The organism is Candidatus Blochmanniella camponoti, from assembly GCF_023585825.1.
Lineage (GTDB): Bacteria > Pseudomonadota > Gammaproteobacteria > Enterobacterales > Enterobacteriaceae > Blochmanniella > Blochmanniella camponoti.
Map to the genome: position 1 here is coordinate 230,686 of NZ_CP097751.1, position 57,671 is coordinate 288,356.

Annotated in this window: 44 protein-coding genes, 1 tRNA gene, 2 rRNA genes and 1 other RNA gene (2 of these 48 only partly in view); 13 read left to right on the forward strand and 35 right to left on the reverse strand. The window is 31.7% G+C overall.

The features are described 5' to 3' along the window. Nucleotides 1-210, reverse strand: partial view of a 4-hydroxy-tetrahydrodipicolinate synthase gene (dapA, locus tag M9394_RS00960; RefSeq protein ID WP_250250143.1) — the 5' end (the start) only. The gene continues 690 nt to the left of window position 1, outside the view; the window shows 210 of its 900 coding nt (coding positions 1-210); the start codon lies at nucleotides 208-210; its stop codon lies beyond the left edge, outside the window. 469 nt (nucleotides 211-679) lie between these two features. Here dapA and bcp point away from each other — a divergent pair, with 469 nt between their 5' ends. Continuing rightward, nucleotides 680-1,153 carry a thioredoxin-dependent thiol peroxidase gene (gene bcp, locus M9394_RS00965; protein ID WP_250247273.1) on the forward strand — a complete coding sequence of 158 codons (474 nt, stop codon included), beginning with the start codon at nucleotides 680-682 and terminating at the stop codon, nucleotides 1,151-1,153. Between the two features lie 141 nt (nucleotides 1,154-1,294). Here the strand turns inward: bcp and upp are convergent, their stop codons facing one another. Further along, nucleotides 1,295-1,921 (reverse strand): uracil phosphoribosyltransferase, encoded by a 627-nt coding sequence (gene upp / locus M9394_RS00970; RefSeq protein WP_250250145.1) that lies wholly within the window; start codon nucleotides 1,919-1,921, stop codon nucleotides 1,295-1,297. 708 nt (nucleotides 1,922-2,629) lie between these two features. On the opposite strand from upp, the gene M9394_RS00975 reads away from it, so the two are divergent. Further along, nucleotides 2,630-2,872 carry a DUF2633 family protein gene (locus tag M9394_RS00975; protein ID WP_250250147.1) on the forward strand — a complete coding sequence of 81 codons (243 nt, stop codon included), beginning with the start codon at nucleotides 2,630-2,632 and terminating at the stop codon, nucleotides 2,870-2,872. Nucleotides 2,873-3,137: 265 nt separating this feature from the next. Here M9394_RS00975 and ureG read toward each other — a convergent pair whose 3' ends face one another. The 8 genes from ureG to guaB form a co-directional block, all read right to left on the reverse strand. After that, the gene (ureG, locus tag M9394_RS00980; RefSeq protein ID WP_250247270.1) at nucleotides 3,138-3,761 is read right to left on the reverse strand and encodes an urease accessory protein UreG; all 624 of its coding nucleotides are present in this window, start codon (nucleotides 3,759-3,761) and stop codon (nucleotides 3,138-3,140) included. Between the two features lie 77 nt (nucleotides 3,762-3,838). After that, a complete protein-coding gene (locus M9394_RS00985; RefSeq protein ID WP_250250149.1) occupies nucleotides 3,839-4,525 on the reverse strand; it encodes an urease accessory protein UreF in 687 nt (228 codons plus the stop codon). A gap of 462 nt (nucleotides 4,526-4,987) precedes the next feature. Continuing rightward, nucleotides 4,988-6,691 carry an urease subunit alpha gene (gene ureC, locus M9394_RS00990; RefSeq protein WP_250250151.1) on the reverse strand — a complete coding sequence of 568 codons (1,704 nt, stop codon included), beginning with the start codon at nucleotides 6,689-6,691 and terminating at the stop codon, nucleotides 4,988-4,990. A gap of 1 nt (nucleotide 6,692) precedes the next feature. Then, complete coding sequence (locus M9394_RS00995) at nucleotides 6,693-7,001, reverse strand: urease subunit beta (protein WP_250247264.1); 309 nt, start codon at nucleotides 6,999-7,001, stop codon at nucleotides 6,693-6,695. 27 nt (nucleotides 7,002-7,028) lie between these two features. After that, nucleotides 7,029-7,331, reverse strand: a complete 303-nt coding sequence (locus M9394_RS01000; RefSeq protein ID WP_250247262.1) for an urease subunit gamma — start codon at nucleotides 7,329-7,331, stop codon at nucleotides 7,029-7,031. A gap of 13 nt (nucleotides 7,332-7,344) precedes the next feature. Next, nucleotides 7,345-8,181, reverse strand: coding sequence for an urease accessory protein UreD (locus M9394_RS01005; RefSeq protein ID WP_250248047.1), 837 nt, complete (start codon nucleotides 8,179-8,181; stop codon nucleotides 7,345-7,347). Nucleotides 8,182-8,571: 390 nt separating this feature from the next. Then, nucleotides 8,572-10,149, reverse strand: a complete 1,578-nt coding sequence (gene guaA / locus M9394_RS01010) for a glutamine-hydrolyzing GMP synthase (RefSeq protein ID WP_250250152.1) — start codon at nucleotides 10,147-10,149, stop codon at nucleotides 8,572-8,574. 143 nt (nucleotides 10,150-10,292) lie between these two features. Then, on the reverse strand, nucleotides 10,293-11,762 hold the full coding sequence (guaB, locus tag M9394_RS01015) for an IMP dehydrogenase (RefSeq protein WP_250247258.1): 1,470 nt from the start codon (nucleotides 11,760-11,762) through the stop codon (nucleotides 10,293-10,295). 31 nt (nucleotides 11,763-11,793) lie between these two features. Between guaB and M9394_RS01020 the strand changes: the two genes are divergently transcribed. Both M9394_RS01020 and mqo read left to right on the forward strand, forming a co-directional pair. Continuing rightward, a complete protein-coding gene (locus M9394_RS01020) occupies nucleotides 11,794-12,030 on the forward strand; it encodes a hypothetical protein (protein WP_250247257.1) in 237 nt (78 codons plus the stop codon). A 340-nt stretch (nucleotides 12,031-12,370) separates the two neighbouring features. Next, complete coding sequence (gene mqo, locus M9394_RS01025) at nucleotides 12,371-13,918, forward strand: malate dehydrogenase (quinone) (RefSeq protein ID WP_250250154.1); 1,548 nt, start codon at nucleotides 12,371-12,373, stop codon at nucleotides 13,916-13,918. Nucleotides 13,919-14,007: 89 nt separating this feature from the next. Here mqo and der read toward each other — a convergent pair whose 3' ends face one another. From der to M9394_RS01055, 6 genes are all read right to left on the reverse strand, one after another. Next, nucleotides 14,008-15,423: a ribosome biogenesis GTPase Der gene (gene der / locus M9394_RS01030; RefSeq protein WP_250250156.1), complete on the reverse strand. Its 1,416-nt coding sequence runs from the start codon at nucleotides 15,421-15,423 to the stop codon at nucleotides 14,008-14,010. Between the two features lie 324 nt (nucleotides 15,424-15,747). Further along, a complete protein-coding gene (gene hisS, locus M9394_RS01035; protein ID WP_250250158.1) occupies nucleotides 15,748-17,064 on the reverse strand; it encodes a histidine--tRNA ligase in 1,317 nt (438 codons plus the stop codon). Nucleotides 17,065-17,116: 52 nt separating this feature from the next. Beyond that, nucleotides 17,117-18,208, reverse strand: coding sequence for a flavodoxin-dependent (E)-4-hydroxy-3-methylbut-2-enyl-diphosphate synthase (ispG, locus tag M9394_RS01040; protein ID WP_250250160.1), 1,092 nt, complete (start codon nucleotides 18,206-18,208; stop codon nucleotides 17,117-17,119). 222 nt (nucleotides 18,209-18,430) lie between these two features. Further along, nucleotides 18,431-19,549, reverse strand: coding sequence for a dual-specificity RNA methyltransferase RlmN (rlmN, locus tag M9394_RS01045; RefSeq protein WP_250247516.1), 1,119 nt, complete (start codon nucleotides 19,547-19,549; stop codon nucleotides 18,431-18,433). A gap of 203 nt (nucleotides 19,550-19,752) precedes the next feature. Next, nucleotides 19,753-20,163, reverse strand: a complete 411-nt coding sequence (gene ndk, locus M9394_RS01050; protein ID WP_250247249.1) for a nucleoside-diphosphate kinase — start codon at nucleotides 20,161-20,163, stop codon at nucleotides 19,753-19,755. 540 nt (nucleotides 20,164-20,703) lie between these two features. Beyond that, nucleotides 20,704-21,873, reverse strand: coding sequence for an IscS subfamily cysteine desulfurase (locus M9394_RS01055; RefSeq protein WP_250250162.1), 1,170 nt, complete (start codon nucleotides 21,871-21,873; stop codon nucleotides 20,704-20,706). 843 nt (nucleotides 21,874-22,716) lie between these two features. Here M9394_RS01055 and M9394_RS01060 point away from each other — a divergent pair. Continuing rightward, the gene (locus M9394_RS01060; RefSeq protein ID WP_250247245.1) at nucleotides 22,717-23,511 is read left to right on the forward strand and encodes an inositol monophosphatase family protein; all 795 of its coding nucleotides are present in this window, start codon (nucleotides 22,717-22,719) and stop codon (nucleotides 23,509-23,511) included. A 95-nt stretch (nucleotides 23,512-23,606) separates the two neighbouring features. Here M9394_RS01060 and glyA read toward each other — a convergent pair whose 3' ends face one another. The 7 genes from glyA to lepA all read right to left on the reverse strand — a co-directional run bounded on the left by glyA (nucleotide 23,607) and on the right by lepA (nucleotide 31,200). After that, nucleotides 23,607-24,857 (reverse strand): serine hydroxymethyltransferase, encoded by a 1,251-nt coding sequence (gene glyA / locus M9394_RS01065; RefSeq protein ID WP_250247243.1) that lies wholly within the window; start codon nucleotides 24,855-24,857, stop codon nucleotides 23,607-23,609. A 302-nt stretch (nucleotides 24,858-25,159) separates the two neighbouring features. Then, nucleotides 25,160-25,627 (reverse strand): tRNA adenosine(34) deaminase TadA, encoded by a 468-nt coding sequence (tadA, locus tag M9394_RS01070; protein WP_250247241.1) that lies wholly within the window; start codon nucleotides 25,625-25,627, stop codon nucleotides 25,160-25,162. A 140-nt stretch (nucleotides 25,628-25,767) separates the two neighbouring features. Beyond that, on the reverse strand, nucleotides 25,768-26,148 hold the full coding sequence (gene acpS / locus M9394_RS01075) for a holo-ACP synthase (RefSeq protein WP_250247514.1): 381 nt from the start codon (nucleotides 26,146-26,148) through the stop codon (nucleotides 25,768-25,770). Beyond that, a complete protein-coding gene (gene pdxJ, locus M9394_RS01080) occupies nucleotides 26,148-26,882 on the reverse strand; it encodes a pyridoxine 5'-phosphate synthase (RefSeq protein ID WP_250250164.1) in 735 nt (244 codons plus the stop codon). Before pdxJ ends, acpS begins: the two co-directional genes overlap by 1 nt. Nucleotides 26,883-27,571: 689 nt before the next feature. Then, nucleotides 27,572-28,267: a ribonuclease III gene (gene rnc, locus M9394_RS01085; protein WP_250247512.1), complete on the reverse strand. Its 696-nt coding sequence runs from the start codon at nucleotides 28,265-28,267 to the stop codon at nucleotides 27,572-27,574. Between the two features lie 117 nt (nucleotides 28,268-28,384). Then, nucleotides 28,385-29,380 (reverse strand): signal peptidase I, encoded by a 996-nt coding sequence (gene lepB / locus M9394_RS01090; RefSeq protein WP_250250166.1) that lies wholly within the window; start codon nucleotides 29,378-29,380, stop codon nucleotides 28,385-28,387. Between the two features lie 14 nt (nucleotides 29,381-29,394). Continuing rightward, the gene (gene lepA / locus M9394_RS01095) at nucleotides 29,395-31,200 is read right to left on the reverse strand and encodes a translation elongation factor 4 (protein WP_250247238.1); all 1,806 of its coding nucleotides are present in this window, start codon (nucleotides 31,198-31,200) and stop codon (nucleotides 29,395-29,397) included. 389 nt (nucleotides 31,201-31,589) lie between these two features. On the opposite strand from lepA, the gene ung reads away from it, so the two are divergent. Next, nucleotides 31,590-32,285, forward strand: coding sequence for a uracil-DNA glycosylase (ung, locus tag M9394_RS01100; RefSeq protein ID WP_250248055.1), 696 nt, complete (start codon nucleotides 31,590-31,592; stop codon nucleotides 32,283-32,285). A 355-nt stretch (nucleotides 32,286-32,640) separates the two neighbouring features. Here ung and grpE read toward each other — a convergent pair whose 3' ends face one another. Then, a complete protein-coding gene (gene grpE / locus M9394_RS01105) occupies nucleotides 32,641-33,228 on the reverse strand; it encodes a nucleotide exchange factor GrpE (protein ID WP_250247236.1) in 588 nt (195 codons plus the stop codon). Nucleotides 33,229-33,358: 130 nt separating this feature from the next. Between grpE and nadK the strand changes: the two genes are divergently transcribed. Next, nucleotides 33,359-34,252, forward strand: a complete 894-nt coding sequence (gene nadK, locus M9394_RS01110) for an NAD(+) kinase (RefSeq protein WP_250250168.1) — start codon at nucleotides 33,359-33,361, stop codon at nucleotides 34,250-34,252. Nucleotides 34,253-34,424: 172 nt separating this feature from the next. Next, nucleotides 34,425-34,697 carry an outer membrane protein assembly factor BamE gene (locus tag M9394_RS01115; RefSeq protein WP_250250170.1) on the forward strand — a complete coding sequence of 91 codons (273 nt, stop codon included), beginning with the start codon at nucleotides 34,425-34,427 and terminating at the stop codon, nucleotides 34,695-34,697. 23 nt (nucleotides 34,698-34,720) lie between these two features. Here the strand turns inward: M9394_RS01115 and M9394_RS01120 are convergent, their stop codons facing one another. Then, the gene (locus M9394_RS01120; RefSeq protein WP_250247233.1) at nucleotides 34,721-35,167 is read right to left on the reverse strand and encodes a type II toxin-antitoxin system RatA family toxin; all 447 of its coding nucleotides are present in this window, start codon (nucleotides 35,165-35,167) and stop codon (nucleotides 34,721-34,723) included. A gap of 92 nt (nucleotides 35,168-35,259) precedes the next feature. Here M9394_RS01120 and smpB point away from each other — a divergent pair, with 92 nt between their 5' ends. The 4 genes from smpB to pssA all read left to right on the forward strand — a co-directional run bounded on the left by smpB (nucleotide 35,260) and on the right by pssA (nucleotide 38,651). After that, on the forward strand, nucleotides 35,260-35,760 hold the full coding sequence (gene smpB / locus M9394_RS01125) for an SsrA-binding protein SmpB (protein WP_250247232.1): 501 nt from the start codon (nucleotides 35,260-35,262) through the stop codon (nucleotides 35,758-35,760). Nucleotides 35,761-35,779: 19 nt separating this feature from the next. After that, nucleotides 35,780-36,168: a transfer-messenger RNA gene (gene ssrA / locus M9394_RS01130) on the forward strand. A gap of 295 nt (nucleotides 36,169-36,463) precedes the next feature. Beyond that, a complete protein-coding gene (locus tag M9394_RS01135) occupies nucleotides 36,464-36,793 on the forward strand; it encodes a DMT family transporter (protein WP_250247231.1) in 330 nt (109 codons plus the stop codon). Nucleotides 36,794-37,274: 481 nt separating this feature from the next. Beyond that, entirely contained in the window at nucleotides 37,275-38,651 is a 1,377-nt protein-coding gene (gene pssA / locus M9394_RS01140; RefSeq protein ID WP_250247230.1) for a CDP-diacylglycerol--serine O-phosphatidyltransferase, read from the forward strand. A 78-nt stretch (nucleotides 38,652-38,729) separates the two neighbouring features. Here the strand turns inward: pssA and M9394_RS01145 are convergent. The 3 genes from M9394_RS01145 to M9394_RS01155 all read right to left on the reverse strand — a co-directional run bounded on the left by M9394_RS01145 (nucleotide 38,730) and on the right by M9394_RS01155 (nucleotide 43,780). Beyond that, a 23S ribosomal RNA gene (locus M9394_RS01145) occupies nucleotides 38,730-41,708 on the reverse strand. 322 nt (nucleotides 41,709-42,030) lie between these two features. Then, nucleotides 42,031-42,103: transfer RNA gene (locus M9394_RS01150), tRNA-Glu, on the reverse strand. Between the two features lie 113 nt (nucleotides 42,104-42,216). Further along, nucleotides 42,217-43,780, reverse strand: a 16S ribosomal RNA gene (locus M9394_RS01155). The 16S and 23S rRNA genes sit together here with 1 tRNA gene alongside, the layout of an rRNA operon. A gap of 433 nt (nucleotides 43,781-44,213) precedes the next feature. Here M9394_RS01155 and purH point away from each other — a divergent pair. Further along, a complete protein-coding gene (gene purH, locus M9394_RS01160) occupies nucleotides 44,214-45,839 on the forward strand; it encodes a bifunctional phosphoribosylaminoimidazolecarboxamide formyltransferase/IMP cyclohydrolase (protein WP_420022158.1) in 1,626 nt (541 codons plus the stop codon). Nucleotides 45,840-46,378: 539 nt separating this feature from the next. On the opposite strand, the gene rpoC is transcribed toward purH, so the two are convergent. The 7 genes from rpoC to nusG all read right to left on the reverse strand — a co-directional run. Next, entirely contained in the window at nucleotides 46,379-50,626 is a 4,248-nt protein-coding gene (rpoC, locus tag M9394_RS01165; RefSeq protein ID WP_250247228.1) for a DNA-directed RNA polymerase subunit beta', read from the reverse strand. A 91-nt stretch (nucleotides 50,627-50,717) separates the two neighbouring features. After that, on the reverse strand, nucleotides 50,718-54,743 hold the full coding sequence (gene rpoB, locus M9394_RS01170) for a DNA-directed RNA polymerase subunit beta (protein ID WP_250247227.1): 4,026 nt from the start codon (nucleotides 54,741-54,743) through the stop codon (nucleotides 50,718-50,720). A 256-nt stretch (nucleotides 54,744-54,999) separates the two neighbouring features. Then, entirely contained in the window at nucleotides 55,000-55,368 is a 369-nt protein-coding gene (rplL, locus tag M9394_RS01175) for a 50S ribosomal protein L7/L12 (protein ID WP_250247226.1), read from the reverse strand. A gap of 85 nt (nucleotides 55,369-55,453) precedes the next feature. Continuing rightward, complete coding sequence (rplJ, locus tag M9394_RS01180) at nucleotides 55,454-55,951, reverse strand: 50S ribosomal protein L10 (RefSeq protein ID WP_250247224.1); 498 nt, start codon at nucleotides 55,949-55,951, stop codon at nucleotides 55,454-55,456. Nucleotides 55,952-56,301: 350 nt separating this feature from the next. Then, nucleotides 56,302-57,009 carry a 50S ribosomal protein L1 gene (gene rplA / locus M9394_RS01185; protein ID WP_250248058.1) on the reverse strand — a complete coding sequence of 236 codons (708 nt, stop codon included), beginning with the start codon at nucleotides 57,007-57,009 and terminating at the stop codon, nucleotides 56,302-56,304. A gap of 5 nt (nucleotides 57,010-57,014) precedes the next feature. Beyond that, nucleotides 57,015-57,446: a 50S ribosomal protein L11 gene (gene rplK / locus M9394_RS01190; protein ID WP_250248217.1), complete on the reverse strand. Its 432-nt coding sequence runs from the start codon at nucleotides 57,444-57,446 to the stop codon at nucleotides 57,015-57,017. A gap of 127 nt (nucleotides 57,447-57,573) precedes the next feature. After that, nucleotides 57,574-57,671: the 3' portion of a transcription termination/antitermination protein NusG gene (nusG, locus tag M9394_RS01195; protein WP_250247220.1), read on the reverse strand. The gene runs 448 nt beyond the window's last position; the window shows 98 of its 546 coding nt (coding positions 449-546); its start codon lies off the right edge, out of view; it ends in the stop codon at nucleotides 57,574-57,576.

Below are 57,671 nucleotides of genomic sequence, written 5' to 3' on the forward strand. Positions count from 1 at the left end.
TCTACCATCACTAAACTCTAAGGTTCGCATAACCACATCAACATGCTCTTCATGTGTAAGTCCAGACATCTCTCCAGTTGTGCCAACGGAAACAATAGCTGACGTACCACTAACTACATGATGATCAACAAGTTTTTTTAAACTTATTTGATCTACAGCACCCTTGAGATCCATTGGGGTAATTAAAGCTACTATACTTCCCGTAAACATGAACTATTGTCTCCAATAAACAGAATCGTGAAAATATTGTTATTCAATAAAAACATCCAAATAAAATGGCAAAAAAATATCAAATAAAAATATTAACCGTTCTTCATATATAACAAACAATACCGTTATTTTTAATAATATTAAAATATATATTTATTAATAAACATGCTTATCTTTTACTACCGTTTAATATTTTAAATTAATTAAAAATTATTTTCATTATATTTTTAATTATTAAGTAAATTATTCTTCGTTAACAATATGTTGAAATATTATGATTTAAAATTTTTTAAAAATAATTTGAATCGCTTTCTTATATTAAAGCCTAATTTTTTCATGACCATACATAAACATAAAATTTTTTATTCAATAACTTATGTATATTCTATACAGAGACTAAAAATAATATTAAAATTAATCGTGAGTTATTTGATATGTATATAACTATTAATTATTGGTGGAACATACAATGGCATTATTACAGCCTGGGGACACAGCGCCTCAATTTAATTTACCTGATCAAAATGGTGTTTTAATTAGCATTGATTCTTATATAGGAAGAAAAAAAATTCTTATTTATTTCTATCCTAAAGCCATGACACCAGGATGCACCATACAGGCATGTAAATTAAGAGACAATATGGATACATTCAGAAAATTAGGTATAGAGGTAATTGGAATTAGTAACGACAAATCAGAAAAACTTTTAAAATTCTCTGAAAAAGAAATGCTAAACTTTACTTTACTTTACGATGAAAACTGCCAAATTTCCAAAAAATTTGGAGTATGGGGAGAAAAAAAGTTTATGGGAAAAACATATAACGGCATACATCGTGTTAGTTTCATCATCGACCAAACTGGTACTATCGAACAAGTATTTAAATATTTTAAACCTATTGATCATGATCAAATCGTATTACGTTATCTAAATGATGAACGTTAATCACATAAATAACAGCTGTACATGTGCATGCATTTTTATATTATTATCATTATTAATTATTAATGAAAAATCCATAATATAAGATCGTATAACGAATACATTTAAAACAATTAAAAATTCTTAATTATAAGAGATCGTATATTATTTAGTTCCAAATGTTTTATCGCCAGCATCCCCAAATCCTGGTATAATGTAACCGTTTTTATTAATTTTTTGATCTATAGAAGCTAAGTATAATTCAATATCTGGATGTTTTTCTTCCAAGGCTTCAATTCCTTCTGGGGCTGCTACTATTGATAAAACCTTTATATTATTACATCCAAATTTCTTTAATAAATCAATAGTAGCAATTATTGATCCGCCAGTAGCTAACATAGGATCTAACACCATAGCCATACGTTCATTAATGTTGGAAACTAATTTATGAAAATATGGAATCGGCTCAAAAGTAATTTTATTACGATAAATCCCTATTATACTAATACGTGCACTTGGAAGATGCTCTAATACACCGTTCATCATGCCTAATCCAGCGCGTAAGATTGGTACCACTGTTATTTTTTTTCCCTTAATACGCGCAATTTTCACCAATCCACACCACCCTTTAATAGTTACTATTTCCATTTCTAAGTCATCGGTAGCTACATAAGTTAATAAACTGCCTAATTCTGAAGACAATTCTCTAAAACGTTTAGTGCTGATATCACAAATACGCATTAATCCTAATTTATGACGTACTAATGGATGTTTAATCTCAATTATTTTCATATCAATTTTGTTCTCCATGAAAGCAAATACTCAAACCTGAGCAATTATACTTTCAAATATCAATTTAAATAATATCCCATATTTAGATAATAAATATGTGATATTATTTAAATTGATATTTGAAGAATTTTATTGATAAAATAAAAACTCACTTGTAATATATTAAATCATTTACTCTCCCATATACAATGCAAACCAAATGTAAATAATGGAATTATATAACAGAATCTATCTATATTATGACTTTAATTTAATAGATATCATCTTAAGTTACAAACTATTACAAATAGTATCATTATATTGTGTTTAAAAATAAAATAAACATTCAAATACAGTATGTAATGATGGCGATGTACTTATCTTCAAACAAACTAATATAAAAACATCTACATCAAAAATTAGAAGTATTTTTATTAATATTTCATGTTATAATTAACAATAATTAAAACTTCTATATATTCACCTAAACATCGTTCACGTCAAAATAAATACGATAAACAACCAAACAAATTATTTAATAATTAATTTTTTTTAAATTCATAAAAAATTAATCCCCTCAAAAATAAAAATAAATAACTTTTATTAATTTTAATCTAATATTTTAAACAAAAAAACACATTTTACAATGAAATACATTTCATAACGATGCATACTTTAATAAATAATAATTTTAGGATTAAATAAAAACATATATTTCATAGAATATTTGTGATTTCTAGCAAGAAATGTTACAATAAAGATTGTTTTAATAATTTTCTCATTGTTTTTATGAAAAGAAAAAAGAAAAAAATACGAATTGCCAAATGGATATTATTAATCAGTTTTACAATATTATTTGCTAGATTAATCTACGCTTCTGTAAACGCCTGGAATTACCACAAAAACCGTAATAACAATGCTGTTATTCCTACTACTATATATTTAAATAATAATCGTATTGTACTACGCTAGACATAGTTTTTCAATCATTTTATATACATACAGAAATGCACGTGTCCATAAGTTAATATTTAATTAAATAATTTTTATTTTATATTTCCCGTTCTGATATCAAGCGACAGTTAAAATGAAAAAACACAAATATAAGTAGATGTGAAATATTTACATCAAATACATAATTAACATATATATCTATATATGTTTTTAAGAATTCATATGTTTATCTTTCATAAAAAAATCGTTATTACGAAAAAAATTTCAAATGAACTATATTATTCTACTGAAAAGATAACCGTTGTGTCAAGATAAAATCAACAACGGATTGTACACCATGACCTGTTTTTAAATTAGTAAAAGACCATGGTAAACCTTTACGCATAAGATCTGTATCACGATCCATTATTTCCAACGATGCTCCCACATATTTAGCTAAATCAATTTTGTTAATTATTAAAAAATCAGAACGTGTAATACCTGGTCCACCTTTTCGAGGTATTTTATCACCTGCAGCTACATCAATAACATATAAATTTAAATCTGACAATTCTGGACTAAAAGTAGCACTCAAATTATCTCCACCACTTTCAATAAAAATAATATCCAAATTATTAAATTTTGATATTAATTCTTCTACAGCTAATAAATTCATAGAAGCATCTTCACGAATAGCAGTATGTGGACATCCTCCAGTTTCTACTCCAACAATACGGTCAGCCGACAAAGCATTTGCATCTATCAAAATACGTTGATCTTCTTTGGTATAAATATCATTAGTCACCACCGCTAATTGATAGCTATCCTTCATTCTTTTACATAACACTTCAAGTAATGCGGTTTTACCTGATCCTACAGGACCGCCTACACCTATACGAAATGGTTGTTTATATTGATTTAATAACAAAATATATTTCCCCTCAATTAAAAATTGACTATCCACATATATACGATTGTATATTTTATTAAAAAATAAAATACTTTTTAGGAACGAAATAATCGTGAATATTGTGTCTCATGACAGGAAGATGCTATAGATTGCAATGGAAAGCCATTGCCCAATTCATGATCTGTTATCATATCAGATTTCTTCCAATCATTTGGAAGGCGCTCCATCAAAGATCTTAATAATCTCTGAGCAGTTCTTTGTCCAAAAGGCACCAATTTCAGTCCCGCCATTGTAGCAGATTCCAACATATTATAGGCATACCCTAACGCTAAATTTTCTAAAGAAATACTCCACGTATACCCCAACCATGCTATAGATGCTAAGCCACTATGTTTTAAAGCCGATAACCAAGTCTCACCATCCGTAAATGGATACCATTGCAATATTATTCTTGACAACGCTTTTCCGCGTTGTTGTTCTTCTAATCTAAGCTCATGAGTATCACGATAGGACAATATCTTTAATGCACATTGAAAAAAACTCATTTCATCTCCAATTTGAGTATAATAGTAGCAACGCTTAAGCATCGGCCATTCTAAATAAATTAATGGCCCATCAATCCATTGTTGTTGCCAAGAATAAAAAGTTTCTACAGAATTAACCCAATTACATTCTACCGCCCACTCTAAACCTCGTGAATAAGCAAAGCCTCCCACAGGAAAGCTAGAACTAACCAATTGCATCAAAGACAAGACTGAATTAATACCGTGATCAGAACGCATAATGACAATAATATAAATAATATTTATAAATTACCAATATAAATATCATTGTAGTCTCGAATTATTACAGAAACAACAATTACAATAAACTCTGTTTCTTCATTCAAAATAGTATTTATTTTATTAAATCAGCAATTTCGTTAAAATATACCTAATAAATACCATGACATATTATATTGTGAATCTTATTAATAAAAATATGCAAGTATAAATATAACATCAAACGTCTACCTATATCATAAACATCCATCCTTGTATATATTTAGATTTCCAGTTACCGCCACACAATATCATTACAGATCACTAAACATTATAAATCACATATACAATTTTCATTGCCACCCAATATTATAACACTAATAATTTCTGTTATTATCCCAATACCAAAAAACAATTATTCGAAGCATTTAATAAAAAACAATATCCATATCATATATATATCATATGTGAATATATTGCATATTAAAACAGAAAATAACGTTGTGACATTGGTAATACAGATGCAGGCTCACAAGTTAATAATTCTCCATTAGCACGTACCTGGTAAGTCTGAGAGTCTACTTCAATAATTGGTTGCCAAGAATTATGAATCATATGCTTCTTTTGAATATCTCTGCAATGACGAACTTCGCCAATCAAACTAATCAACTTTAAATAATCTATTAACTCTGAATTATAAGCAACTTGAGATACAAAAGTCATACGTGTAGCATGTTTTGCTTTACCAAGTGCTCCAAACATTAATCGATAATGTACTGGTTGAGGAGTAGGTATAGAAGCATTAGGATCTCCCATAGCAGAAGAGATAATCATACCGCCTTTAATTATTAATTCTGGTTTAACTCCAAAAAAAACAGGAGACCATAATACTAAATCTGCCAATTTTCCTATTTCAACAGAACCAACTTCATGAGAAATTCCATGAGTTATCGCCGGGTTAATTGTATATTTAGCAATATACCGTTTTATGCGAACATTATCATCATATCTAGTAGCATCACCTAATAATGAACCTCTCTGTAGTTTCATCTTATGCGCTGTCTGCCAAGTACGTAAAATCACCTCCCCAACTCGTCCCATAGCTTGAGAATCAGAAGAAATCATAGATAAAGCTCCAAGATCATGTAGCACATCCTCAGCTGCAATTGTCTCCCTCCGAATTCTAGACTCTGAAAATGCCATATCTTCAGGAAGATTAGGATTAAGATTATGACAAACCATCATCATATCTAAATGCTCATCTATTGTATTAACAGTATAAGGCATAGTAGGATTGGTAGATGATGGTAACACATTAGCAAATCCACACATGCGTATAATATCTGGAGAATGTCCTCCACCTGCGCCCTCAGTATGATAAGCATGCACCGTTCTACCTTTAATAGCAGATAAGGTATCTTCAACAAATCCTGATTCATTTAAAGTATCAGTATGAATAGAAACCTGAATATCAAAACGATCAGCCACATTTAAACAACAATCGATAGCAGCAGGAGTTGCGCCCCAGTCTTCATGCACTTTTAAACCAATCGCCCCTGCGATTATTTGTTCTTCTAAAGCATCAGGGAAAGAAGCACTACCTTTACCGGTAACTCCAATATTAATAGGCAAGGTATCTGCTACTTGTAGCATACGAGATATAAACCAAGGACCTGGAGTACAGGTAGTTGCATTACTGCCTGTTGCCGGACCAGTACCACCTCCAATAAATGTAGTAATTCCAGAACACAGTGCTTCTTCTACTTGCTGAGGACAAATAAAATGAACATGAGCGTCAATTCCGCCAGCTGTAACAATTTTACCTTCCGCTGATATTATCTCTGTTCCAGGACCAATAAATATTGTTACATCTGGCTGTACATCCGGATTTCCTGCTTTTCCAATACCTGATATACGACCATTATTGATACCAATATCTGCTTTTATTATTCCCCAGTAATCAATAATTATTGCATTAGTCAATACTAAATCAACACAATTTTTGCTACTCATTTGTCCTTGACCCATTCCATCTCGTATAACTTTGCCTCCCCCAAATTTTACTTCTTCCCCATACACAGTAAAATCTCTTTCTATTCTTATCCACAATTCAGTATCTGCTAATCGTACAGAATCACCAATAGTTGGTCCAAATAGAGAGGCATAATCATGTTTAGATAGTAACATACTAATTTAACTTTCCCATAATGGCTTTACAAAACCCATAAATTTTACATGCACCTGCATATCTTACAAGTTCTACGGTCCTAAACTGTCCTGGTTCAAAACGTATTGCTGTTCCTGATGGAATATTTAAACGAAACCCACGAGCAATAACTCGATTAAATTTTAAAGCACTATTAACCTCATAAAAATGAAAATGAGAACCAATCTGTATGGGCCTATCTCCAGTATTTATAACGGTTACTAACACTTGTTGTCTTCCAACATTCAATTCTATATTTCCGTGAGAAATATAGAATTCACCCGGTATCATAATATTGTTAGTATCTTCATTAATTCATTAAATTATTGGATCATGTACTGTTACTAATTTAGTTCCATCACTAAAAGTAGCTTCTACTTGTACATTAGTAATCATTTCAGGTACTCCTATCATAACATCATCTCTGGTCAATACGTTTTTACCTATATCCATCAATTCCGCAACACTTTTTCCTTCACGAGCACCCTCCAAAATTACAGCGCTAATTAATGCTATCGCTTCTGGATAATTTAATTTTAACCCGCGATTTCGACGCTTTTCTGCTAACAATGCTGCCGTAAATAACAATAATTTATCTTTTTCACGAGGTAATAACTTCATAAATTTTCCTGACTTATGTCATCCAAATACGAGGTAGCATAGCTTTTCTCCCTATTATAAAAGGACGTATAGTACACCAAATATGATGAAGCATTTTTTTTAAATACTGATTATCATTACCTAATAATCGTACTACAAGGATCTCATCTAACAATGTAGCGCCTCCAACTTGAAAATGTTTAACTGATGTTATTAATTTACGCACCTCATATAATATTTTCTCATCCGATGGAACAGCAAAAAGTAAAGCACTTATTCGAAATCCGCCTAACTTCATAACACAATTTAATTCATTAATCCGCAAACGTTCCTGTAATCCAATCGAATCAGATAAACAAATTTTCAAATGGATATCTACTTCTTCTGGATAATTAGAAGTGCCTAATGATAAATTTCCAAAACATAACATATCAAATGATATAATTCTAGATCCTTGTTCTATGATAAAAGTGGTATCTATTTTTACTTTAGATTTAGGAAAAAAAATACTGCTTTGAGGAACCCATTCTAAAGCAGTATTACATTCCAACCTAAACGTATGTTTCTGTTCTGCATACATACCGTTACTACGATAAAATTTAGTAGCGCCAGGTGTCGTTAATAACGCCCGGCTACCTGATTCCAATTTAACATCCAGTACCAATTTGTCCCCTCCCACTAACCCACCAGGAGGATGTAACAAATACACATGTGGAGTATTATCATGCTCCGAGTAAAAAACTTTTTTCACGTAAAACGGACCAACATGCTTACATTTAGTCAACACACTACGTCCACCACGTAAAGCAAAATTTAATCTTAACTCCCCTAACCAACCATCAATCAACTTCTGAGATAATTCGTCACTCATTGAAATGAAAAATAAAATATTTTCAAAAATTAAAACAATAAATCCATTACAAAAATTGTTAGAACAATAATAAATACATTAACTTTTATTAAACACTATGAAATAATTATTATGCATGTATATTTACTTATTTTTAAGTAGAAATAACACCTCTACAAGAGAAACAGCATAATCCGCATAAACACAAATCCTCATGACATATATACTTATTTAAGTTTACACATTTTCACACATACTCTTCCTTATTTTATTATAAATTTTGTACTATTGATACACATTTAGTGAGTAAATTATAGTACTCCACTATGGAAACACATAATTTAAACTATTGTCACATAAAACAATAAAAGTACACAAAAATATTTAACCTACATATAGTGTATAATACATTTATTCCCATTCAATAGTAGCCGGAGGTTTTGAGGAAATATCGTACACCACACGAGATACTTCCTCAACTTCATTGACAATACGATTAGATACCTTATTTAAAAAATCATAAGATAAATAAGCCCAATGTGCTGTCATAAAATCTATAGTTTCCACTGCACGAAGAGCAATTACCCACTTATACTTACGCTGATCACCCTGTATTCCTACTGAATGCATCGGTAAAAATACTGCAAAAGCCTGACTAATTTTAGAATATAAATGTTCACGCTTAAGTTCTTCAATAAAAATAAAATCTACTTTACGTAAAATATCACAATATTCTTTTTTTACTTCACCTAATATTCTAATAGCTAACCCAGGTCCTGGAAATGGATGACGATAAGCTATATCGTAAGGTATCCCTAAATCCAATCCAATACCGCGAACTTCATCTTTAAATAAATTTCTTATAGGCTCTAGTAATTGAATATTCGTAATTCCACAAAAACCACCTACATTATGATGCGATTTAATCACATTTTTAAAAGAAGATAAAGATACACCAGATTCAATAACATCTGAATATATAGTACCTTGAGCTAACCATTTTACATCTACTAAATTGCGAATTTGCTCTTCAAAAACTTCTGTAAAAACTCTACCAATTATTTTTCTTTTTTTCTCTGGATCATTAACTCCAATTAAAGCATCGAAAAATCGTTGTTCTTTCGACAGATAAATAATATCTAAATTACAATTTAGAGCACAAAAATTTTTAATTCGATCAAATTCATAATTTGATAATAACCCATGATCAATATGGATACAGATAAATTGATGACCAATGGCGCGTCGTAATAATAAAGCTGTAACAAGGGAATCAATCCCGCCTGAAAACCCAAGCACTACTTTATCATTACCTACTTTTACACGAGTATCCATAACAATATCATCAATAATATTCGCTATTTTCCAAGAAGATTTACAGCGACAAATACACGTAACAAAACGTTCTAAAATACTTTTTCCTTTTTTAGTATGAGTAACTTCCGGGTGAAATTGAACACCATATAAATGACGATCTTCATTAGCCATCATAGCAACTTGTTGATACTTATTAATACCAACAACCGTAAAATCTTTGGGAACAGTAGTAACAACATCCCCGTGACTCATCCATACATCAAGAGCAAAACGTCCCGTAACACCATCAACATAATCATAGATATCATCTATAAGAACGCTTTTAGAAAGAATTGTTACTTGAGTACAACCAAATTCACGCTGTGCAATAACACGTTCTACTCGTCCACCTAATTGAAACGACATAATTTGCATCCCATAACAAATTCCAAATATAGGTATACCTAATTGAAACACAAATTCAGGAATATACGGAGAATAACTATCGATAACACTATGAGGACCCCCAGAAAGAACAATACCATTAGGATTAAATTCATATACTTGAGATTCGCTGATGTTCCAAGAACAAGTTTCAGAATATACTCCTAGTTCACGAATTCTTCTCAACAATAACTGAGTGTATTGAGATCCAAAATCTATTACTAAAATACGATGATTGTTACATTTCACATTATGGCTTATTCTATTATTTATATTAATCTATCATTGATCAACCACATATTAATGATCAACAACGTTCATTACATCACGCCGTACAAACTGCAAAAATAATACAGTCATACACAACACATAAACTTAAAACTAACTATTAATCATCGTAAACGATAATTAGGCGATTCCTTTGTTATCATCACATCGTGCACATGACTTTCCTGCATGCCCGAATAACTGACACGCACAAACCTAGCTTGTGTCCTCAAATCATTAATAGTAACGCAACCCGTCAAGCCCATACAAGAACGCAAGCCACCCATCAATTGATGTATAATTGTTTCTAATTTTCCTTTGTAAGGAACACGTCCTTCTATCCCTTCCGGAACCAATTTATAAGTAATAACAGGATCCTGTTGTTGAAAATATCTATCAGCAGAGCCTTGAGACATAGCCCCTAAAGAACCCATACCTCTATAAGTCTTAAAAGATCTACCCTGATAAAATTCTATATCTCCTGGAGATTCCTCTGCACCTGCTAGCAACGAACCAATCATTACACAATGCGCGCCAGCCGCTATCGCTTTAGCAATATCGCCAGAAAAACGAATACCACCATCCGCGATAACCGGAACATTCGTATTTTTTAAGGCTTCCGCCACATCAGAAATAGCTGTAATTTGCGGAATCCCTACACCAGTAACAATACGAGTTGTACAAATAGAACCAGGTCCAATACCAACTTTCACTGCGCTAGCACCAGATTCGACCAATTCTAATGCACCTTCTTTCGTAACAACATTGCCCCCTATAATTGATAAATCAGGATACATATTTCGAACTGTTGCAATACAATTTAATACTCTCTCTGAGTGCCCATGAGAAGAATCAACAAGTAATACATCTAAACCAGCATCAACCAAGCCTTCAACACGCTCTTTATAATCTTCTCCTACTCCAATAGCAGCTCCAACACATAACCTTCCATAATTATCTTTGCACGCATATGGCTTACGTTCTGCTTTTTCAAAATCCTTTGCAGTGATCATACCTTTAAGACGAAATGCAGCATCAATCAACAAAATTTTTTCTACTCTTTTATCATGCATTTTACTTAATACTACTTCTCTATTTTCCTTTTCTAACACTGTAATTAAACGTTCTTTAGGAGTCATAACAGAAAAAACAAAATTTGATAAATCACTGGCAAACCTGACATCACGACTCGTAACGATTCCAACTAACTCATTTGTGTCCGTTACAACTGGATAGCCAGCAAATCCATTGCGAGAGGTCAACTCTTTCACTTGCAATAAAGTCATATCAGGAGTAACACATTGAGGATTCGTTACTATTCCGCTTTCATAACGTTTAACTCGACGTACCTCATTAATCTGTTGATCCAAAGACATATTTTTATGAATAAAACCCACCCCGCCTTCTTGCGCTAAAGCAATAGCTAGGCTCGCCTCAGTCACCGTATCCATCGCCGATGATACAACAGGAATATTCAAAGAAACAGCATTAGTCAAAAAACTTTTTAAAACCGTCTCCGCAGGAAGCACCCTCGAACGAGATGGAACGATCAACACATCATCAAAAGTCAAAGCCTCTTTAACAACAGTCAACATTACAATTATCAGTATACCCTAAACTACAATAATGACATTGCTACGACGGAAATTCGATTTCAGCACTATACCTTCTGACACCAAAAAATTTAAACAACACACACCAAAAACACAGACACCAAACAACCAAGCTCAAAATCAAATCCCGAACACCAGCAGACTAACCCTAGAAGATCAAGGAACAACACACTATAAATTAATAATTATACGTTCTATAACACCTAACGGTGTTAGTTCTATCATGAATTATGTAATTAATCAAGTTTAGAATGCAAGTTATAAAATTTAATCATTAAAGAATTTTGTTAAGGTTATGTGTAAATTGATATGGTATTAGTTGTAAGTGTATTGTGTGTATGAAGCGTCAGTAGTTAAGTTTTTATTAAAATAAAATTATTATTTTGATTATGTTATTTGTATTAAACGTTAAAAATATGATTTAATGCTGTTTTTTAATTGTTTTTTTGGAATTTATTTTTATTTCTTTATTGAGATGTGGTCTAATTATAAGGATTTTTGTGTGGTGTGTAAATTGTGTGTTATTAACAGTTTTTTGTCTTTATTACGGTAACTAAATACGTTAAGTATGCTATTAATTGAGTAATTATATGAGTAATGTTGCTGTTATAAATCAAGAACATCGATTGATTAAAATTACATCTTCAGCAGATGTGGTGCTGATTGGCGCTGGAATTATGAGCGCAACTTTTGGTACGTTCTTAACAATTCTTGAGCCAACTTGGAAAATTCATATATATGAGCGTCTTAATCAGCCAGCACAGGAAAGCTCTAACGTATGGAATAACGCTGGTACAGGACATGCAGCATTTTGCGAGCTTAACTATACTCAATATAATAACAAAAATTGTTCCGTTGATATTTCAAAGGCTATTGCTATTAATGAAGCATTCGAAATATCGCGGCAATTTTGGGCATATTTAGTACAAATAAAAGTACTTAAATATCCGAGTTCCTTTATTAATAATGTACCGCATATGAGTTTTGTATGGGGCGAAGAAAACGTTTGTTTTTTAAAAAAACGCTTTCAAGCATTGCTAAATAGTGTTTTGTTTAGTGGTATGGTATATTCGGAAGATTTACAGCAAATTCGTCAGTGGGCTCCTCTTATTATTGACGGACGTAATGTATCGCAGAAAATAGCCGCCACTCGCATGGAAATGGGTACAGATGTTAATTTTGGAGCACTTACTCAACAATTATTGAATGAATTAAAAAAAAATGTAAATTTTAAAATGTATTTACAGCATGATGTTGGATCTGTACAGAATAATAATGATGCAACTTGGGATGTGCATGTAATTGATCGACGCTGTAACCACAAAAAATGTATTCGTACAAATTATGTTTTTATAGGAGCTGGAGGAAGATCTCTTAGTCTTTTGCAAAGTTCTGGAGTTCCAGAAGTTTGTGGATACGCCGGATTTCCGGTAGGAGGTCAGTTTTTAGTCACAAAAAACCCGAAGATAGTTGCACAACATTTAGCTAAAGTGTATGGGAAAGCGTCTGTTAACGCTCCTCCAATGTCAGTACCTCATATAGATACTAGAATATTGAATGGTGAGAAGATTTTGTTGTTTGGCCCCTTCGCAACTTTCAGCAGTAAATTTTTAAAATATGGATCATGGCTAGATTTATTTCATTCTTTAAATAAGCATAATATTATTCCGATTTTGCAAGCTGGGATAGATAATTTTGATTTAATTAAGTATTTAATCGGTCAGTTAGTTATGTCAAACATGAATCGTATTGATGAGCTTAGGGAATACTATCCGACGGTTAACCCGTCAGATTGGACTTTAGTAACAGCAGGACAACGCGTTCAAATTATTAAAAGAAATAGCAACAAGAGAGGTATTTTACAATTTGGAACAGAAGTGGTTAAATCTAGTGATGGTACTTTATCGGCGCTTCTTGGTGCATCTCCGGGAGCATCTACTGTAGTTTCAATAGTCTTACAACTTTTGGATACAATGTTTAATAATAAAATTAATAGTGATTTGTGGAAAAATAAAATTATAGATATGATCCCATCATATACTAAAAATTTAAACGGTGATCTTATATTAGTAAATAAGATTAGACAATATACTTGTAATGCTTTGAAATTAAATTATATAGAAGCAATAGATCGTTAAAGCTCTCAACGTTATTCATTGGTCGTTTTCAATTCTATGTAAATGTTAGTTATTTTCATTGCATCTGTGTCCGTTGATGTGACATATTTTTATTTATTAATAAATGGATTAATATTGTCTTTAAATTGCATGTGCAATAAAACACCTGTGATGTTTAACATACGATAAAAATATTTTTTTAGATATCGTTTATAATCATCAGGTAATTTGCTGACGTGAGTGCCATGGATAATCAGAGTTAATGGTTCATGTTTTCCGACATGGATATATTTGGGTTTAATTCTTTTACCGTGTAAAAATGGCGGGGGGTATTTATCGATTGCAGCGTGCAATATTCGAATTAAATATGCTGTATTGATGGTTTTTGTATAACGAGAACATAAGTTCGTTGATTTGATTGTTTGAAATAATGTTTTAATTCCCTTTCCGTACAATGCTGAAATAAAATGTATTTGAGTAAAACTAATAAAATTTATTTTTTCGTATAATTTTTTTTTAGTTGTATTGCGCAAATCTGGGGATATCAAATCCCATTTGTTAATAACGATTATTAATGCTTTACCATTATTTAGGATAAATTGTAACAAATGTAAATCTTGATCAGATATCCCCAGATTTGCATCTCCTATGAATAGGAGAATGTGCGCAGTCTTAATGATTTGAAATGTTTTTAGAATAGAAATTTGCTCCGCTACATTATCTATTCTTTTGCTTTTTTGTATGCCTGCCGTATCAATCAATATGTATTTTTTTTTGTCATATATTATAGGCATATGAATGCAATTCCGAGTAGTTCCTGGTGTACTACAAGTAATCATACGGGTTTCTTCTAAAATATGATTGACAAAAGTAGATTTACCGGAATTGGGACGTCCTACAACTGCTACCGTGATAGCAGAATCTACTTTATTACATGATGGATTAATGATGTGGTTTTGATAAATAGTGTTATTTACATTACTTTCAGGTATTTTATTTTTGTAAAAAAATATATTTTTTGAAATTAATGAAGATATATTTTCTAACAAATTATCAATTCCATGCCCATGAATCGCTGAAATAAAGATAATATTTTTTGTACCAAAAGAACAATAATCCCACGTCAGGGTATGTATATGATGTGGGATATTATCAATTTTATTAACGACAATAAATATGTTTTTTTTTATTTTTTTCAAAAAATTAAAAATATCGTAATTTATAGATGTTCCTACGGATTGTCTATCCATAACAAATAATAGAATGTCAGCTTCTTGCATGGCGAGAGTTGTTTGATAGGTTACATAACTTTGAATATTTTCTGTGTTTGTACTACAAAATTTATCAATACCCCCAGTATCAATAAGAATAGATTTAAATTGTTTGCATTGAAAATAACCATATTGTCGATCTCGTGTTAATCCTGGATAATTAGATATTAAAGCATCATGTGTATGTGTTAATTTATTGAATAAAGTAGATTTACCTACATTTTTTTGCCCAATTAGCGTGATGATAGGTAGCATTATTTAATTATCCATAAATAAGCAATTGTATAAATACACATAATATCAGTCTGAAATAACACAATAAAGCTATTTCTGTTTTAAGTAATTATTTTTAATGGTTAAAGTATAATATGATCACTACAAATGCCAACAACAGCTCTCATTAATTGCCGAAAGATTAAATTTTAATTTTTGTCCATATGTATAAATAGATTAGTGTTCAAATAGTTTTGATCTATATCTTCATAATTTTAATTTTATGTACATTCTTCAAACCTACTGAGATGTGCTGAGTATTAATGATATTCTATTTTATAGAAAAAATTAATATCATTTTTATGATCACGTATTATCAGTAGAATTGCATGTAATATGTAGTATATTTTTTAATCTTTCGGAAACTGCATCATGTTTTAATATTTCTTGAGTTTTTGATTGTAAATTTTTTAGAATAATTGTTTTTTCAAGAACATTCTTTTCGTCCATGATTAATATGATTTGTGGTTTATGTTTATTAGCACAATAAAATTGTTTTTTTATGTTACCTCCTCCATGATGTACCATTAATCGAAGAGATGGTAGTGTTGAACGAATATTTTCAGACAATAACATTGCATGTTTTCGAGAACTATCTCCTATACTAATTAAATATACATCAATATATATATTTTTATTTAAAATGGTAATATTATTAATTTCTTGCATTAATAATATTACACGTTCTAATCCTATGGAAAATCCTATCGCAGGTACTGAATGCCCTCCTAATTCTTGGACTAATTCATCATAACGACCACCAGCACAAATAGTTTTTTTTACTCCTAAACTATCAGTAACCCATTCAAAAACTGTTTTGTTATAATAATCTAAACCGCGTACCAGGTACGGATTAACCCTGTACGACACTCCTAAGAGGTTTAATAATTGACATAATTCGGAAAAATGAACACGTGAATCATCATCTAAATGATCACTTAATATAGGCGCATTAAGTAGTAATTCTTTAGTTTTAGTATTTTTGGTATCTAAGATGCGCAATGGATTAGAGTATAAACGACGTAGAGCGTTGTTGTCCAAATTGCTTAAATTTTTTTCTAAAAAAGTTATTAATTTTTTACGATAACTTGTTCTAGATGATAAAGAGCCAATTGAATTTAATTCTAACGATAAATGATGATTAATTCCTAATTTTTCCCAACAACGAGCGGTAATTAAAATTAACTCAGCATCTATGTCGGGTCCTATTTGACCAAAAGCTTCAGCACTAAATTGATGAAATTGTCTATAACGTCCTTTTTGAGGACGTTCATAGCGAAACATCGGACCAAGATACCATAGACGTTGTTCTTGGTGATAAAACAGCCCATGCTTAATACCTGCTCGAACGCATCCAGATGTTCCTTCTGGACGTAACGTTAAATTATTACCGTTACGATCAGTAAAATTATACATCTCTTTTTCTATTACATCTGTCACTTCTCCGATTGAACGTTTGAATAAATTTGTGTCTTCAATAATAGGAAATCTAATTTCCTTATATCCGTAACTGTTTAATATAGTTATAAGTATATTTTCTATGTATTGCCATATAATCGTATCTTTTGGCAAATAATCATGCATACCGCGGATAGACTGGATATTTTTATCATATTTAAGCATTTGTAATCTTCAATTATTTATTATATGTGATGGGGTAGTGTTGTGGGTTATTTTAATTTAATAATTTAGATTTAGCTCGAATACGACGTTCTAATTCTTCAACTATTGATATGTTATCGCAGCGTTTTTGCTGTCGTATACCATCTTCATATATACCACTTTTGTTACGTGCACCGGCAACACCAATGGTTGATTTTAACGCTTCTCCTGGTCCGTTAACTACACATCCAATAATAGATACATCCATAGGTGTTGTAATATCACTTACCTTTTCTTCTAACGCATTAACTACGTTAATTACGTTAAATTCTTGTCGCGCACATCCAGGACAAGCTATAAAATTAATACCATGAGCGCGAATTCTCAAAGCTCTTAAAATATCAAATGCCACCTTAACTTCTTCTATAGGGTCTGTAGCTAATGATATACGTATTGTATCCCCGATTCCTTCGTTTAATAAGAAACCTACAGCTATTGCAGATTTTACTGTTCCATTGCGTAAAGCTCCGGCTTCAGTAAGGCCTATATGTAATGGTTGATCTATTTTTGATGCTAATGCGCGGTAGGCTTGTATTGTTATTAGCACATCAGAAGATTTAACGCTGACTTTAAATTGATGAAAGTTTAATTTATCTAAAATATCTACGTGTCTCATTGCTGATTCTAATAATACATGTTCTGTTGGATTTCCGTCATACTTTTTTTGTAAATCACGCTCAAGAGATCCAGAATTTACACCGATACGAATAGATATATTTTTGTCTTGAGCACAATGCACTACAGATCGAATACGTTTATTGTTCCCGATGTTACCGGGATTGATACGTAAGCAATCTGCTCCATACTCAGCTACTTTTAATGCAATACGATAATCAAAATGAATATCTGCTACTAATGGAATATTAATTACTTGTCGTTTAATTATTTTGAAAGCTTCAGCTGCATCCATAGTAGGTATCGATATTCGGACAATATCTACCCCTGCTTTTTTTAGGGCGTTAATTTGAGTAACTGTTTCTAAAATATTTGTAGTACGAGTATTTACCATGGATTGTACCGCAATAGGAGCGCCATCTCCAATAGGAACATTGCCAATATAAATACGTGTAGATTTTCGACGAACAATGTTCGTAATATTATTCATATAATCTCCCATATTTTTATGTTTTTAAACAATAAATATATTTGTTTGAATTTATTGAGTATCTTAATTAAGAGATTTAATTATATTTATAATAGGAATCATAATTCCTATAATTTTATGATACATAGCAAATATGCGTAATTGTTATATTACATTTATGATCCTTTTTTAAAAATTCTGTCTTATTAATTTTATAACAATATTAAATACAATGATATTATTTTATAATGAGTTATATTGTAATTTTATACGGTTAATTACTTCTCCTGTTAATTGTCCACAGGCAGCATTAATATCCGCTCCTCTTATTTTGCGTATGATGGTTATTATATTATATTTCAATAAAACTTTAAGAAATGCATGCATACGAATCTGTGAGCTGCATGCATATCGTATATTTGGAATTGGGTTCCATGGGATCAAGTTAATTTTACACGGAATACCTTGAAGTTGTTTTGCTAATTGATGGGCGTGCAGGACATCGTCATTAATGTTTCTTAACAATACATACTCTATTGTTACTCTACCGTGAGTAGATTTAGTATCTATCGAATACCTACGCGCTGCTTCTAATACGCTATTAATATTGTACTTTTTATTAATTGGCATAATCTTATTTCTAATGATATCATTTGGAGCATGTAGAGATATAGCTAATGGTACGTCGATCATATCTTTTAATTTTTCTATACCTGGTACGATTCCAGCAGTTGATAGCGTAACATGTCGTTTTGATAATTTAAAACCAAGGTCATCTAATATAATTCTGATCGCCGATACAACGTTAACAATATTTAATAATGGTTCTCCCATACCCATAAACACTATATTGGTAATAGGAAATCTATTTTTTATTTTTATTTTTTTATTGAGATTAATAAATTGCGCTGCTCTCCAAACTTGACCAATTATCTCCGATACATTAAGATTTCTGTTAAATCCCTGTTGCGCTGTTCCACAAAAACTACATCCTAAAGGGCATCCAATTTGTGATGAAACGCACAAAGTGGTTCTCTTATTTTCAGGAATATAAACTGTTTCAATTTGTTGTTCATCAATTTTCATAGCCCATTTAATTGTTCCATCTGAAGAGAGTTGTTCTTTTATAATTATTGGCGCACGGATTTCTGCTATTTGCTTCAATTTGATTTTTAGAGACTTGCTTAAATTTGTCATGCAATTAAAATCGTCACAATAGTCATGATATATCCATCTCATGACTTGATGAGAACGGAAAGGTTTTTCACCTAATTTATCAAAAAAAATTAGTAATTCTTCTTTGTTCATGTTAAGTAAATTAACTTTTTTTGCATACATAAAAATATATTTCTCAAGATCTATTTTACGAAATTTGATCAATAGTAATGCTGTATGAGCATGAGCTCAATAGAAATTAACTACATTACCGCCATTCTTTTCAACTTAAATTGATCCATACTTGTACATTAATATTTTTTGATAAATTAACTCATTAATCAAAACTATTTTTTGTGCAGCTAAAATGATTACTTTTATTGATAAAAGATAATGTATTTGTATGTTTTTTATGTATCAAAGAAATAGGAAATTTCACGTATAGCAGATTTTTTAGAATCCGATCCATGGATAGCATTTTTAGTATAATTATAACCATAATCAGATCTAATGGTACCTGCTAACGCATTTGCTGGATCAGTAGCTCCCATAATTTCTCTATTACGTTGTATCGAATTATTACCTTTCAGTATTTGTACAAATACTGGGCCAGAAATCATAAAATCTATTAAACTATCAAAAAAATATTTTTTTTGATGTTCAAAATAAAACTCGGAAGCTTGTATATATGTTAATTGTAATATTTTAGCTCCCACAATAATAAGACCAGCAGCCTCAAATCTACTAATTATAGATCCAATTATGTTTTTAGCAACGGCATCTGGTTTTATGATTGACAGCGTATTTTCTTTACAAACCATAAAAACTCCTATTAGTATTTATTAATATTATTGTATAGGAAATAAATATAAAAACAATAATTATTATAGATAATGTTGTTTATGTTATTTAATATTTTTAAAACCTATAATGATTTAAAAACTACAAATTGAACTCAGAATAAACACAAAAAAGACAAGTAGAAATATCTATATTTGTATTGCATTATGAAATAAAATATTTTTATCGATCTTAATTACATGATCCGAGTATTGATTAGTAATAAAATCTTTACCGTTTACAAATAACATCAATGCAATATCTTAAATTTTTTAATATTAAAACAAATACATAATAAAAATGGTTACATAGAAATTAATTATGTGGAAAACTTAATAGTAAAAATATTAAAAAATAAGAGATGAAATCTAATCTATAAGAAAAATATTATTTTTAATAATTATTTTTTATTTATCTTTCGAATGAAATTAATAAAATTTCTTAGATTTTTTTATAGATATACTGATTATCGTCATAAACTTCATATATGAAAAATAAATTAATTTATTTTTCATAATAAATTATAATAAATATATCATAGCATTTAATTTCATAACAGTAGCAGCTATATGATGGATAGCATACTCTATTTCTTCTTCAGTTGTGAAACGTCCTAGAGAAAATCTGATTGAATTATATGCGAGTTCATTATTTCTTCCTAAAGCCTGCAATACATGTGATGGATTCAAAGTACCAGAGGTACAAGCAGATCCAGAAGATAATGCAAAATCTTTTAATGCTATAATTAGTGTTTCACCGTCAATATTACTAAAACTAATATTCAACAATGTGCCTATACTATACTCTAAATCGCCATTAATTAATACTCCTTCAATTTGTTGTAATCCTTGCCATAGACGATCTCTCATTTTTTTTAAATAAATCATTTCTGTCGTCATTGTTTCTCTAGCCAAACGATACGCTTCGGCCATACCAACGATTTGATGGACTGGTAATGTACCAGAACGCATACCGTATTCATGTCCTCCTCCATGCATTTGAGCAGTAATATGGAGTTTTGGGTGTCTATGTTGTCGTATGTACAAACCACCTATACCTTTCGGGCCATATAGTTTATGGCCGTTGAAAGACATTAAATCCACCGGTAAATCAGATAGATCAATATGTAATTTACCAACGCTTTGGGTTGCGTCTACATGAAATATTATGTCATGCAGACGACATAATTTACCAAATTTTTTGATGTCTTGAATTACACCAATTTCATTATTTACATGCATAATAGATAATAAAATTGTATCATCGCGTAATGCGTTACTAATTTGTTCGAAAGTGATTAAACCATTGGGTTGTGGAGTTATACGGGTAATTTCAAACCCTTTTTTCTCAAGATATTGACAAGTATCTAAAACTGATTTGTGTTCCGTCATACTGGTAATAATATGCTTTCCTTTTTTGCGATAAGATTGGGCTATTCCTTTAATAGCTAAATTTACTGATTCAGTAGCTCCTGAAGTAAAAATAATTTCACGTGATTCAGCACCTATCAACTGAGCAATTTGTTTACGAGCTATATCTACCGCTTCCTCTGCTTTCCAGCCATAATAATGAGAACGAGAAGACGGGTTACCAAATATGCCGTCTAGGGTAAAATATTGTATCATTTTTTCTACCACTCTGGGATCTACAGGAGTAGTAGCAGCATAGTCAAAATATATTGGTAACTTCATCTAACATACTCCAAAAATAAAAAACTTATTTTGATGTATAAAATATAAAAATTATAAAACCAGTGCTATTTATAATATATTAAATTGAATGCTCTAAAACATATTTATTCTTAGTCTTGATTTATATTTTACGTCAAAACATTCATCTTATATGATATTATTATTTGTTACTATATAAAATATTGAAACCTATTTTATATTTTTATCTCTATAAGCGTTTAATTGAGGTTATATAAATATATGTTAACGATATATCATGTTTATGATATATGCTGTAAGCAATGTATATTAGATCGATAGTACGGCGTTATTTTAATTATGTACAATACTTTTTGTATGTAATGTTGTAATAAAAATTTGACCATAACAAATGATTGTAAGTATTGGTATTATTTGTAGTAATAAAAATTAACTATTTATAAAAAAATATTTTTAGTGAAAATAATGCAGTTTTGTTTTTAACAAATATATTAAATAATGGTGGATTGTTATAGTGTGTATAACTGTTTATCAACATTCCCATATAAAACGCTTTGTTTTAATTAATTTTTTAAAAAATTCGATCTTTCATTGTAATTCAATTTATTATTTTCATAGAAATAATAAATCTATGAATCGATCCGTATATCCGCCATATATTTGTAATGAAAATAAATGTTTTATTTATAACAGAATCTTTAAGGTATTTTTGGTGATTATGTATGTTAAGAGCACATGTATTACGTGATGAGTTGAGATATAATACAATATCTGTGTTATTTAAAAAAATATAGTTTTATAATATGTGGCAGGTTTTGATATGTTCTATTATTCATTTAATGAGAATTACTGGATGAATGCTTTATGCATCCGATGCTTAACATTGCTATTCAAGCTATAAGAAGGGCGGGGAACTTTGTCGTTAAACAATATGAATTGTTTGATAAAAATAGTGTACAGTCAAATCATATAAATAATCTTATTTCTAAAATCAATAAAGAATCATATTACATTATTACGGCAATTATTCGAAAATTTTATCCGCTACATACTGTTATTAATACATGGAATGTCCGTGATATTAATGATGTGAATTGCAAAGAAAGTGTTTTATGGATAATTGGAGCTATAGATAATGATGTTAATTTTATTAAGCAGTTTCCTTTTTTTGCTTTATCTATTTCTGTATTTATTAAAGGACATATCGAAATAGGAGTAATATATGATCCTATACATAATGAGTTATTTAGTGCTTGCCGTGGGAAAGGAGCTCATCTTAATGGTTATCGGATTCGTGTAGGTACTGCTAAAAATTTACATAGGGCTATTATTGCTATATCTTGTTCTTATGAACAGCAACATATGACTATTAATCTACTAAGTAAGTTTAGTAATAAATGCGCATATTTTCGTTATACTGGATCAACTATTTTAGATTTAGCCTATGTTGCAGTTGGGCGTGTAGATGGGTGTGTTTCTATTTTTTTTAAAAAAATTAACTATACCAACAAATTGGCTAGTGGTTTTTTAATAATTCGTGAATCGGGAGGTTTAATTATAGATTTTACCGGAACCGACAATTATTTACTGTCCGGAAATATAATCGCGGGTAATGTGAAAATAATCCGGACTATTTTATCAATTATACAAATTATTTGAATATCTACCTCAATAACATATTAATAAATTTCTGCATTTTAAAAAAACAACTTGTATTTTTATATTCTAGATATAATTTATACGATGATATTATTTTAATAACTTTTATTATATATGGGATACCGAGAGCATATACGTAAAACTTTGGTTTTTATAGAAAAAATAATTTCATTGTTATCGATATGATTTAATATGTCACAGATCCAATGAGATAGTTTTCGTACATCGTTTTCATTAAAATTACGTCTAGTTATTGCTGGCGTACCAATACGTATACCAGAGGTAATAAAAGGACTTCTAAAATCATTTGGTATGCTATTTTTATTAACAATGATATTAGCTCGTTCTAAAGCTGTACTGGCATCTTTCCCAGTGATATTTTTATTTCTTAAATCTAATAAAAAAAGATGATTATGAGTCATTCCAGAGATAATCTTAAATTCGCGTAATGCAAATTCCTTAACCATTATCCTAGCATTTTGAACAATTTTTTGTTGATACACCTTAAAAGATGGATCCATTGCTTCTTTTAAAGCAATTGCTTTAGCTGCGATAACATGCATCAAAGGACCTCCTTGAGAACCAGGGAAAACTGAAGCATCTAATTTCTTATACAATGCATCATTACCTCCGCTAGCTAGAATTAAACCACCTCTGGGTCCCGCTAATGTTTTATGAGTAGTAGCGGTCACTACATGTGCGTATGGTAGTGGATTTGGATATACACCCGCCGCAACTAATCCTGCGATATGAGCCATGTCAATAAATAGATACGCTTGAACAGCATCTGCAATCTGGCGCATTTTAGACCAATTTATAATACCAGAATACGCAGAAAACCCCCCTACGATCATTTTCGGTCGATACTTTACAGCTAAATGATGTATTTTTTCATAATTAATACAACCATTTTCGTCAACCCCATAAAACACAGCGTTATATAATTTTCCTGAAAAGTTTACCTGTGAACCATGCGTTAAATGTCCTCCATGGTTTAGATGCATACTTAAAATTGTATCGCCAGGGTGTAATAAAGCATTATAAACAGAAAAATTAGCTTGCGATCCAGAATGTGGTTGTATATTTGCATAGTCTGCAGAAAATAATTTTTTTGCACGATTAATACCTAATTCTTCAATCATGTCGACATATTCGCATCCACCATAATAACGTTTACCTGGATAGCCTTCAGCGTATTTATTAGTAAGTTGAGAGCCTTGCGCTTTCATAACTTGAGGGCTAACATAGTTTTCAGATGCTATTAATTCAATATGTTCCTCTTGTCTAATAGTTTCTTGTTGTATTATTTTCCACAATTCAATATCATAATTCGTACATATGGACATATATAACCTCTTATCTTTTCTAAATAAAAAAAATACATTGTATGTGTAAAAATACATCAGTCTATTTTAATTGAAATGAAGCAATAGTTAATTTTAATAACAATCATTATTAATGATTAATAAAATATTAAAATTTAAATAGGCTATATTATATTCATTTTAATGGAATTAACACTTACTTATTAAGTAAGTAGTGGTCTACATCTTTTTGTCACAATATTTTCTCATGGGTTTTTATTTGTAATTTAAATAAATATAAGATTGGTTTACATTATCAATTTTATTGATATTTTCTGATGATATCAGGTTTGACGTTGACGTTTAAAAAATTTATTCAATTGATAAGCGCATTCTTTTTCTAATACCCCAGTTGTTAAAGATACATGATGATTATTCATTGGATGACGGAGTGTATTTTTTAGCCATGATCTTTGTCCAGTTTTACTGTTTTTAGCGCCACAAACTAATCGGTAAACACGAGCATGAATTATTGCGCCAATGCACATCATACATGGTTCTAGAGTAACATAAAGAGTAGTACCTAATAATCGATAATTGCCCAAAATTTTTCCCCCTATACGTAATGCTACAATTTCTGCATGAGCACTTGGATCATGACATATAATAGAAGAATTCCAACCGTAACTTATAAGTTTACCATTTTGAATTAGAACAGCTCCTACTGATATTTCTCCAATAATTTCAGCATGGGCAGCTAATGCAATAGCATGACGCATCCATATCGTATCTACATCTTCTATTTCATACATTCAGCTTGTAATAAAAATGTTGCAATACACAATTAATAACATAATTCTGAAACGCATATTGAGATACTCATTCTGTATTACGATAAAACATTAAAATAATTTTTTTAATCACAAGATCATTAATATTTATATCTTATTTTTTATCGTTCCAATATAACAAACGCACATGCATACGAATTGGTATCAGATAAAGTAATATGCATTTTTTTTAATGATAATTTATTAGCTAATAGAGCTGTACATGAAAACAAATGTAACATTGGTTTTCCTAGTTTATCGTTAAATATTTCAATTTGATTAAATGTCACTCCTTGGCTTATTCCAGTGCCAAATGCTTTAGCTACCGCTTCTTTTGCAGCGAAACGTTTTGCTAAGAAATGTACAGGATGCTTTTTATTTTTGTATATTTTCCATTCTGATTCACTAAGTATACGCGTAGCTAACTTATCTCCGCTATGTGTTATTATTTTTTTTATTTTCCTAATATCAACAATATCTATGCCGATTCCATGAATCACTATTAACCTCTTCTTGAGTCTTGTATCAATTTCTTCATATCTTGAATAGCTTTAGGTAATCCACAAAACATTGATCGGCTAATTATAGAATGTCCTATATTTAATTCTTGTATTCCTGGTAACATCGCAATAGGTCGTACGTTATAATAATTAAGACCATGTCCGGCATTAACTTTTAAACCATTATTTACAGCGTATTGCACGCTTTTTTTAATACGTTTATATTCTAAATTTTGAGTTGTTGCATCTGTAGCATGAGAATACATTCCGGTATGTAATTCTATATAAGGTGCGCCTATATTATATGCAACACTAATTTGTTGTTCATTAGGATCAATAAACAATGAAACTCTAATTCCAGCTTTAGTAAGTTTAAATATTATATCTTGTAATTTATTTGCGTTATTAATTATATCTAAACCACCTTCAGTTGTAAGTTCTTGACGCCTTTCAGGTACTAAGCAACAACAATGTGGTTTTAATGTACATGCGATATTAATCATTTCATCTGTTGCTGCTATTTCTAAATTCATAGATGTTTGTATAGTTTTACGTAACATTTTGACATCTCGATCTGTAATATGACGACGGTCTTCTCTTAAATGTATAGTAATACTATCTGCTCCTGATTGTTCTGCAATGAATGCAGCATATATAGGATCAGGGTACGTAGTATTTCTTGCGTTACGTAGTGTTGCAATATGATCAATATTTACACCTAATAATAAATTTGACATTATATGTATGCCTTAAATATAGTTATTTGATAGTTATCGAATATAAATATAAATTATTTATATATATTTCTGTTTAAATGTATTTTTTTGTTATTTCTATTTAATGTACATTACATTATCCCGTACTGTTGATCTATTAACATGTAATGTTGATAACAAATAGTTATTTCTGGTTCAAAATTACAATTTTTTACACATAATTCTTTAATGGTTGAATGGACTATGTGAGGATCTACAAATTTCATTTAATAAGAATATACTACTACATGATGTAGATTTTTATTTACATAAATATTATTGATATTAAACTTCCATATAATACCGAAAATATTGATATTGTCAGCTTTGAAATTATTTATGTTGATTCAAATAATATGAATATAGCATTATTGAAATTACAACAAAATAAAAATATCTCTATAAATAGATCAACAAAGAACGTTTGTTTATATATGTAATATATAATTAGCTTAACAAGTCTTTTGAGATGATTTTTGTTCAACGATGTAATTAATTAAATAAATTAATTAATTTGGTTTTTGCATGTGTGAAGTTGAGTTTTAAAATAGTAAACATATTTATTAACAATTACATACTTATTATTGAATAAACTTAATAACATGAGGTGATTTTATTTAAAATCTCAATATATTACGTGATTTGCGATCAATGACCACGTCGTCATTAGATCATCTGTTTTGGTTATGTTCGAGTACCTCTAAGACTTTTTTTGCTGCATTTTGTTCAGCTCTACGCCGACTAGAACCGCATCCAATAATCGGTTGTGTCAATTCGCTAACTTGACAATTTATCGTAAATGTTTGATTGTGCGCCTCTCCAATTATTTGATTAATCCAGTATACAGGTAACGGCAAACGACGATGTTGCATGTATTCTTGCAGACGAGTTTTTGGGTCTTTTTGTTTATCATAAGCATAAGGATCCATGTGATCTATACGAATTTTATACCAATTAATAATTAATATTTCAATAGTTTGAATATTACTATCTAAAAATATACCGCCTATTAACGCTTCTATTGTATTAGCTAAAATAGATTCACGTTGATACCCCCCGCTTTTTAGTTCTCCTTGTCCTAATTGTAGATAATCTCCTAAATTAAACTCTCGTGCTAGTGTTGCCAATGTATTTTTTCGTACCAAATTTGCACGCATTCTACTCATATCTCCTTCGCTAATATGAGGAAACCTATGGTATAACAAGTTAGCTATTACATAGCTTAATATAGCGTCACCCAAAAATTCTAGTCTTTCATTGTGTTGATTGCTAGAACTTCTATGAGTTAGCGCTTGTAATAATAAGTCATATCGATTAAAAATATAACCAAGTTTTTCTTGCAGTGTATTAACTAACATAATATTTATGTATTGTATATTCTTACAATGTCAATGGAGAAAATTTTTTATAATCAATTTTAACCAGATTAATTACAACGAACATAATAAAATAATTCTAATCTATGATTAGAGAATATAAATATCTTATTGTATGTTACCAATTCTATCGAATTGGACACTCATTGGCCATATTCCTTCTTGTTGTTTTTTTATATTCATCCAAATTATTATTGCTTTTCCTATTATATTGCGTTCAGGAACAAATCCCCAATAACGACTATCTGCGCTATTATCCCTGTTATCTCCCATGACAAAATATTCACCTGCGGGCACTAACCACTCAGATATTAAGTGTTTTGTATGTTGATCATACATTTTTATTAAGTTTTGATCACCAGGTGGTATCATTGTTAAGATATTGTGTTCTATTCCACTAAACGATTCTGTAGTTTGAATGAGTCGAATTCCATGAGGATACTTTTGATGCGGTCCTATTTGAATAAAGGAAGAATTAACCTTTCCGTCTACGTCATTATCAAATACTTGAATAAAATTACTAGGAACAACATTGCTATAAACAACGGGTAATGGCTGTATGCATGCAACATTATTAACATGATTCGCATATATTATTAATTGTTTAGTAATAATGTTATAGATTACTTTGTCTCCTGGCTCTCCAATTACTCGTTTAATATAGTTCAGTTCAGGATTTTTGGGATACTTAAACACTATTATATCTCCACGTTTTGGATGTCCAATATCAATTAATGTTTTTTGAGTAATAGGATTTTTAATGCCATATATAAATTTTTTTACTAAAATAAAATCTCCTATTAACAAAGTAGGCATCATGGATCCAGAAGGTATTCGGAATGGTTCAAAAACAAATGACCGTATTATAAATACTAATAATAATATCGGAAAAATTGAGGATATAAATTCAGAAATTATTGAACAATATGAAATTATCAATGAATAAGCATTTTTTGATTGTTGATAAGTATTGGTTGATTTTTGACGGAATATTTTTTTATGTTGATTACGGTCATACATTAATGTACATAATTTCTTTATACTCCAGAAAATACCTGATATTCCTGTAACAATTGCTAAGATCAAAGAAAATGCGTTAATCATATGAATAAAATCCTTTAGTTATTTTTATTGTTATTGACATCAAAGATTGCTAGAAATACAGTATGTGGTAAATTAACATTACCTATTTGTTTCATGCGTTTTTTTCCTTCTTTTTGATTATATAACAATTTTTTCTTTCGAGTTATATCGCCTCCATGACATTTTGCTAAAACATTTTTCCGTAGCTGTTTTACAATGTCACGTGATATTATTCGCTTACCAATAGTTGCTTGAATCACAATATCGAATTGTTGTCTTGGGATTAATTTTTGTAATTTATTAACCAACAGACGGCCATGATATACAGATTGTTCTTGATGTGTAATTACCGTTAATGCATCAATACGTTTTTTATTAATTAATATTTCTATGCATACTATGTTCGATATCTGAAAACGACTGAATTTATATTCAAATGAAGCATATCCATGAGATGCTGATTTTATTTGATCAAAAAAATTCAATATTATCTCAGACATAGGCAATTCGTAAGTTAATGTAATTTGAGCGCCGTGATATATTATGTCAATTTGAGTACCTCTTTTTTTAATGCATAAAGAAATAATCTCTCCGAGATATTTTTTTGGAAGTAATATATTACATAAAACAACAGGTTCGCGTATTTCTTTAATTTTAGTTAAAGAAAGCAATTTTGATGGACTATCTACATATATTATTCGATTGTCAATGGTCAATATTTCATATATTACCATTGGAGCTGTAACAAGTAAATCAAGTGAATATTCACGTCTTAATCTTTCCTGGATTATATCTAAATGTAACAATCCAAGAAACCCACAACGAAATCCTAAACCTAAAAATTCTGATCTTTCTGGCTCATAAAATAGAGAAGAATCATTTAAACTCAGTTTGTATAAAGCGTCACGAAAGATTTTTTGATTTTTAGAACCTATAGGAAATAATCCCGCATAAACATAAGGTTGAAGTTTTTTAAAACCATGCCATGCTTTTTTTGCAGGGCGAGTTGACAGAGTGAATGTATCTCCTACAGGGGTCTTTATGATATTTTTGTTGGCACAGACTAACCAACCTACTTCTCCACAAGCTAATATTTCTCGTTTTACTTGTTTTGGAGTGAAGATACCTATTTGATCAACAGTATATTTTTGCCCTGTATTCATTGATTTCAACACATCACCTTTATATAATTTGCCATTTTTGATACATATTAACGATACAACCCCTAAATATTTATTAAACCAAGAATCTATAATTAGTGCTTGCAGAGGAGCGCATGGATCTCCTTGAGGATGAGGAATATCATGAATTAAACACTCTAGTAATTCTGGTATGCCATAACCAGTTTTAGCTGAACATTGTATTGCATTATTTGCATCAATACCAATGATGTTTTTAATTTCTTGAGATACTCGATTAGGATCTGCTGTTGATAAATCAATTTTATTTAATGCCACAATAATTTTTAAATTCATTTCTTTAGCGATTCGATAATTGGCTACAGTTTGCGCTTCTACTCCTTGAGTAACGTCTACTATTAATAAGGCGCCTTCACATGCTGCTAAAGATCGAGAAACTTCATAAGAAAAATCAACATGACCAGGAGTGTCAATAAGATTCAGTTGATAAGACTGACCGTTTTTAGACGTATAATTGAGTGTCACATTTTGTGATTTTATAGTAATACCACGTTCTCGTTCTAACTCCATGGAATCTAATACTTGGGATGTCATTTCACGTTCGTTTAATCCACCGCAAGTTTGAATCAACCGATCAGATAACGTTGATTTTCCGTGATCAATATGTGCAATAATAGAAAAATTACGTATGTATTTTATCATGATTAATATTAGTTGAATGCAAAACAAAATAAATATAGTTAGTATAAAAATAGCGATTAATTAGTGTATAATAAGATTATTATAGATACATATGAGAATGATTGTATAAGAATATTTATGACGTTTTTGAAAATTATTCGCAGGTATGTGCAGTTACCTATTCGGATATTGGATATACTTCATTGTTAGACTATATGATATAGTACGGTAACAAATTTGTTATAATTTTCGATATTAACTATTTGTTATAATTTTTAGTGCTAAGATTAAGAAATTACAAATAAATTATATATGTTTAAATACGTAAATTTTTTAGTGATAAATGAAAAAATCAATATAAGTGAAAATTTTATTTGTACGATTACATAATAATAATACGGAAATAGACTGTGTCTCAAGAATTAACTTGGCGGTGTTTGTTGTCAAAAGAAAAGACATTGCCGTACTTTCAGAATATATTGTTTGCCATAGAAGAACGTAAAAAAAAAGGTATTACGGTTTATCCTAAAAAAAAAGATATTTTTAACGCATTTCGTTTTACTAGTTTTGAATCTATAAAAGTTGTTATTATAGGTCAGGATCCTTATCACGGACCTAATCAAGCACATGGATTTGCCTTTTCTGTATTGCCTGGTGTTTTGCCTCCTCCTTCTTTAAGGAATATTTATAAAGAGCTTGCATCTGATATGCCCAATTTTGTAATACCAGAACACGGTTGTTTGCAGGGTTGGGCGCAGGAAGGGGTATTATTGCTTAATAGTATTTTAACTGTTGAAGAAGGAAGAAGTTGTTCTCATGCTAATATTGGATGGGAACGATTTACAGACAAAATAATATGTATATTGAATATGTATAAGGAAAAAATTATATTTTTACTATGGGGCAAGTATGCTCAAAACAAAGGTAACATCATTAACCATAAAAAACATTATATTTTAACTGCGTCACATCCTTCACCTATATCAGCTCAACGAGGATTTTTAGGATGTCGTCATTTTTCTAAGGTTAATATATTATTGATGCAACAAAATAAACAGATTATTAATTGGCAACCTAATATAATAATTGACTCAAAGTTGATATAAATTAAAAAATATGTTACGAAGGATGATTTTTTCATGTAAATTTAGTTATTTTATATTTTGTAGTTTTGATATCATTGTTGATTTATTGAAATAAATCAACAATGATAAATTAATAATTTATAACATATTTAAAAAAATCTGTATATTTAATGAATTCAATTATTAAATTTTAATTTAAATTAATTGAATGAATATAATTATATTATTTATGGAAAATTTTATGCGAAGTATAATCATATCAATTAAATAGAGAAATACAACACGTTGTTATTTCATAACAGGGTTACGTGAAACTTGTAAATATACAATGAGTACTGTTGTTTATTTATAACATTTTAAAAAGCATAATAGTCCGTCATTTAGATTGTGATACAGTTACCATGGCAGGTCGAATTAATCTTCCATTCAAAATGTATCCTTTTTGAATCATTGTTAATACTTGATTTGGTTTATGGTCTTCAGATTCTATTATAGATATTGCTTGATGTATTTCAGGATTAAATGGCACATTAATTTCATATATGGATTTTAATCCAAACTTGTGCACAGTGTCTAAAAACGATTTTAATGTTAATTCAATACCTTCTATTATAGTAGATAATAAAGTATTAGAATTATCTGAAATATTCATTGTACGTTCTAAATTATCAATTACTGGTAATAATTCAAAGATAAATCGTTCTAATCCAAATTTATGGATTTTTTCTATTTCTTGAGTGTTACGCCGACGAATGTTTTCTATTTCAGCTGTAAGACGTAATACCGTATTACGTTCGTGTTCTTGAAGTTGTGCTAATTTTATTTTTAATTTAATGATTTGATCATTTTTAGGATCAATAACATTATCTGCTGTCGAAACAGATTCCAACAGTTCCTCTTTTTCTATTTTTTCATTCTGTAATGTACTTTCATCGATATTGTTTTTTACATTATTATCTATCATGAATTTTCTCCTCCGTTTCCTGATTATATGTTTTATAATTCAGTTATTATAAGGATGAATAACAGGTATTCAAGACATCATTTATTATGAATAAAAGTTATAACAAAAACAGAAAGGATTCAATAATAATATGACTTCTTCTATTTTTCGTACTATTGGTATTATCGGATATTCTCGTTATCCGCAAGCTGTACATACATATGATATTTTATATCATTGGTTATATAATAAAGGGATTACAGTAATCATCGAACATCATGCTGCTAGTTTATTAAATGTACAAAAAGCAGTTGTAGGTGATTTAAATGATATAGGAAATTACGCGGATCTAGCTATAGTTATAGGTGGAGATGGCAATATGTTAAGAGCTGCGAATATTCTAGCACAACACGATATTAAAGTTATTGGGATCAACCGTGGAACTCTTGGTTTTCTTACTGATTTAGACCCTAATTCAGCATTAGTGGAATTATCTGATGTTTTATCAGGTCATTTTATTAATGAAAAGCGTTTTTTATTAGATGTAACAGTACAACGCTATAATAATCTAATCAGATTAGGTAGTGCTATTAATGAAGTTATTTTACATACAAACACAATTAGACATATGATTGAATTCGAGTTATATATTGACGATGATTTTATTTTTTCACAGAGATCTGATGGTTTAATTATTTCTACTCCGACTGGATCGACCGCATATGCTTTATCTGCTGGAGGACCTATTCTTAGTCCTACAGTAGATGCTATTTTATTAGTACCAATATGCCCTCATACTTTGTCATCTCGGCCAGTTGTGATTAATAGCAAAAGTATGATTTGCCTGAAATTTTCTAAAGTAACATCTGAATTGAAAATAGGTTATGATAATCAAACTCCTGTCTTAGTATGTAAAGAAGAGGAAATCTTTATTCAACGTAGTGATCATTATCTTGATTTGATTCATCCTAATAATTATAACTATTTTAAGAGGCTCAATATTAAGCTTGGTTGGTCACAAAATATTGCTGAAACGAAAAAATAATATTGTATTGATAATTACAACAAAAAAAATCATAAGTGTAATTAAACAATAATTATATGAATATATATTTTATATTGTATTTGAAAAATAGATTGAGCAGAAAATTATGTATTTGAAAGTATTTTTTAGAACGTTATATACCAGTATTGTTGTTACAACGCTGGTATGTAGCATGAGTTGTACTATACTGCAACATATGCCTCAATCCTCTGATATTAAGCAAGGCAATCATTTAAATGAATATGATATTAAAAAGATCCGTCTTGGAATGACAAAATTGGAAATATCTTCTAATATCGGAGATCCGACATTAGAAGGTTTTTTAAACCCGAATACATGGTATTATATCTTTTATTATCGTAGCGGCAATAGAATATTAGAGCATCAAATTTTAACATTAAAATTTGATGCTCATGATATTTTGGTGACTATGAACAGAAAGTAATAATACCTCTACGGGTTTTTATGTTATAACGTGCGATATGTACCGTATATTATGTGAGCCCTGGAAATGAATGCTGTAATTATGTTTTTGTATTTAGTTTTAAAAATATGATTAAAAATTTTTTCGATAAATATTGATTTAAATTCGTAATGAGAAAAATATTCAATTCTACTGACAGCAGAAGTAATAGGAATAAATTCCCAATATCCATAAAATGATTTGAATGGTCCCTTTACTAAAAGGATTGAGATACTTTTGTTGTTTATAAAAAAATTATGAGTAATCAATGATCTAACGATTCCATTAGAAACTATATTCATTTCAGCAATTAATTCGTTATTATTTTGTTCTAAAATCTTACTTACATTGCATCCAGGAAGAAATTTAGTATAAGAATTAATATCATTTACTAAATTAAACATTTGCTCTACACTATATGGCACTGAGACAAAATATTTGATGTAAGCCATATCAATCCTATTTTGAATGGGTTTGAATATTACATGCATATTAATATAATGGTTTTTAGTAATAAAAAAATAATATTTTCAAAAAAATTATTATGAATCAGTTAATTTTCAAGAAAATTACGCAAAATAAACATGCATATCATGAATATTTTATTGAAAAAAAAATTGAATCTGGAATTTCATTGTTAGGATGGGAAGTAAAATCTGCACGTTCTAATATGGTAATTATTAATAATAGTTATGTATCTCTTTATAACAAGGAAGCGTATATTTGTAATTCTATATTTCAATCAAATGTAGCTCAATTTTATAATGAAGCTCACAATTCCGTTCGTGTGCGTAAGTTGTTATTAAAAAAAAATGAATTATTATTTTTAATGGAAAAAGTTAATCAAAAAGGTTATACTGCAATTGTTTTAGATTTGTATTGGAAAAATTCTTGGATTAAAGTGAATATTGGAATTGCTAAAGGTAAGAAAAAATACGAAAAAAGAAATATAATACATATGCGTAAATGGAAAAAAGAAAAAATACATATCTTAAAATATATGAAAATAATAATTGTTTGTATATACAGTATTTCGATGATATAATTGTTTTTAATATTAGAATGGGGCTGATTTTGGATTCGACGGAGTATCTTATTATTTAAAGTGCATGCCGAGGTGAGGTAGGCCTCGTAAAAAGCCTCAAAAAATAAATGCAAATAATACTACATATAAAGAATCTGTTGCTTTAGCAGCTTAAATCAGACTAATATTCTGAAGATTCCCTCTCATTTTAATATTTACTCTTAAATATTAAAATAAATAGAGAGGTCATATAAATAAGAGTGCGCGTAAATGCTTGCTTTTGGCTTAACGTTAAGTATAAAAAGCTAGTTGGTTAGTGATTGGTCTTGATATATCTACACCAATGAATGTAATTCAAGACCTAAGCATGTAGGTTACTAAGAATAAAAAGAATTCTGGACGCGGGTTCGAATCCCGCCAGCTCCACCATAATTTAAGAATCAAATAAAACAAGAAAAAGAAATTAAATGATGAAGGATGATGAAATTTACAGGGGTTTTTATATTTTGGAATAGTTTGGAGTTTTGATTATAGCTTATTGATTCGATTAATAAAAATTCTATTTTATTAATCGCCACTCAAAAATTTCTCTAATGAGATCATGTTTATTTCTTATTTATTCTTTTTGAATAAATCTATTCTTTATTCAAAAAGAATTTTCTTTAATACAAGAATATCTGTTACATGTAATTAAAAAATTTTAAAGAATGAAGAATAAAATCTTATGGATTATTTATATTTATTTATTGCTATTCTTTCCGAGGTTATTGCTACTTCTTATTTAAAAGCATCTGAAGGATTTAGTAAATTATATCCTGCTATTGTAGTAGTAATTGGTTATACACTCTCTTTTATATTATTATCTCTAGTGTTGCAAACAATACCGATGGGTATTGCATATTCTTGTTGGGCTGGACTTGGCATTGTGTTTATTACTGCAGTGGGATATGTATTTTATGATCAAAAATTAGATAGTTTAGCTGTTATCGGTATTGCTTTAATTATTATTGGTGTTGTATTAATCAATATATTTTCTAACACGATAGAACACTAATTTTTTAAAGAAATAATTTACTAATTTATTGTGTTTTTGGAGATATGTATAGGATATTTTCTCAGGTATATTTATTATGTATAATAATGTTTATGTTATAAATAACGCATTTAATTTATCTATTGTCGTATAATATATACGATATACTTCATATATAGTTTTCTATTGAAATTTACTACGGTTTACTATTATTTTATAATTGATTTATTAAAAAAATATTATGGTGTACTTTATCATTAAAACTATTAGCTATATGAGATATATATAATATGTGTATATTGTTAATAATGAAATATTGGCATTATTCGCAATGGTTCAGTTTTATAAAAAAGATTTTAAAAAATTTTAAACATTACGGTATTCATTTTCTTTCTGTGCACATATGATATTTGAGTTGATTTATTGAATTATTCGTATTATGTATGATTATTATATTTTGTAATGTGTCTTCTAAAATTAAGATAAGATATTTTTATTTGTTATGATAAAAAAAAGAAAACATAATGAATTAAATAAATATGATGATCATCAAATATTTCTTAGAGAATTGCCTAAAATTATTCAAAGAGTAGATTATTTTAAGATTCTATTCAGCCCTAAGGAATTTAGAACTGCATTATTGCATGCTATTTCTAGGGCAAGCAATCATATTTGTTTAGTTACATTGTATCTAGATGATGATCAAGGTGGTAGAAAAATTATCGATGCTTTACTTCATGTTAAAAAACTTCGTCCTCAAATTAAAATTAGGATTTTGGTAGATTGGCATCGTGCACGAAGAGTTCGTATTGGTTCTTCTAAAAAATATACGAATATTGATTGGTATACAGATATTATAAAGCAGTATCCTAATACTGAGATTGCAATATACGGAATACCAATCCATGTAAGTGAAGCTTTAGGAGTCCTTCATTTAAAAGGATTTATTATCGACGATCAGATATTGTATAGTGGCGCTAATTTAAATGATGAGTATTTACATGTGAATACTAAATATAGATATGATCGGTATCATATAATACGTAATCCGCAATTATCTGATATTATGTTGAATTATATTGATAGAGAATTATTGTCTGCAAAAGTGACTAACAATTTGGGATATGGAAATTCTTTAAAAAAACTAAAGAACAGTAAGAATAATATTCGTTTGTTGCGTCGTAATTTACGAAAAGTCTGTTACCGTTATCAAGGTAACGCTACATTTAATGAATTAGCAATTTCTCCATTAGTTGGATTAGGTAAAAATAGCGCTCTTAATAAAACTATTTATCATTTAATTTATTCAGCAAGAAATAAAGTTGTATTATGTACACCTTATTTTAATATGCCTACTGTGTTAATACGCGCTTTGATTTCTTTGTTACGCCAAGGAATAAATATAGAAATTATTGTGGGAGATAAAATTGCTAATGATTTCTATGTTCCTACACATCAGCCATTTACACTAATTAGTACTTTACCATATTTATATGAATTAAATTTACGTTATTTTTTAAAAAAGTTGCAAAAATATGTTGATAATAAACAATTATTGGTGCGGATGTGGAAAGAAGGTAATAATGGGTATCATGTTAAGGGTATTTGGGTAGATGATGAATGGCAGTTGATTACTGGAAATAATTTAAACCCTAGATCTGTAAGATTGGATTTAGAAAATGCTTTACTTGTTCATGACCCATGCAAATTGTTGTTTCATCAAAGAAATAAAGAATTAAACATGATCCGTATGCATACGGATCATGTAGCGCATTATACATCATTACAACATGTATCGGATTATCCTACAAGAATAGGACAGTTACTTTATAGAATACATAAGATTAGATTTGATCGATTAATTAATCGTATTTTATAAAAATTAAATGTAATTTGCACATTCTATTTTCTTTATTTTGTATTGTAATCGTTAATTGTTTAAAAATTTCAGAATTGCGAAGTTAAGCTCTCACGGGCCATTAGTATCGGTTAGCTTAACGCTTCACAGCGCTTACACACCCGACCTATCAACGTCATCGTCTTTAACGTCCCTTCAGGAGGATCTTAACCCTCAGGGAAGACTCATCTTGAGGCAAGTTTCCCGCTTAGATGCTTTCAGCGGTTATCTTTTCCGCACATAGCTACCGGGCAATGCCATTGGCATGACAACCCGAACACCAGCGGTGCGTCCACTCCGGTCCTCTCGTACTAGGAGCAGCCCCTCTCAATCTTCCAACGCCCACGGCAGATAGGGACCGAACTGTCTCACGACGTTCTAAACCCAGCTCGCGTACCACTTTAAATGGCGAACAGCCATACCCTTGGGACCTACTGCAGCCCCAGGATGTGATGAGCCGACATCGAGGTGCCAAACACCGCCGTCGATATGAACTCTTGGGCGGTATTAGCCTGTTATCCCCGGAGTACCTTTTATCCGTTGAGCGATGGCCTTTCCATACAGAACCACCGGATCACTAAGACCTGCTTTCGCATCTGCTCGAATCGTCATTCTCGCAGTTAAGCTAGCTTATGCCTTTGCACTAACCTCACGATGTCCAACCGTGATTAGCTAACCTTTGTGCTCCTCCGTTACTCTTTGGGAGGAGACCGCCCCAGTCAAACTACCTACCAGACACTGTCCTTGATCCGGATAACGGATCTAAGTTAGAATATCAAATGTTAAAGGGTGGTATTTCAAGGATGGCTCCATAAGAACTAGCGTCCTTAATTCATAGCCTCCCACCTATCCTACACATCAATATTTAATATTCAGTATCAAGCTATAGTAAAGGTTCACGGGGTCTTTCCGTCTTGCCGCGGGTACGCCGCATCTTCACGGCGAATTCAATTTCACTGAGTCTCGGGTGGAGACAGTCTGGCCATCATTACGCCATTCGTGCAGGTCGGAACTTACCCGACAAGGAATTTCGCTACCTTAGGACCGTTATAGTTACGGCCGCCGTTTACCGAGGCTTCGATCAAGAGCTTTTCTTGTTAAAAGATAACCCTCTCAATTAACCTTCCGGCACCGGGCAGGCGTCACACCGTATACGTCCACTTTCGTGTTTGCACAGTGCTGTGTTTTTAATAAACAGTTGCAGCCAGCTGTTATCTTCGACTGGTTTCAGCTCCAGAAGCAATATTGTTCCTTCACTTACATCCCAGCGTGCCTTCTCCCGAAGTTACGGCACTATTTTGCCTAGTTCCTTCACCCGAGTTCTCTCAAGCGCCTGAGTATTCTCTACCTAACCACCTGTGTCGGTTTATGGTACGATTAGATATAACCTGAAGCTTAGAGGTTTTTCCTGGAAGTATAGCATTAATTCCTTCGCCATATTAATGGCTCGTCATTACGCCTCAGCGTTAAAAAGATTAGATTTTCCGAATCTTTCCGCTTACACGCTTAAACCGAGACTACCGATCCTCGGCGAACCTAGCTTTCTTCGTCACCCCATCGCAGTTATATCTAGTACAGGAATATTAACCTGTTTTCCATCGGCTACGCCTGTTGGCCTCACCTTAGGGGTCGACTCACCCTGCCCCGATTAACGTTGGACAGGAAACCTTAGTTTTTCGGCGAGCGGGTTTTTCACCCGCTTTATCGTTACTTATGTCAGCATTCGCACTTCTGATACCTCCAGCATGTTTTACAACATACCTTCTCAGGCTTACAGAACGCTCCCCTACCCAATAGTTTTATGCTCAATAGTTAATAAATCATAAATTTAAAAATATTTAAGTATAAAATCCTATTGCCGCAGCTTCGGTGCATGATTTAGCCCCGTTACATCTTCCGCGCAAGCCGACTCGACCAGTGAGCTATTACGCTTTCTTTAAATGATGGCTGCTTCTAAGCCAACATCCTGGCTGTCTAAGCCTTCTCACATCGTTTCCCACTTAATCATGACTTAAGGACCTTATCTGGCGATCTGGGTTGTTTCCCTCTCCACGACGAATGTTAGCACCCGCCGTGTGTCTCCCGTAATAACATGCTTTAGTATTCGTAGTTTGCATCGAGTTGGTAGTCTGGGATGGACCCCTAGTCGAAACAGTGCTCTACCCCTAAAGTTGAATTTACGAGGCGCTACCTAAATAGCTTTCGGGGAGAACCAGCTATCTCCCGGTTTGATTGGCCTTTCACCCCTAACCACAAATCATCCGCTAATTTTTCAACATTAGTCGGTTCGGTCCTCCAGTCAGTGTTACCTAACCTTCAACCTGTTCATAGTTAGATCACCGGGTTTCGGGTCTATATCCTGCAACTCAACGCCCAGTTAAGACTCGGTTTCCCTACGGCTCCCTTATTTAGTTAACCTTGCTACAGAATATAAGTCGCTGACCCATTATACAAAAGGTACGCAGTCACGCAAACGAACAACATTTACGCTCCTACTGCTTGTACGTACACGGTTTCAGGTTCTATTTCACTCCCCTCGCCGGGGTTCTTTTCGCCTTTCCCTCACGGTACTGGTTCACTATCGGTCAGTCAAGAGTATTTAGCCTTGGAGGATGGTCCCCCCATCTTCAGACAAGATATCACGTGTCCCGTCCTACTTATTGAGTTATGGTAATTAATATATTTTCAGATACGAGGCTATCACTCTATATTGCTAATTTTTCCAAATTATTCTCTTAATATATTAACGACACTATGTAACTCTGGGCTGTTCCCCGTTCGCTCGCCACTACTAAGGGAATCTCAAATTGATTTCTATTCCTCAGAGTACTAAGATGTTTCAGTTCCTCTGGTTTGCTTTATTCAGCTATGAATTTACTGAATAATAATGCACAATTTAAATTGCATTGGGTTTCCCCATTCGGAAATCACCGGTTAAAACGCTTCAAATCAGCTTACCGATACTTTTCGCAGATCAGCACGTCCTTCATCGCCTTTGACTGCCAAGGCATCCACCGTGTACGCTTAAATTACTTAACTTCGCAATCCTGAAATTTCTATAAATCTTTTTAAGCCATTACACATGCTTGGGCTATAGATAACTCTAATTATACTTTTATAATATAATTAGTATTTATATACATATGCATGTATATAATTTTTTTGTAATGCAATAATTGCTGTAATTATTGAATCCGACTTTTTTAAATAAATAAAAAATTATGTAACCTACGATTACAAATCGTCGTAAATATTAGTTAATACTTACACTAATATTTTTTAATTTTAAATTTTTCCCTTATTGTTAAAGAACAAAAATACCAAATTTTATATTTATAAAACCCACTATAAAAACCTATAATGTCCCCTAGGGGTTTCGAACCCCTGTTGCCGCCGTGAAAGGGCAGTGTCCTAGACCTCTAGACGAAGGGGACTGAGTTCTAGTAACAACAAAATTTAATCTTGGTATTTTATAAATATTTCAATTATCATAGAATAATGTTAGATAACTGATGTGGGCGCTTTTGCTCATATTATTTTGATAAAGTAAGGAGGTGATCCAACCGCAGGTTCCCCTACGGTTACCTTGTTACGACTTCACCCCAGTCATGAATCACAAAGTGGTAAGCGCCCTCCCTAAGGTTAAGCTACTTACTTCTTTTGCAACCCACTTCCATGGTGTGACGGGCGGTGTGTACAAGGCCCGGGAACGTATTCACCGTGACATTCTGATCCACGATTACTAGCGATTCCGACTTCATGGAGTCGAGTTGCAGACTCCAATCCGGACTAAGACGTACTTTGTGAGGTTTGCTTGCTCTCACGAGTTTGCTTCTCTTTGTATACGCCATTGTAGCACGTTTGTAGCCCTACTCATAAGGGCCATGATGACTTGACGTCATCCTCACCTTCCTCCGGTTTATCACCGGCAGTCTCCTTTGAGTTCCCGACTCGACTCGTTGGCAACAAAGGATAAGGGTTGCGCTCGTTGCGGGACTTAACCCAACATTTCACAACACGAGCTGACGACAGCCATGCAGCACCTGTCTCAAAGTTCCCGAAGGCACTCTCATATTTCTATAAGATTCTTTGGATGTCAAGAGTAGGTAAGGTTCTTCGTGTTGCATCGAATTAAACCACATGCTCCACCGCTTGTGCGGGCCCCCGTCAATTCATTTGAGTTTTAACCTTGCGGTCGTACTCCCCAGGCGGTCGATTTAACGCGTTAGCTCCGAAAGTCACAGCTCAAAGTCTACAACCTTCAAATCGACATCGTTTACGGCATGGACTACCAGGGTATCTAATCCTGTTTGCTCCCCATGCTTTCGTACCTGAGTGTCAGTTTTCGTCCAGGGGGCCGCCTTCGCCACTGGTATTCCTCCAGATCTCTACGCATTTCACCGCTACACCTGGAATTCTACCCCCCTCTACGAAACTCTAGCTTGCCAGTTTCAAATGCAGTTCCTAAGTTGAGCTCAGGGATTTCACATCTGACTTAACAAACCACCTACGTACTCTTTACGCCCAGTAATTCCGATTAACGCTCGCACCCTCCGTATTACCGCGGCTGCTGGCACGGAGTTAGCCGGTGCTTCTTATATGGGTAACGTCAATTAATATTGATATTAGCAATACTAAGTTCTTCCCCATTGAAAGTGCTTTACAACCCGAAGGCCTTCTTCACACACACGGTATAGCTGCATCAGGGTTTCCCCCATTGTGCAATATTCCCCACTGCTGCCTCCCGTAGGAGTCTGGACCGTGTCTCAGTTCCAGTGTGGCTGATCATCCTCTCAGACCAGCTAAGGATCGTGGCCTAGGTGGGCCATTACCCCGCCTACTAGCTAATCCTATCTGGGTTCATCCGGTGGCATAAGGCTTTTTTATTAAATAAAAAAGTCCCCTACTTTGGTCATAACGACTTCATGCGGTATTAGCTATCGTTTCCAACAGTTGTCCCCCTCCATCGGGCAGATCCCCAGACCTTACTCACCCGTTCGCCGCTTGCCAGCAGAGCTGCATAAATTTGCAACTCTCTGTTGCCGCTCGACTTGCATGTGTTAAGCTTACCGTCAGCGTTCAATCTGAGCCATGATCAAACTCTTCAATTTAAAATTAATTCCCATTTATAAAATAAGTTCGTTAATTTTAATGAGTAACTATTAATCAATTAACTTTTCTATGTTTTAGAATGGATAATACTATATCTTATATTTGCTCAAGTGCCCACATCAATTATCTAAAAATCATATTGTTAAAGAACTATATTTCTAATCATATATATTTCATACTATTTTAAAAATAAAACAAATATATCATTATCATTGATTTTGACTGATGTCAATAGTATTTAATACTATTTTATAATTTGATAGTTTTTATTGAAAATATTTAAACTACATTTTTATAATTGTAAAAATTATTTAAATCATTTTGTGTCTTAGTGAATAATATATAATATATACTATAATTATGTTACTATTGTATAATATTTGTTAAGATACATTGATACCGTAGTTTAATTATTGTTACGAGGATATTATGATACAATCATCATTGTTAATTCGTCGTGTATTAATTAGTGTATTTGATAAATCTAATATTTTAGAATTTGCTCAGTCATTAATTCAACGGGGTATTCAATTATTATCTACTGGGGGTACGGCTCAAATATTATCTGATGCTGGATTGCCAGTAATCAAAATTTCCGACTATACTAAATTACCTGAAATTATGGACGGACGCGTTAAAACATTACACTATAAAGTATATGCTGGAATTCTTGGTAGACGAGGATTAGATGATGCTATCATGCGCCAATATAATATTCCACCAATTGATATGGTAGTAGTTAATTTTTATTCATTTAATGCCTTGCTTTCAAAAAATAAAAAATATTCTCAAGAAGAAATGTTAGATCGTATTGATATCAGTGGCCCAAGTATGGTGAGGGCAGCAGCAAAAAATTATAAAAACGTAGCTGTTGTAGTCAATAACGATAGTTATAAAAAAATTTTAGATGAAATCAATTGTTATGATGGATTACTCAGTTTAGACACTCGTTTTCATTTGGCGGTAAAAGCATTTAAATATGTTACTGAATATGATAATACAATTTCTGATTATTTTAATCATCAATTACGAAGCAGCTATCATACATCCATGACTAATGATCATCATTACGATCAATCCTATTCTTATTTTCCTAAAAATTTAACTTTTATGAATCTTAAATTTATAAAAAAACAAGATATGCGTTATGGAGAAAATCCACATCAACGCGCAGCATTTTATACGGATATATCTAAGAAACACACAGGATCTATTTCTGATGCTCAGCAATTACAAGGAAAACCATTATCTTACAATAATATAGTAGACATGGATACGGCGTTAGAATGCGCGAAAATGTTCGATGAACCAACTTGTGTGATTGTTAAACATACTAATCCATGTGGTGTAGCAACATCTGATACTATTTGCACTGCGTATGCTAAAGCTTATCAATCAGATCCGATTTCTGCGTTTGGAGGAATTATTGCTTTTAATAGATCTTTAGATAAAAAGACAGCTCAAACCATTATTAGTCAACAATTTGTCGAAGCAATCGTCGCTCCAAATATTAATCGAGATTGTATTAGTATTGTATCTAGTAAAAAACATGTACGAATATTGAAGTGTGGCATGTGGACCCCACGAACATCAGATGTAGATTTCAAACGAATTAATGGAGGATTATTAATACAAGATTATGATGTAATGACAAATTTAAAGCATTTAGAAATAGTTACTATTCGAAAACCAACAAAAGAAGAAATGAAAGATGCATTATTCTGTTGGAAAGTGGTTAAATTTGTTAAATCTAATGCCATTGTTTGCGGTAAAAATTGTCAAACTATCGGAATTGGAACCGGTCAAATGAATCGAGTGTACGCGGCAAAAATAGCTACTTCCTTCCAAGAACGACAGGGCGTATTGAATACTAAAGGGTCAGTGATGGCTTCTGATGCTTTTTTTCCTTTTTCTGACGTGGTACATATTGCGTCCGAAATAGGTATTAAATGTATTATCCAACCAGGAGGATCTATTCGAGACCAAGAAATTATTAAAACTGCTGATCGGCATGGTATTGCGATGATTTTCACACATATTCGTCATTTTAGGCATTAATTATTTAAAAAATTATCGTATTTCTCTGGAGAAAATACGAGAGTCTTAGACATTTTTTGATAACAAAAATGATTATATATCAAAACAATAGCTTTTTTATCATTTAAAAATTGTGGACAATAATTTTCTTAAAGACATGTTGAATAGAATCCATTTTATCTATAAAAATTGGGGAAAAGAGTTAACTTTTTATAAAAAATGATAAACATGTGTTATTAACGATGTTAATTTAATTAGATTATTTATAAACAAATTGCACATAAGTGTATATATTGTATATATAGCATAATATTTTATAAGCAAAGTTATGTGGCAGTGTAATCGTCAATTGTTAATTTTACATCGAACAAAAAGGTTATCGTTAAAATAATACAAATTGCACCCCATTTTTAGTTGATAAACATATCACACTATATGTATAAAAATTACAGTATAAATTAAATAATATCAACTCAAATAATACTATTATTTATGCCTATAACGTGATTTTACAATATAGCCCTTTCTCTTGCTTGTTATCATATTTCTTAAAATTCTATTTATTTAGGAGAAGTTGCGTTTAATAGTTCAGTTAAATTCGCCGATGCTTCATCTGCTGTAATTTGGGAAGAAATATTTGTTATTACAGATTTTTCTGTTTCTTTTGTATTACTGGGATGACGATGATGTACGCGCTCCTGATGATAAGAGTAGCCAGTTCCAGCCGGGATCAATCTACCAACAATGACGTTTTCTTTAAGACCACGTAGTTCATCTCGCTTTCCAGCTACAGATGATTCTGTCAGCACACGTGTTGTTTCTTGAAAAGATGCTGCAGAAATAAATGATTCTGTCGCTAATGAAGCTTTAGTTATGCCCAATAAATTACGTATAAAACTTATTTTTACTTTTCCTTCATTTTCTAATTTTCGATTAGCAATTTTAATACGTGAATATTCTACCTGTTCACCTACTAAAAAATCAGAACTGCCTGATCGAATCACAGTGGCTTTACGCAACATCTGACGCACAATAACTTCTATATGTTTATCATTGATCTTTACTCCTTGTAAGCGATAAACATCTTGCACTTCATTTACAATGTAACGAGTTACAGCGTGCACTCCACGTAATCTCAGAATATCATGGGGAGATTCCGGTCCATCAGAAATGATATCTCCACGATCTACGTATTCACCTTCAAAAACATTAAGATGACGCCATTTGGGAATCATTTCTTCATACACATCTCCGTCTTCAATAGGAGATATCATTAAACGACGTTTTCCTTTGGTTTCTTTGCCAAAAGAAATGGTCCCGCTAATTTCTGCTAAAATTGCCGATTCTTTTGGACGACGTGCTTCAAAGAGGTCGGCAACACGCGGTAAGCCTCCGGTAATATCTTTAGTACCACTACTTTCATACGGTAATCTTGCTAATATATCTCCACAAATAATTCTGGATCCATCAACTAATTGAATTACACTTCTACCAGGCAAAAAATATTGAACAGGCACATCTGTACCTGGAATAAAGATATCATAACCATTAATATCTACTATTTTTAATGTAGGTCTTAAATCTTTAGCGCTACTCACACGTTCAGAGGTATCTAATACTACAATGGAGGTTAATCCTGTTAATTCATCCGTTTGTTTGACAATACTTTGACCATCTATCAAATCAATAAATTGGATAAATCCACTTACTTCAGCAATCACCGGCATAGTATGTGGATCCCAATAAGCTACTATTTCTCCATGTATGACTTTTTCTTCATTTTTTTTAGTTATTATAGCTCCATACGGTACTTTATAGCTTTCTTTGGTACGAGAAAATTGATCAATAATTTTAAGCTCAGTGTTACGTGATATAACCACTAATTTTCCTTCTCCATTTATTACGGATTTGATATTTTTTAAACGGACAGTACCCGTGTTTTTAATTTGAATACTCGATTCTAAAGCAGATCGGGAGGCGGCTCCCCCAATATGAAAGGTACGCATAGTTAATTGAGTGCCTGGCTCACCAATAGATTGAGCAGCAATGACGCCAATTGCTTCTCCTTTATTTACAAGTTGACCCCGAGCTAAATCCCGACCATAACATTTTGAACAAACTCCAAAATCAGTATCACAAGTCACAACAGATCGCACTTTGACAGTATCAATGGAATGTTCATCTAAAATATCACACCAGTATTCGTCTAATAAAGTGTTACGTACGATCAATACTTTATCATCCTCCGCGTTAGATTCTAGAACATCTTCTGCTAAAACTCGACCTAATACACGTTCTCGTAAAGGTTCTTTTACATCTCCGCCTTCAATAACAGGGCTCATTACGATACCAGAAAATGTATCGCAATCGTCTTGAGTGATTACTAAGTCTTGAGCAACATCTACTAAACGACGAGTTAAATAACCAGAATTAGCTGTTTTTAAAGCAGTATCAGCTAATCCTTTACGTGCTCCATGTGTAGAAATGAAATACTGTAATACATTTAATCCCTCCCGAAAATTTGCGGTGATAGGTGTTTCAATAATTGATCCATCCGGTTTTGCCATTAAACCACGCATTCCGGCAAGTTGGCGAATTTGTGCCGCTGATCCGCGAGCCCCAGAGTCTGCCATCATAAAAATGTTATTAAATGAAGCTTGAGTTTCTGGTTGTCCATTACGATTCATCACAGTCTCAGTAGCTAAATTATCCATCATTGCTTGTGCAACACGTTCATTAGCCGCAGCCCAAATATCAATAACCTTGTTATAACGTTCTCCTGCTGTCACTAATCCAGTTTGAAATTGTTCTTGTATTTCTACCACTTCAGATTCTGCTTCATCGATTATATCCGCTTTTTTCGAAGGAATCATCATATCATCAATACCGACAGAAGCTCCAGAACGAGCAGCATATGCAAACCCAGTATACATAATTTGATCAGCTAAGATAACAGTAGCTTTCAAACCCAGCAGACGATAACAACTATTTAACATTGTGGATATAGCTTTCTTGCCTAATACTTGATTGACCAATATAAATGGTAATCCTTTAGGAACAATCATCCATAATATAGAGCGTCCTATTGTACTATTGACAAGATTTGTTTTTTTTGACCATTCTCCGTTTTTATCATATTCGTATTCGGTAATACGTATCTTAATACGAGCGTGTAGATCGGCCAAACCTAAACGATAAAGACATTCTGCTTCTTTTGGGCCAGTTAATACCATTCCTTCACCTTTAGCATTTGAACGTTCGCGAGTCATATAATACAAACCTAATACTACGTCCTGTGATGGAACAATAATAGGTTCTCCATTAGCAGGAGATAAAATATTATTAGTAGACATCATTAAAGCTCTAGCCTCTAATTGAGCCTCTAGTGTTAATGGAACGTGTACTGCCATTTGATCACCGTCAAAATCCGCGTTATAGGCGGCACAGACTAATGGATGTAATTGAATGGCTTTTCCTTCTATTAATACTGGTTCAAAAGCTTGAATGCCTAACCTATGTAATGTAGGAGCACGATTTAACATTACTGGATGTTCTCGAATTACGTTATCGAGAATATCCCATACTACAGCTTCTTCGCGATCTACCATTTTTTTAGCCGCTTTAATAGTACTAGCAAAACCTTGTAATTCCAATTTTCCATAAATAAATGGTTTAAATAATTCTAAAGCCATTTTTTTTGGTAACCCACATTGATGTAATTTTAAATAGGGTCCAACAGTAATTACTGAACGACCCGAATAATCAACACGTTTCCCTAAAAGATTCTGACGAAATCTACCTTGTTTACCTTTAATCATGTCAGCTAAAGATTTCAAAGGACGTTTGTTAGAACCAGTAATTGCACGTCCTCTACGTCCGTTATCTAGCAATGCATCTACTGCTTCTTGTAGCATTCTTTTTTCATTGCGTACTATGATTTCTGGAGCAGATAAATCTAATAATCGTTTTAATCTATTGTTTCTATTAATAACACGACGGTATAAATCATTTAAATCAGAAGTAGCAAAACGCCCCCCATCTAATGGAACTAATGGTCTTAAATCCGGAGGCAGTACTGGCAACACATTTAAAACCATCCATTCAGGTTTATTTTCAGAATATATAAATGCTTCAATTAATTTTATACGTTTTGTTATTTTTTTGCGTTTAGTTTCAGAATTACTATCTTCTAATATTTCTCGTAAGTATTCACATTCATTTTTTAAATTTGTATTTCTTAATAAAATTTGAATGGCTTCAGCTCCCATTTTAGCTTCAAATTCATCTCCAAACTCTTCTAATGCATCTAAATATTCCTCTTCAGTTAAGATCTGACGACATTCGAGACTAGTCATGCCGCTTTCAACTACTACATAGGATTCGAAATATAAAACGCGTTCTATATCGCGTAATGGCATATCTAATAACAAACCAATACGCGAGGGTAATGATTTTAGAAACCAAATATGAGCAGTAGGAGAAGCCAATTCGATATGTCCCATGCGTTCACGTCGTACTTTGCTTTGTGTTACTTCTACTCCACATTTTTCGCAAACTACCCCACGATGTTTTAGACGCTTATATTTACCGCATAAGCACTCATAATCTTTAATAGGCCCAAAAATGCGAGCACAAAATAAACCATCTCGTTCAGGTTTAAAAGTACGGTAATTAATAGTCTCTGGTTTTTTCACTTCACCAAAAGACCAGGATCTAATCATATCTGGAGAAGCAAGTGCAATTTTGATTGCATTAAATTCTTCTACTTGAATATGTTGTGTCTTAAAAAATCTCAGTAAATCTTTCACAGATGAGCCTTTATTAAAGTTATACTTTTTGAACGTATAAGTACTATATGCTTTACAAAATATGTCTATATATAGAGATTAATTTAAAATATTAATCTTCTAGTTCAATATTAATTGCTAAAGAACGAATTTCTTTTAATAAAACATTAAAAGACTCAGGCATTCCTGGTTCCATCGTATGATTGCCATCAACAATATTTTTATACATTTTAGTGCGTCCATTTACATCATCTGATTTTACAGTTAACATTTCTTGTAAAGTATATGATGCACCATAAGCTTCTAATGCCCATACTTCCATTTCACCGAAACGTTGACCTCCAAACTGAGCTTTCCCACCCAGTGGTTGTTGGGTTACTAAACTATAAGAACCAGTAGAACGTGCATGCATTTTATCGTCTACCAAATGATTTAGTTTTAACATGTACATATAGCCCACAGTAACTTGTCTCTCGAATGCTTCTCCTGTGCACCCATCAAATAATGTAATCTGACCAGAGCTAGGTAATCCAGATAATTTTAAAAGGTCTTTAATTTCTTTTTCTGTAGCGCCATCGAATACTGGAGTAGCAATAGGCATTCCTTTTTTTAAATTTTTAGCTAATTTTAATATTTCTACATCTGAAAATGAATTAAGATTGATGTGTTGCCGCGATCCTTCTCCTAAATTATACGCTTGCTGCATAAATCTTCTTAATTGATTTGCTTCTTTATGTTGTTGCAACATAAAGTTTATTTTATCTCCAATACCTTTTGCCGCCATACCAAGATGCGTTTCTAAAATTTGACCAATATTCATTCGAGATGGTACTCCAAGAGGATTGAGTACGATATCTACCGGTATTCCGTGTTGATCATATGGCATATCTTCAATGGGGTTAATCTTAGATATTACTCCTTTATTTCCATGTCTTCCTGCCATTTTGTCGCCAGGTTGTATCTGACGTTTTACAGCTAAATATACTTTAACTATTTTTAAAATACCGGGGGCTAATTCATCTCCTTGAGTGATTTTACGATGTTGAATTTCTAATTTTTTTTCAAACACACGTTTTAAATCAAAATATTGTTTAGTTAATTGAGATAACTGATATTGTTTTTCTGGATCTGATAACACCAAATCTAACCAAGCATTGCGACTAGTTTCAAACAATTTCTTTTTATCCATTCCACTGGCCATTAATACATCGCAAACACGATCAAATAAAGCTGATTCAAAAATTTGTAATTCTTCACTTAAATCTTTCTTAACCTGTTTTAATTTCTCGGATTCAATTATTAATGAACGTTTATCTTTATTAATACCGTCTCTAGTAAATATTTGCACATCAATTACAGTACCACAAACCCCATTGGGAACACGTAAAGATGAATCTTTTACATCGGATGCTTTTTCACCAAAAATAGCACGCAATAATTTTTCTTCCGGTGTTAATTGAGTTTCTCCTTTGGGTGTAACTTTTCCGACGAGGATATCTCCTCCTATTACTTCTGCGCCGATATAGATAATTCCAGATTCATCTAATTTAGATAAAGCTGTCTCTCCTACATTTGGAATATCAGACGTGATTTCTTCAGGTCCTAATTTAGTATCACGAGATACACAAGTTAACTCTTGAATATGTATACTTGTAAATTTATCTTCTTGCACTACACGTTCCGAGACCAACATCGAATCTTCAAAATTATATCCATTCCAAGGCATAAATGCAATTCGCATATTTTGACCTAAAGCTAATTCTCCTAAATCAGTAGATGGACCATCTGCTATAACATCTCCATGTTCTACTAGTTCTCCTAAAGACACGCAAGGACGTTGATTGATGCAAGTATTTTGGTTAGATCGAATATATTTTGTTAATTGATAGATATCAATTCCTGATTCTTCAGTATGTGTTTCATTTTCGTTAACATGTATCACAATACGTGATGCATCTACATATTTAACGACACCGCCGCGTTTAGCTACTACAGCAACACCAGAATCTATAGCTACTGCACGTTCCATTCCAGTACCTACTAATGGTTTTTCACTACATAAAACAGGAACGGCTTGGCGTTGCATGTTTGCGCCCATAAGAGCACGATTAGCATCATCGTGTTCAAGAAAAGGGATTAATGAAGCAGCAACTGAAACTATTTGTTGTGTAGATACATCCATGTAATCAACTTGATCTTTTTTAAAAAGACCAGATTCACCTTTATTTCTGCAAGTTACCAGATCGTCAATAAATTCTCCTGTTGAATTTAAGTTTGTATTTGCTTGAGCAATAACGAAATCACCCTCTTCAATTGCAGACAAGTAATGAATGTCATTACTAACAACGCCATTTTGGACTTTTCGGTATGGAGTTTCTAAAAATCCGTACTTATTAGCTCGAGCATATACAGATAATGAATTAATTAAACCTATATTTGGTCCTTCTGGAGTTTCGATTGGGCAGACTCGACCATAATGTGTAGGATGGACATCACGTACTTCAAATCCTGCACGTTCTCTAGTTAAACCTCCTGGTCCTAAAGCAGATATGCGACGTTTATGAGTAATTTCTGATAATGGATTGTTTTGATCCATAAATTGAGATAATTGGCTAGAAGTAAAAAATTCTCTTACTGCAGCTGAGATTGGTTTGGCATTAATCAGGTCTTGAGGGGTTAACACGTCTAAATCACCCAAAGATAAGCGTTCTTTCACCGCGCGTTCTACTCTAACTAATCCGATTCTAAATTGATTTTCTGCCATTTCACCTACAGAACGAATACGCCGATTCCCCAAATGATCGATATCATCTACTTCTCCTTTACCGTTTCTAATATCAATCAATTTTTTTATTACATCAACAATATCATCCTTTTTTAATGTTCCTAAATCTTCTATTTGTAGTCGTTGTAATGAACGATTAAATTTCATTCTTCCCACAGAAGACAAGTCATAACGCTCTTCTGAAAAAAATAAGTTTTCAAACAAATATTCGGCAGCTTCTTTAGTCGGGGGTTCCCCTGGACGCATTACACGATAAATTTCTACTAATGCATCAAATTTATTTGTAGTTGCATCAATACGCAAAGTTTCAGAGATATAATTACCGTAATCTAAATCGTTACTGAATAATGTTTCTATGGATTCATATCCTGATCGAATTAAGTTATGCAATATGTCAGAAGATATTTCTGTATTAGCTGTAACAATAGGTATATTTGTACTCTTATCGAAATAGTCTTTTATGACAACTTTACCAATTATATAATCCATGGGTACTTCAATTTTTGAAATTTTATCCTTTTTTAATTGACGAATATGTTTAGCTGCAATACGACGTCCCTTTTTTACATATATAACACCATTAACAGCAATATCAAAAGATGCTGTTTCACCGCGTAATCTTTCAGGGATTAAATGCATATATAATGTATTATTCTGAATTTCGTATATTACTTTATTAAAAAATATATTTAAAATTTGATCGGTAGTATAATTTAAAGCACGTAATATTACTGTTACTGGTAACTTACGTCGCCGATCAATTCGAACAAATAAATTATCTTTTAAATCGAATTCAAAATCTAACCAAGATCCACGATATGGAATAATACGTGCATTATATAATACTTTTCCGGATGAATGTGTTTTACCTTTATCGCTATCAAAAAACACACCAGGACTTCTATGTAATTGAGATACAATAACCCGTTCAATACCATTGATAATAAAAGTACCGTTATTAGTCATGAGAGGAATTTCACCCATATATACTTCTTGTTCTTTAGTATTTTTGATTATGTTATTTAATCCCTCTCGTTCATAAATAATTAAACATAGACGTACGCGTAACGGAGCAGAAAAAGTAGCACCACGTGTCTGACATTCTTTCACATCAAACGTTGGTTCTCCTAATTGATATTTGATGTATTGTAGTTCAGCGTTTCCATTATAGCTTTTAATTGGAAAAACAGATCTAAAAGCTGCTTCCAATCCACATTGTCCCTCTGGATCTTGTTTAATAAATTTTTGAAAAGAATCAATCTGAATAGAAAGAAGATACGGAATATCCAAAACTTGAGGGCGTTTTCCAAAGTCTTTACGAATACGTTTCTTTTCAGTATAAGAATACACCATAAAGTTCCTCGATAGTTAATATGGGCGATTGTTTTTTCGAAGAAATAAGTTAGCTGCTATATAATATAATTATAAATTTCTATATTTACTGTAGACTTAGACACATACAGTATTTATGTGCTTTTATTTTTTTAAATGCATATAGAATTTAGAAGTACCATAATTCTATTACTTGTTAAATATTAAATATCACTTCTATATAAATGGTATAAAATCCTATAGCCAACGAATCAATAATAAATTGTTTGATTTGTCTTCATTTAATTTCGACAGATGCGCCTACTGCCTCTAGAGTTTTTTTTAAGGTTTCAGCATCATCTTTGCTTATTGATTCTTTCAAAATGACAGGAGCAGATTCCACTAATTCTTTAGCTTCTTTTAATCCTAGACCAGTGATACTGCGCACAGTTTTAATGACAGGAATTTTGTTATTACCAATAGCAGTTAAAAAAACATTAAATTCAGTTTGCTCTTCTACGATTGCCTCTGATGTATCAGGTTCAACAGTAGTCAATGAAGCAGCGGAGACTCCAAATTTTTCTTCCATCATAGAAGTTAAACGAACTATATCCATAACAGACATATTGGCAATAGCGTCTAAAATTTGTTCTTTTGTAAGAGACATAAAAATCTCCAAAAATATAAAATATTAAAAATATTACATAATCAAATTACTATTTATTCAAAATACCTACAACATATTTACTAAACTATAACTTATTTTTTTGATTAGATAATATATGTAAAATGTGTATTAAACTTCCTATGCTACTTGTTTTCATAATTGTTATTAATTTAAAGATAGCTTCTTTCTGATTAGGTAAATCAGACAAGAGATTTATTTTAGATGCAGGAATAAATTTTCCTTCAAAAACTGCACCTTTTATCTTAAAATGCTCATGGTTTTTAGTAAATTTTACAAAAATTCGCGCGGAATCACGGGGTTGATTCATAGAAAATGCAACAATATTTTGCCCTGTTAAAATTTCTCGTAAACACGCTAAAGGTGTGTTTACGATTACTTTTCGCATAAGTGTATTGCGAATGACATGTACGCGTACGCCAATATCACGTGCTTCCTGTCTCAATTTGGTTACTTCATTAACAGCAATACCATCCAAAGCTGCTACCACAACAGATAACGCTCTTATAGCTGTTTCATGAATTTTACAAATAATCTCTTCTTTTTTTTGAAGGTTTAATGCCATTAATAACACCGTGCTATAACCCAATATACATATTGATACGCAAATGCACCAATCATAAACTTCTATACACGATCATAAACTAATTCAGTCATGTTAAATATAAAAAAGTTTTAATCAATTTTAATCGCCTGTATTCATTATATAGATAACAAACATAAATTAATCTAGTCTTCATTATAGTTAACAACTGCATACATGTGTATGAATGCGTTATCATTGTTATTTTACTCAAAAATCACAAATTTATGTCAATATGCATTTATATAAATACAACAAACACACCATTCCAAGAAGATTCTAGATCAATTTGAAGATCATGTAAAGAATCTTATTAATAAAAATAATCAATATTAATTGATTGCAACACATAAACTATTTCGATCAATAGATATAGATCTACCCATAGTAGTGGAAATAGTTATTTTTTTAATGTATGTTCCTTTATATAGAATCGGTTTAGCTTGTTTTAAAGATACTATCAACGCTTCTAAATTTTCTTTAAGTTGTATGAGATCAAAATTAATTTTTCCAATAGTAGAATGAATAATACCGTTCTTATCATTTTTATAACGTATTTGCCCTAATTTAACATTTTTAACTGATTCTGCTACATCATGAGATACAGTACCCATTTTAAGATTAGGCATTAAGCCTCTTGGTCCCAAAATAGGGCCTAATTTACTTACTATATTCATGACATCAGGAGATGCAATCACCACATCTGGTCGATAGTTCTTATTTTTTATCTGATCATATAAATCTTCTAATCCAACTAAATCAGCTCCCGCATTTTTAGCTAGCACTATATTGTCACCTTGAGTAAAAACAGCAACATGAATATCACGACCAATACCGTGCGGTAGAATCACATTGCTACGTATATTTTGATCAGATTTACGCGCATTGATACCTAAATTAATAGCGGTATCAACACTTTCAACAAATTTAACTCTTGCCATTTTTTTTAATAATTCTAATCCATCTAATACGTGATATTGTATAGATGTATCTGCGCAATTTCGCATCATACGCATTCTTTTGCTTAATTTACCCGTCATATCAATTAATCTTCCACTTCGAGTCCTATAGAACGAGCTGTACCTATGATAGAACGTGATATTGATTCTATATTAGCTCCTGTCATATCAACAGCTTTAATTTTTGCAATCTCATAAATTTGAGCGCTCGATATTTTACCAATGTTTATGATATTTGGTTTTTTAGATCCAGATTGAATATTTGCTGCTTTTTTCAATAATATTGAAGCAGGAGGAGTTTTAGTAATAAATGAAAAAGATCGATCACTATAAACAGTAATGACAACTGGGATAGGTAATCCTGCTTCAAGTTGTGCAGTATTTTCATTAAATGCTTTACAAAATTCTATGATATTGACGCCCTGTTGTCCCAAAGCAGGTCCAATGGGAGGGCTGGGATTAGCAGCTCCAGCAGAAATTTGAAGTTTGATATACGCTTTTACTTTTTTTATTACCATATTCATTGTCCTAGCCAATAATATTTCTGGTTTTTATTTTGATTGGTTACACACTAACAGTAGCCACAAAATAATGATTACCTTTTCCGTGCAAGTTAAATATATATTTTTATATACTAATTTTACGTTAAGATTTTTCAACTTGTGAAAAATCTAATTCCACTGGAGTGGCTCGCCCAAAAATAGAAACTGATACTTTTAGACGATTTTTTTCATAATCTACTT

Excerpts from the sequence above, each read along its gene's own strand:
- rplL (WP_250247226.1), bottom strand. The coding sequence starts at position 55,368 with ATGTCTCTTACAAAAGAACAAATTTTAGACGCTATTGCCAATATGTCT.
- ndk (WP_250247249.1), bottom strand. The coding sequence starts at position 20,163 with ATGGTTTGTAAAGAAAATACGCTGTCAATCATAAAACCAGATGCCGTT.
- lepB (WP_250250166.1), bottom strand. The coding sequence starts at position 29,380 with ATGATTAACGCATTTTCTTTGATCTTAGCAATTGTTACAGGAATATCA.
- nadK (WP_250250168.1), top strand. The coding sequence starts at position 33,359 with ATGACTTCTTCTATTTTTCGTACTATTGGTATTATCGGATATTCTCGT.
- grpE (WP_250247236.1), bottom strand. The coding sequence starts at position 33,228 with ATGATAGATAATAATGTAAAAAACAATATCGATGAAAGTACATTACAG.
- mqo (WP_250250154.1), top strand. The coding sequence starts at position 12,371 with ATGAGTAATGTTGCTGTTATAAATCAAGAACATCGATTGATTAAAATT.
- pdxJ (WP_250250164.1), bottom strand. The coding sequence starts at position 26,882 with ATGTCAAATTTATTATTAGGTGTAAATATTGATCATATTGCAACACTA.
- M9394_RS01005 (WP_250248047.1), bottom strand. The coding sequence starts at position 8,181 with ATGAGTGACGAATTATCTCAGAAGTTGATTGATGGTTGGTTAGGGGAG.
- der (WP_250250156.1), bottom strand. The coding sequence starts at position 15,423 with ATGCTACCTATCATCACGCTAATTGGGCAAAAAAATGTAGGTAAATCT.
- M9394_RS01115 (WP_250250170.1), top strand. The coding sequence starts at position 34,425 with ATGAGTTGTACTATACTGCAACATATGCCTCAATCCTCTGATATTAAG.
- pssA (WP_250247230.1), top strand. The coding sequence starts at position 37,275 with ATGATAAAAAAAAGAAAACATAATGAATTAAATAAATATGATGATCAT.
- hisS (WP_250250158.1), bottom strand. The coding sequence starts at position 17,064 with ATGCTTAAATATGATAAAAATATCCAGTCTATCCGCGGTATGCATGAT.
- M9394_RS01000 (WP_250247262.1), bottom strand. The coding sequence starts at position 7,331 with ATGAAGTTATTACCTCGTGAAAAAGATAAATTATTGTTATTTACGGCA.
- smpB (WP_250247232.1), top strand. The coding sequence starts at position 35,260 with ATGAATCAGTTAATTTTCAAGAAAATTACGCAAAATAAACATGCATAT.
- M9394_RS00995 (WP_250247264.1), bottom strand. The coding sequence starts at position 7,001 with ATGATACCGGGTGAATTCTATATTTCTCACGGAAATATAGAATTGAAT.
- lepA (WP_250247238.1), bottom strand. The coding sequence starts at position 31,200 with ATGATAAAATACATACGTAATTTTTCTATTATTGCACATATTGATCAC.
- rpoB (WP_250247227.1), bottom strand. The coding sequence starts at position 54,743 with ATGGTGTATTCTTATACTGAAAAGAAACGTATTCGTAAAGACTTTGGA.
- M9394_RS01120 (WP_250247233.1), bottom strand. The coding sequence starts at position 35,167 with ATGGCTTACATCAAATATTTTGTCTCAGTGCCATATAGTGTAGAGCAA.
- M9394_RS01020 (WP_250247257.1), top strand. The coding sequence starts at position 11,794 with ATGACATTGCTACGACGGAAATTCGATTTCAGCACTATACCTTCTGAC.
- upp (WP_250250145.1), bottom strand. The coding sequence starts at position 1,921 with ATGAAAATAATTGAGATTAAACATCCATTAGTACGTCATAAATTAGGA.
- guaB (WP_250247258.1), bottom strand. The coding sequence starts at position 11,762 with ATGTTGACTGTTGTTAAAGAGGCTTTGACTTTTGATGATGTGTTGATC.
- rplA (WP_250248058.1), bottom strand. The coding sequence starts at position 57,009 with ATGACGGGTAAATTAAGCAAAAGAATGCGTATGATGCGAAATTGCGCA.
- M9394_RS01135 (WP_250247231.1), top strand. The coding sequence starts at position 36,464 with ATGGATTATTTATATTTATTTATTGCTATTCTTTCCGAGGTTATTGCT.
- glyA (WP_250247243.1), bottom strand. The coding sequence starts at position 24,857 with ATGTCCATATGTACGAATTATGATATTGAATTGTGGAAAATAATACAA.
- M9394_RS00985 (WP_250250149.1), bottom strand. The coding sequence starts at position 4,525 with ATGCGTTCTGATCACGGTATTAATTCAGTCTTGTCTTTGATGCAATTG.
- ispG (WP_250250160.1), bottom strand. The coding sequence starts at position 18,208 with ATGAATAATATTACGAACATTGTTCGTCGAAAATCTACACGTATTTAT.
- M9394_RS01055 (WP_250250162.1), bottom strand. The coding sequence starts at position 21,873 with ATGAAGTTACCAATATATTTTGACTATGCTGCTACTACTCCTGTAGAT.
- rplK (WP_250248217.1), bottom strand. The coding sequence starts at position 57,446 with ATGGTAATAAAAAAAGTAAAAGCGTATATCAAACTTCAAATTTCTGCT.
- bcp (WP_250247273.1), top strand. The coding sequence starts at position 680 with ATGGCATTATTACAGCCTGGGGACACAGCGCCTCAATTTAATTTACCT.
- rplJ (WP_250247224.1), bottom strand. The coding sequence starts at position 55,951 with ATGGCATTAAACCTTCAAAAAAAAGAAGAGATTATTTGTAAAATTCAT.
- M9394_RS01060 (WP_250247245.1), top strand. The coding sequence starts at position 22,717 with ATGCATCCGATGCTTAACATTGCTATTCAAGCTATAAGAAGGGCGGGG.
- tadA (WP_250247241.1), bottom strand. The coding sequence starts at position 25,627 with ATGTATGAAATAGAAGATGTAGATACGATATGGATGCGTCATGCTATT.
- ureC (WP_250250151.1), bottom strand. The coding sequence starts at position 6,691 with ATGTTACTATCTAAACATGATTATGCCTCTCTATTTGGACCAACTATT.